Below are 57671 nucleotides of genomic sequence, written 5' to 3' on the forward strand. Positions count from 1 at the left end.
CGAACGCCGCCTCCACGAGGACCCCTTCACCCTCGGCGTCGCCTCGGGCGACCCCTGGCCGGACGGCTTCGTCCTGTGGACCCGGCTCGCCCCGCACCCGCTCGCCCCGGACGGCACCGGCGGCATGGACCCGCGCGCGGTCAAGGTCCTCTGGGAGGTCGCGGAGGACGAAAGGTTCCGCCGGGTCGTGCGCCGGGGGTGGACCCGGGCCATGGCCGAACTCGCGCACTCCGTCCATGTCGAGGTCACCGGGCTCAGACCCGGCCGCCAGTACTACTACCGCTTCCAGGCCGGCGGGGTCCTCTCCCCCGTCGGCCGCACCCGCACCGCGCCGGACCCGAACAGCGACCCGCGCTCGCTGAAGTTCGCCTTCGTCTCCTGCCAGGCCTGGTTCGAGGGGTTCTACACCGCGTACCGCCACCTCGCCCAGGAGGATGTCGACCTCGTCCTCCATCTCGGCGACTACATCTACGAGAACCCCATCGACGCCATGGGCGGCGTCCGCAAGACCCCGGTCGCCGCCGAGCTCCGCGCCGAGCCGATGGATCTGACGCAGTACCGCAACCGGCACGCGCTCCACCGCTTCGACAGCGACCTGATCGCCGCCCACCAGGCCCACCCCTTCGCCGTGGTCTGGGACGACCACGAGGTCGAGGACAACTGGGCGGGCGACCACTCCAAACACGCCGACGTGGACCCGGCGGTCTTCCGGCTCCGGGCCGCCGCCGCGTTCCAGGCGTACTACGAGCACCTGCCGCTCCGGCTGCCGAACAAGCCGCAGGGCTTCGACGCCCGGATGTACCGCAGCCTCCGGTACGGCCGGATGGCCACCTTCCATATCCTCGACACCCGGCTCTTCCGCGACGACCAGCCCTGCGGCGACGGCACCAAGACCGGCTGCGACGAGCGTCTCGACCCGGACCGCACCATCCTCGGCCCCGAGCAGGAGCGCTGGCTCTACAACAGCCTGGGCCGCTCCGACGCGCGGTGGAACCTGATCCCGCAGCAGATCGCGATGAACCAGGTGGACACCGACCCGGGCCCCGGCCAGTCCTTCGTGATGGACTTCTGGGACGGCTATGTGGCCGCCCGCGACCGGCTCTTCAAGGAGATCTCCGACCGGCATGTCGCCAACCCGGTCGTCCTCACCGGCGACATGCACCGGCACCTCGTCGCCGACCTGAAGCGCGACTTCGACGACCCGGACTCCCCCACCATCGGGGTCGAGTTCGTCGGCACCTCCGTCTCGACCAAGATGGACGGCATGGACCTGGACCCCTCAGGGGCCAATCTGCTCGCCGCCAACCGGCACATCAAGTTCACCAGCTACCAGCGCGGCTACGTCCGCTGCTCCCTCACCCCGCAGAGCTGCCGCGCCGACTTCCGGGTACTGCCGTACGTCACCACCCCCGGCGCCCCGGTCACCACCCGGACCTCCTTCATCACCGAGGCGGGCCGGCCCGGCGCCCACGAGCTCTGAGCGCCGGAACGGACCTACCGGACGGGCATACTGGGGCGCACGCCGTACGTACAGGGGCGCCCGCCGGTTCCGTACGCTCCCCCGGTGGGACCCGTACGGAACCGGCGGGCGCCCCGCACGGCCCGGGAGTTACGGAACGGCGGGGCGGGTGCCGGTGCCGGCCAGCTCCTCCGGGCGGAGCAGGGCGGCGAGCCGGTCGGCCGGGATCAGACCGTGTTCCAGGACGAGTTCGGCGACGCCCCGGCCGGTGGCCAGCGCCTCCTTGGCTATCTCGGTGGCCGCGGCGTACCCGATGTGCGGGTTGAGCGCGGTGACCAGGCCGATGGAGTTCTCCACGGAAGCCCGCAGCCGCTCCTCGTTGGCGGTGATACCGCGCACGCACCGCTCGGCGAGGGTGAGGCAGGCGGCCCGCAGATGGGTGATGGACTCCGAGAGCGAGTGCAGGATGACCGGCTCGAACGCGTTGAGCTGGAGCTGCCCCGCCTCGGCGGCCATGGTGATGGTGACGTCGTTGCCGATGACCTCGAAGGCCACCTGGTTGACGACCTCGGGGATCACCGGGTTGACCTTGCCGGGCATGATGCTGGAGCCCGCCTGCACCGGCGGCAGGTTGATCTCGGCGAAGCCGGCGCGCGGCCCCGAGGAGAGCAGCCGCAGGTCGTTGCAGCTCTTGGAGAGCTTCACCGCGATGCGCTTGAGCACCCCGGAGAGATGGACGAACGCGCCGCAGTCCTGGGTGGCCTCCACCAGGTTGGCCGCGGTGACCAGCGGCAGCCCGGTGATGTCCGCGAGATGGCGGCGGGCGGCCTCCGCGTACCCGGCCGGGGCGTTGAGGCCGGTGCCGATGGCGGTGGCGCCGAGGTTGATCTCGTGGATCAGCAGAACGGCCTCGGCGAGCCGGCTCTGGTCCTCCTCCAGCATCACCGCGTACGAGGAGAACTCCTGGCCCAGCGTCATGGGCACGGCGTCCTGGAGCTGGGTGCGCCCCATCTTCAGGATGCCGTGGAACTCGGCGGCCTTGGCGGCGAACGCCTCGCGCAGCACGGTCATCGCGTCGAGGAGTTCCCGCACCGCGATGATGGTGGCCACGTTGACGGCGGTCGGGTAGACATCGTTGGTGGACTGGCCGAGGTTGACGTCCTCGTTGGGGTGCAGGCGGGTGTAGTCGCCCTTGGCGTGGCCGAGCAGCTCCAGCGCCCGGTTGGCGATCACCTCGTTGGCGTTCATGTTGGTCGAGGTGCCGGCGCCGCCCTGGATGACGTCCACGACGAACTGGTCGTGGAGCCTGCCCTCCTCCCGGATCTCCCGGCAGGCGGCGGCGATCGCCGCGGCCTTCTCCGCGGCGAGCAGCCCGAGGTCCTCGTTGGCACGGGCCGCGGCCTCCTTCACGGCGGCGAGCGCGTCGATCAGATGCGGGTACGCGGAGATCTTCGTCCCGGTGATGGGGAAGTTCTCCACGGCGCGCAGCGTGTGCACGCCCCAGTAGGCGTCGGCCGGGATGTCCCGGTCGCCGAGGAGGTCGTGTTCGGTGCGGTGTCCTGCGGTCATGGCACAGGGCTTCCTTCGTGAGGGTCGTTCGTGAGGGTGGGTGGGGCGGTCGGGCGGAGCGGCCGGGCGGCCGGCACCGTGCGGCGCCGGCATCGCACGGTGCCGGCGGTCACGCGGCCGGGACGGCGGGCCCGGGGTCGGATACGGGAGCCAGCGCGCCCGCCGCACGGAGGCTCCCCACCTCCCGGCCGCCGCCGATGACGGGGGTACGGGCGAACGGGGCGAGCAGATCGGGGTCGACGCCCGCGAGCGCGAGGGCGGCGGCGGTCACCGGCATCCGGGCGCGGTCCGCGCCGTCCGCGATCTTCACCCCGACGGCCCGGCCGTCCGGGAGCGCGACGACCTGGACGCCCTCGAAGCCGTCCTTGGCGAGCGCCCCGGGGAGCGCCCGCATCAGCCCGGCGACATCCCGTCCCTCGCCGGAGACCAGCTCGGGGTGGGCGCGCATGGCGTCGGCGACCCGGCGCTCATGGGTGCCGGGGCCGGCGGTGGTGAGCCGGGCGACGGCGCGGGTGAGGCCGTGCAGGGAGACGGAGAAGAGCGGGGCGCCGCAGCCGTCCACGGTCACCTGGGCGATGCGCTGCCCGGTGAGCTCCGCCACGGTGGCGGCCAGCTCCCGCTGGAGCGGGTGGCCCGGGTCGAGATAGCCGGTCAGCGGCCACCGGCGGGCCTGGGCGGTCCTGACCATGGCGGCGTGCTTGCCCGAGCAGTTCTGGGCGAGCCGGCTCGGGCCGTGTCCCGCGCGCAGCCACTCCTCGCGCTCGGCGGCGCCGTACGGCAGATCGGGGGTGCTGGCCAGGTCGTCCTCGGTGAGTCCGGCGGAGTCGAGCATGCGCCGGGCGAGGTCGAGGTGGACCTGGGCGCCGGAGTGGCTGGCAGCGGTGAGGGCGAGCGCCTCGGTGTCGTCCTCCGCCAGGTCGAGGCCGGCCCGGAGGAGCCCGACGGCCTGGAGCGGCTTGAGCGCGGAGCGCGGGTAGAACGCCGCCTCGATGTCCCCGGCCAGGAACTCCACACCGCCGTCGGCGGCCAGCACCACGACCGAGCCGTGGTGGACGCCCTCGACGACGCCGCCCCGGACGACATGGGCGAGCGGGACATGGCCCGGGGTACGGACGGCGGGCGGCTCGCCCGGCGCGGCGCGGGGAGTGGGGTGGTTCATCGGGTGATCAGCTCTCGGTGGTGCGGTCGCCGGGGGCGCCGGTGGGTGCGGAGGCGGCGGCGTCGCGGAGGGTGCCGACCCGGTCGCGTACCAGGTACCAGCCGCCGACGAGCGCCGCGATGATCAGGGGCAGACAGAGCACGGTGGTCCGGCCAGCGCCGCCGTCCGCGTACATCAGGACCAGGACGGAGAAGAGGAAGGCGAGGGTGACCAGCTCGGTCCAGGGGGAGCCGGGCAGCCGGTAGCCGGGGCGGTCGAGGAGCCCGGCCCGGGTCTTCCGCCAGAAGAGGAGGTGGCAGATCATGATCATGGCCCAGGTGGAGAGGATGCCGATCGCCGCGAAGTTCAGGACGATCTCGAAGGCGTCCTTGGGCACCACGAAGTTGAGGCCGACCCCGAGCACACAGACGGCCGAGGTGAGCAGGATGCCGCCGTAGGGGACCTGGCTCCGGCTCATCGCGCCGGTGAACCTGGGCGCGGAGCCCGACATCGCCATGGAGCGCAGGATGCGGCCGGTGGAGTAGAGGCCGGAGTTGAGGCTCGACATGGCGGCGGTGAGGACCACGAGGTTCATCACGTCGGCGGCGGCCGGGACCCCGATGTTGGAGAGCACGGTGACGAAGGGGCTCTCCCCTGCGGAGTACTTGTTCCAGGGCAGCAGCATCGTCAGCAGGACGACGGAGCCGACGTAGAAGAGGGCGACGCGCCACATGATGGAGTTGATCGCCTTCGGCATGACCTTCGCCGGGTCCTCGGTCTCCCCGGCCGTGACACCGACCAGCTCGACCGAGGCGTACGCGAAGACGACGCCCTGGATGACCAGCAGCATCGGGAGCATGCCGGCCGGGAAGACCCCGCCGTTGCCGGTGATCAGCGAGGGGCCGGGGGTGTGGCCGTCGACCGGGTGCTGGGTGGCGAGCAGGAAGATCCCGATGAGCATGAAGACGACGAGCGCGCCGACCTTGATGATCGCGAACCAGAACTCCAGTTCGCCGAAGATCTTCACGGATATCAGGTTCACGGTCAGCACGACCGCGAGCGCGATGAGCGCCAGCACCCACTGGGGGATGTCGGAGAACATGCCCCAGTAGTGGGTGTACGTGGCCACCGCGGTGATGTCGGCGATCCCGGTGGTGGCCCAGTTGAGGAAGTACATCCAGCCGGCGACGAAGGCGCCCTTCTCGCCCATGAACTCGCGGGCGTACGAGACGAAGGCCCCGGAGGACGGCCGGTGCAGCACCAGCTCGCCGAGGGCCCGCACCACGAGGAAGGCGAAGAGGCCGCAGACCGCGTAGGCGACGGCGAGGGAGGGGCCCGCGCTGGCGAGCCGGCCGCCGGCGCCGAGGAAGAGCCCGGTGCCGATGGCTCCGCCGATGGCGATCATGTTGATGTGGCGGGACTTGAGGCTCTTGCTGTAGCCGGCGTCACCGGCGTCCACATGCGCGGCCTCCCGGGCCTGTGGTTTCTCCGGTCCGCGCTCTTCGGTCGTCTGGAGGGTCTGGTCGCTCACGTCTGGTCTACGCCTTCTTCGGGGGGTGCTGTCCGGGGGCCGGAGCGCACGATGGTGGTCAGGGTCGACTCGACCCGCGCCAGGTGGTGGGTCATGGCATCCATGGCGTCCTGCCGGGCCCGCTCGACGATGGCCTCGACGATCGCCCGGTGTTCGAGATTGGACTGCTCACGCCGTCCGCCGAGCTCGTTGAGGAACGCCGACTGGCGGGCCAGTGCGTCACGGATCTCCTCTATGACCCGGCGGAAGACCGGGTTCTGGGCCGCCTGGGCGACGGCGAGATGGAAGAGGGTGTCCATCGCCACCCACGCGGTGGTGTCGGTCTCGTGTTCCATCCGCTCCAGCAGATGGTTGAGGTGGTCGAGATCCTCGGCGGTACGGCGGGCCGCCGCGTATCCGGCGACCGGGATCTCCACATGGCGGCGTACCTCCAGGAGGTCGCTCGCCGCGTAGTCGCCGAAGGTGGGGTCCTCCACCGGGCCACTGGAGACGACGAAGGTGCCTTTTCCGGTACGTGAGACGGTCAGTCCCATCGTCTGGAGTGCCCGCAGGGCCTCGCGGAGCACGGGCCGGCTCACTTCGAGCCGTCGGCAGAGCTCGGCCTCGGAGGGGAGCTTCTCCCCCACCGCGTACTCGCCCCGCTCGATGGCGCCGCGCAAATGGGTCAGCACGGCTTCCATCGCACTGATCCTTCGGGGGGCGCCCCCGGCTGTCTGGCTGTCTGACAGGTTCACCCGGGCATCCTGATGTGCGTGAACGGCGGCTGTCAAGGGCCTGAACAGGGATCTTGCCGGGTCTTGGCGTACGTACGGGGCCGGGCCGAGGCCCGGCCCCGTACAGGGGAAGCCGGTGAGGTGTCGGCGGGGAGCCGGCAGGAAGCCGGTGCGGAAGGGTCAGAAGGGCCGGTCGCCCGCGATGGCGACGCGCTCGGCGACCCGGCGGTGCGGGGCGTAGTCGTTGACCGCGTAGTGCTGGGTGGCCCGGTTGTCCCAGAAGGCGACATCCCCCGCCTGCCAGTGGAACCGCACCTGGTACTCGGGGACATGGGCCTGCTGGAAGAGGAACCGCAGCAGCCGGTCGCTCTCGTCCCGGCCGAGCCCCACGATCCGGGTGGTGAACGAGGTGTTGACGAAGAGCATGCGCCGTCCGGTCGCGGGATGGCGGCGTACCACCGGGTGTTCGACGGGCGGGAACTCGTCCTGGAAGGCGGCGAGGTGCTCGGCGGAGGAGAAGCGGGCGAAGCCCGGCAGATAGTCGTGGACGGCGCGGGCCCCGTCGATCCGCTCCTTCACCTCCTGCGGAAGGTTGTCGTACGCGACGGCCATGTCGGCCCACATCGTGTCGCCGCCGCTCGGCGGCACCTCGCGCAGTTGCAGCACGGCGCCGAGCGCGGGCCGCTCGCGGAAGGTGACATCGGTGTGCCAGACGTTCTCGAAGGTGGGTACGGCGGTGCGGTCGAACCGGACGACATCGGGCGCGCCGGCGGTGGCGAGCAGCGGGTTGGTCTCCAGTTCGCCCCAGTTCAGGGCGAAGGCGCGCTGGGCCTCGGAGGTGAGGTGCTGGCCCCGGAAGAAGAGGACCTTCCACTCCAGCAGGGCGCGGTCGAGGTCGTCGCGGAGGGCGGGGCCGAGCGGGCGGGAGAGGTCGAGGCCGTGGATCTCGGCGCCGATGGTGCGGGCCAGCGGGACCAGCCGGAAGCGCTCGTACGGGCGCTCCTGCCACCCCTCGGGGAGGCGGCGCAGCTCGCGGTGGCCCTCGTAGAGCCCGTCGGCGGGGATCCGGTGCTCGCGCAGCGGGGGCGGCGGTACGGCGGCGGGGGTGGCGGCGGCTTCGGCGGTGACGGGCTGGGCGGTGGTGGTCACGGGTCTCCTCAGGTCGGCACGGATACGGAGGTGCGACGGGACGGCGCGAGGGCGGGCGGGGTCCGGCGGGGGGGGCGCCGACCGGGCCCGACGGGGCGGCGGCGCGTGGCGCGGGGCTACGGGCGCGGCCGGCCCGGGGCGCGGGTCAGCGGCAGGTACAGGAGGACGCCGGGGGAGATCCCACCCGGCCGCGGCGGCGCAACGGGCTCAGGCCGCGGGGCGGGCACACACCGTGGGGGTCGCCGAGGCGCGACTCCACCGCACGGAAGAGAGAGTGTGTACCCATGGCGGGCACGGTACCCCAGACCCGCCCGCCCGCGCGCCCCCCTGTCCACGGAGCGGTCACGTGAGGGGGCGCGGGGCGAGGGGCACGGGGCGAGGCTCGGACCGTATGCGGTCCGGGGCTCAGGCCGTACGGGACGGAACGGGGAAGTCCAGTTCGCGGGCGGCGTGTTCGGGGGTGGGCTGGGCCCAGCGCTCGGCGACCTGGTGGTTGGCGCAGAGGGAGCGGGACTCGGCGCGGTCGAGGTAGAGGGTGCCGTCGAGGTGGTCCGTCTCGTGCTGGACGATCCGGGCCGGCCAGCCGGTGAACTCCTCGTCGATCCGCTGCCCCTTCTCGTCCTCGCCGTGCAGCAGGACCGTCCGGTGCCGGGCCACCACCGCCTGGTACCCCGGGACGCTGAGGCACCCCTCGAAGAAGGCGACGCGCTCGCCGAGCGGGGTGTACGCCGGGTTGACCAGCACCCGGAACGGCTGCGGGACCCGGCCCTTGATGTCCCGGATCTCGTCGGGCACCTCGGCCGGGTCCTCGATGACGGCGAGCCGGAGCGGGATCCCTATCTGCGGGGCCGCGAGCCCGACACCGGGGGCGTCGAGCATGGTCGCGCGCATCAGCTCGATCAGCCGCGCCAGCCGCTCGTCCCCCAACTGCCCGTCGTACGGTGCCGAGGGGCGCCGCAGGACGGGGTCACCGGCCACCACGATGGGGGCGGGGCCTGCGGTTTCGAGGAGGGAGTCCACCAGGTCGATGAGGTTCATCGTCCGATGATCTCACCCGTGGGGGACGGCGACGGCGACTTCAGGTCACGCTCCGCGGGCTCCCTTCAGTGCTTTCACCGCCGTACCGGCGCAGGCCAGACCCAGCAGGAAGGTGAGCGCGCCGATCACCACGTTGGTCCAGACGACCCCCGCGGAGGGGGCGCTGCCGACGATCCATGGCGCGATGATCATCCAGATGCCCATGGCGCAGAGGGCCCAGCTCAGCCCGGCCATCCGGACCGGGGCGAGGGTGAGGCCGAGGGCCAGCACCACGATCGCGACCCCCATGATCAGGTTGTGGGCCGCGAGGGCCGGCTGGCTGCCGGTGAAGTGGATGATCCACGGCGACAGCGCGCAGAACAGGCCGACCAGGAACACCGGCCCGTCCAGCAGCGCCGCGCCACGCCCGCCGAGCACCCGCCCGTACCGGGCGCGCATCTCGGGAACATCGGGGTGACTGGACAGGTCGCCCCTCGCATGTGAGACGTCGGCCATACGACTCGCCTCCTTCGTTCGCGCAAGTCTGACCGCTGTCGACGGCATCGAGCCGCAACAGTCCTATTTTGCGCGCTTTCCAGCCGTTTGGGTAGCGGTTGTGGAGGATCCGCTCGGGCTCGACCTGGCCCGGTCGAACCCGAGCGGCCTCGACCGGACGCGCGGTCAGCCGCCGATGTGGACGTCCTCGGCGTACCGCCCCCGGGAGATGAGTTCCTGGAGCCAGTCGCGGGCCGCGGCCTCGTCCGCGCCGGGGGTGTGGCGTACGTACAGCGCGCGCAGCGCGGCGCGGACGCCGGGGGCCATCCGGGCGCCGTCCCCGCAGACCCGGACGTGGGCGCCCGCGCTCAGCAGCGCCCAGACCTCGTCGCCCTCCTCGGCGATCCGGTCCTGGACGAACCGGCCCGCTCCGGTACGGGGCCGGCTGAAGGCGGGGCGCAGGGCGACCGCCCCGGCCGCCTCGGCGGCCCGCAATTCGCCGGCGTGCAGATAGTCGGCGTCCTCGTCGTCGCAGCCGAAGTAGAGGAGCGCGGGCGCCGGCGCGGGGCCGTCGGCGGCGCGGGCCTGCCGCTCGGCGATCATGCCCCGGAAGGGGGCGAGCCCGGTGCCCGCCGCGATCAGCACGACCGGGGTGGCCGCGTCGTGCGGGACCCGGAAGGCGTCCTGGCAGGGCTGGACGCGGGCGAGCACGGTGTCCCCCGGGCGGAGTTCGGTGAGATGGCCCGAGCCGACGCCCCGGTGGGCGCCGCGCCCGGAGCGCGCGGGGGCGTCCAGGAGCGAGACCATCAGGTCGGCGTGGCGCGGGGTCGGCCCGGCGGCGGAGGAGATCGAGTAGTGCCGGGTGCGCAGCGGCGGCAGCAGCTCCAGCAGGACCGGCCACGACAGGACGTCGCGCAGGGCGGGGTGGTCCTCGATCAGGTCGAGCAGGGTGCGGTGGTCGGCGGCGCGCGCCTCCGGATCGGCGGCGAGGGCGGTGAGCGCGGCGCGCTCGGGCGGGCAGGGGTCGAGCGCGGCGAGGGTGGCCAGATGGGCTGCGGTGGGCCGGTCCTGGAGTTCGACGTGGTGGGTGAGGAGTTCGCGTACGGTCAGCGGCCGGTCGACGGCGACGGCGCCCCGGGCGGGGCGGTGGGCGGTGATGCCGAGGACGGTGCCGGGGTCGGCGCCGAGGACCCGGGCGGCGCGCTCGACGAGGCCGGGGCCGTTCGCGGGGAGGACGGCGAGGTGGTCGGCGGTGCGGTAGGTGACGCCGTCGGGGAGGGCGAGCCGCAGGAAGCGTTTGACCCGGGGGTGGTCCTCGTGGGTGAGCGGCGCGCTCTCGGTGACGGTCATCGGGACCATGCCGTGGCGGGCGGCGAGCGCGTCGAGCGGGCCTCCAGTGATCTCGGTGACGGTGTACGCGGGTCCGGTGGCGCCGTCGGTGGTGGCGGAGGCCCCGGTGGCGCCGGGGTCGCCGTGGAGTTCCAGCAGGGTGGTGCGGAGGTCGTCGGCGAAGGTGTCGAAGGCCGCGGTGAGTTCGCCGGAGGCATCGGCCTCGGCGCGGGGCAGCAGCCGGGTGGCGCCGAGCGCGGCGAGCCGGTCGTCGATGAGGGTGGGGACGCGCTGGTAGGTGGCGGCCCAGTTGCGGTCGCCGACGCCGAGGACGGCATACGTGACCCCGTCGGCGGCGCCCGGCTCCGCCTCCTCCAGCCAGCGGACGAACGCGGCGGCGTCGTTGGTGGGCCGGCCGTTGTAGGAGGCGGCGACGATCACGACGGGCCGGTCGGTGGGGAGGGCGGCGGTGTGCGCGTCGAGCGGGGCGACCTGGGTGGCGCAGCCGAGTCCTTCGGCGACGGCGGCGAGTTGTCCGGCGAAGTCCTGGCAGGTCCCGTAGTTGGTGCCGTGGAGCAGGAGCGCGCCGGTGCCGGCCGTGACCCGTACCGGCAGGGCGTCCTCCCGTGCGGGCGCCTGCCCGTCGCGCGTTCCGGCGGAGTGCGTCGCGGCGGCCGGGGCCGGGAGGGCGGCGCGGTCGGCGGCCCGGTCGGCGGGGGTGCGCCGCACCGGGGTGAGGGTGAAGCCGTCGGGCTTGATGGTCAGGGTCTGCTTGAGTGTGAGCTGGTAGTCGTCCTGGTCGATCAGCCGGTAGCGGTGGACCAGCAGTCCGAGCAGCATCGTCGCCTCGTGCAGGGCGAACTGCCTCCCGATGCAGGCCCGTTCGCCGGTGCCGAAGGGCTTGTACGCGTGCGGCGGGCGGGCCGCCTCGGCCTCCGGCGCGAACCGGGCGGGGTCGAAGAGCTCCGGGTTGTCGCCCCAGACCGCCGGGTCGCGGTGGAGCGCGGGGGTGACGACCATGACGCCGTCCCCGGCGCGGAGGGGCAGCCGTCCGTCGAGGAGGGTGTCCTCGCGGGCCTGGCGGCCGAAGCCGGGGGCAGTGGGCCAGAGGCGCAGCGCCTCGTTGAGGACCTGGCGGGTGTAGCGGAGCCGGCCGATGTCCTCGTAACTCGGGTCGGGGTCGGGGTCGTCGCCCCACACCTCGTCCACCTCGCGCCGCATCAGGCGGAGCACGGTCGGGTCCTTGGCGAGGTGGTAGAGGGCGAAGGAGAGCGCGCCGGAGGTGGTCTCGTGACCGGCGATCAGGAAGGTGATGATCTGATTGCGGATGTTCTCCGGGGAGAGCGTGGTGCCGTCGGAGGGGTGGGGCGCGGTGAGCATCAGCCCCAGCAGGTCCTTCGCCTCCGCCGGGTCGCCGGAGGCGGGCGTGGCGGCGGTGCGGGCGGCGATGACCTCGTCGACCACGGAGGCGAGATAGGCGGCGTCGGCGCGGAAGGCGGCGTCCCGTTCGCTGTGGTCGGCGTCGGGGTCGCGCATCAGCCGGGTCATCGACCATTCCAGACAGCGGGTCATGGCGGCCACGAAGGGGTGGGTGCCCTCCCGTTCGAAGGAGCCGAAGTCGAAGCCGAAGCCGGAGAGTCCGATGGTGTCCAGGGTCATCCGGGTCATGTCGTCGGAGACGTCGGCCGGGGTGGCCGCCTCGGCGAGCCGGTCCCAGGCGGCCGTCACCCGGCGGGCGACCTCCAGCATCACCGGGTGGTACGTCCGCATGGAGCCCAGCGAGAAGGCGGGCATCAGGATGTCGTGCGCCTTGGCCCAGTTGGGTTCGTCGTTGTACGCCGTGAAGAGTCCGTCGGCGGCGAACTCCCGGACGTTGACCAGCGCGGGCCCCACCAGTTTGCTGAACCGTTTCTCGTCGGCCAGCTCCGTGACGGTGTCGATGCCGCCCGCCAGGATGAGGTCACGGCCTCCCCTGCGCGCCACGACCAGCGGGCCGTGGTGGCGCATCAGCTCCATGTGCTGCTGGACGGGGAGGGTACGGCCGGAGCTCTGCGTCACATCGACGACGGGCACGGGGGCCTCGGTGGGCGGCGGGGACACGGTCTCGGTCATGCGGGTTCACCTTCCGCTGCGGTGGGGGCGTGGCCGGGCGGGACCCGGCGCCTTCGGCAACTGCTCCCACTCTCGCGCGGGGGTGGCTCGTCGGCCCGTACCGCCGCTACACGTTCCTGTAGTGTCGAAGGACGGTTCGGTCTTGCTTTCGGATCCGAGTCATGAGAAGGACCGCGAGGCCGTGAGAAGGGCCGGTGGGGTGAGGTACGAAGGGGCGCCCACGGAGTGGCCGGGCGACGCGGTCGCCTGGCGGAACCGCGCTCTGACGCTCTTCGACCGGCTGCCCGCGCCGCTCGCGCTCTGCGCCCCCGACGGGCGCGTCCTGATGGCCAATCCGGCGATGGCCGCCGAGTGGGGCGAGCTGCCGGGCCGGCTGCTCGGGCGGAGCGCGCTGGACCTGTTCCGCACGGAGGGCCCCGGTACGCTCCGCCCCATCGCGGAGGCGCTGCGGCAGGGCCGCAGGTCCCGCTACGCGGTCGAGGTGTCCTGGCCCGTGCCCGGCGGCGGGGAGCGGTACGGCGCGCTGACGGTCGACCTGCTCGGCCACGAATCGGACGCCGTTCTGCTGCTGCTCCTGCGGGTGGACGGGGAGCGCCCGGCGCCCCCGGAGGCCGCCGCGCGGGACGAGTCGGTACGGGCGGGAGCCGCCGCCCCGGGCGGGGTGGGCCCGGCCGAGACCCGGATCCTGGTGCTGGTGGCGAGCGGCCGTACGACGGCGCAGATCGCCCGGGAGGTCGGGCTCACCGCCGACGGGGTCGCCTATCACCTGGGGCGGCTCTCCCGCAGGTGGGGCGTGGGCAACCGGGCCGCGCTGGTCGCGCGGGCGTATGCGACGGGGGTGCTCGCCCCGGGGGTGTGGCCGCCGGCGGCGGCGCGGGGGGCGGCGGGCGGCGGGGCCGGTGGCGGGCCCGGCGGCTGCCCCGGTGGTGGCCCTGGTGGTGGCTCCGGCGGGGAGTGCTCCGGGGCGCGGGACTGAGGAGCCGGCGCCGGGCGGCGGCTCCGCCCGGCTCTTGACAGGGGTCGGCGGGCCGCCGTGCAATATATTGCATGCCGGTACCCGAGACCCCGCTGACCGCCCGCGTCCTGCTCAGGGACCGCGCCTTCACCGCCCTGCGCGACGCCATCGTGGACGGCACGCTCCGCCCCGGGGAGCAGTTGCGGGAGGGCGAGCTCGAACGGTGGATCGGGGCGAGCAGGACGCCGATCCGCGAGGCCCTGATGCGGCTGGAGCGGAGCGGTCTGGTGGTCACCAGGCCGGGCCGGTCGACCCGGGTGAGCGAGCTCGACGCCACCGCCGTCCGGGACGCCCAGCCGGTGGTGGCCGCCCTCCACGAACTGGCTGTCCGGCTCGCGACGCCCGTGCTCGGCCCGGCGGAGATCGCCGCGATGCGGAGCGCGAACGAGGCGTTCGCCGCGGCGCTGGAGCGGGGCGATGTGGCGGGCGCGCTCGCCGCCGACGACGCGCTCCACCAGGTCTGTGTGACGGCGGCGGCGAACACGGTGGTCACCGAGGTGCTCGACCAGTACGGGCCGCTGCTGCGCCGGGTCGAACGGGTCCGCTTCTCCTCCGCCGCCGGGCTCGGCTCCGTGGCGCTGCACGACCGGATGATCGACGCCTGCGCGACGGGCGACACGGCCACCGCGGCCGGGGTCGCGCACGCCACCTGGATGACCCTCGCCGAACCCGCCCCCGAGCCGGTGGTCTCCGGCGGCCACGGCCTGGTCCTGGCCCGCTGAGCCCTGGCCTCCCGGCCCGCCGGCCGCGCCCACCGGCGCCGTAACCGCTCCCCTGTCTCCCACCCCCGTACAACCGAGCGAGAGGAACCCCCATGCCGATCGAGGACTTCCCGCGCCATCCGCTGCTCTTCGGCCCGAGCCCGGTCCACCGGCTGGAGCGGCTCAGCGCCCATCTGGGCGGCCCGGCCGTCTGGGCCAAGCGCGAGGACTGCAACTCCGGGCTCGCGTACGGCGGGAACAAGACCCGCAAGCTGGAGTACCTCGTCCCCGACATCCTGGCGCAGGGCGCGGACACCCTGGTCTCCATCGGCGGGTACCAGTCGAACCACACCCGTCAGGTCGCCGCCGTCGCCGCCCATCTGGGGCTCAAGGCCCGCCTCGTCCAGGAGAAGTGGGTCGACTGGCCCGACTCCGTCAACGACAAGGTGGGCAACATCCTGCTCTCCCGGATCATGGGCGCCGATGTCCGGCTGGACTCCGCCGGCTTCGGTATCGGCATCAAGGACTCCTGGCAGCGGGCGCTGGAGGAGGTGCGCGCCGAGGGCGGGAAGCCGTACCCGATCCCGGCGGGCGCCTCGGAGCACCCGCTCGGCGGCCTCGGCTTCGCCAACTGGGCGTACGAGGTGGAGCGCCAGGAGGCCGAACTCGGGGTCTTCTTCGACACGGTCGTCGTCTGTACGGTCACCGGCTCGACGCACGCCGGGATGATCGCCGGGTTCGCCGGGCAGGACCGACCCCGCCGGGTGATCGGGATCGACGCGTCCGCCCGGATCGCGGAGACCCGTGAGCAGGTCGGCCGGATCGCCCGGCACACGGCCGGGTTGATCGGGCTCGGGCGCGACCTGCGCGACGAGGAGATCGAGGTACGTGAAGGGTGGGCCGGGCAGCTCTACGGTGTCCCTGTCGCGTCCACGCTGGAGGCCATCCGGCTCACCGGCCGGCTGGAGGGGATGATCATCGATCCGGTGTACGAGGGGAAGTCCATGGCCGGGCTGATGGATCTGGTCCGAACGGGCGAGATCGGCAGGGACTCGAACGTTCTCTACGCGCATCTCGGCGGCCAGCCCGCGCTGAACGCGTACAGCGGCGCGTTCTCCTGATCTTGTCCAAGCCGCCCCCTGACCAGGCACGACGCCCTGCCGGACCGCTGGCGCCCGGACGCCTTTCGGCTCCGGAGGGGTCCGGGATGAGCGGTTGAAGGAAATAGCACTCGATGTAGTGATCTATAACGGCAAATCGACCCATAAGGCCTCAGGGGCCGTTGAGCACGGCATGGAACCCAGAGAGTTGTGGGAGCGTCACTCCGTGCTGGCCGCGGCCTTCTGCGGCAGTGACGACCAGGTCCGGGAAGCGCAGGGGATTCTCGACGAGGCGCAGGCGGGCCGGACCCGGATGCTCGCCGCGTTCGCGGTGACCGTCGGCAGCGACGGCGCGGTGGCGAATCTGCTCGGGCTCAACGAGCGGGAGGTGCGGCTCGCCCGGCGCACCGTCGGCAAGGACGACGCGCGGGCGGTCGCCAAGCATCTCCTCGCGGTGGAGCCGGACGACCAGCAGCCGGGCCCGGTCGTCGAGTCCCCGGCCGGGCCGGCCGCGAGCGGGTTCGGTACGGGGCCCCAGCAGGGCGAGTTCCCGCCCGTCGAGCAGCCCGGGGCCCCGGTCCCGCAGCCGCATGTACCGGGGCCGCAGCAGGTCCCGGCGCCCACCGTGCCGGTCGCGGACCCCGCCTGGTCGGCGGCGCTGGACGCGGTGCTGGTGGGCAGTTGGCACACCGGGCTCGATCTGACCGCGCTGGCCTCGGAGTTCGGCCTGGAACTGGCCCATCTGGTGGCCCGTGCGCAGCGGCTCTCCGCCGAGGGGCGGCTCAACCAGCCCGCGCCCCACGAGGACCGCACCGGGCGCCACCGGCGGCTGGACGCGGCCCCGGGGAGCGAGCTGAACGGCCACTCCCCCGGCGTGCCCGGCTCCGCCGTGCCGTATCCGCGGACCAATGACGACATCGCCTGGCAGCAGGTTCCGCCGCACGCCTCCCCGTGGGACAGCACCTCGACCGCGCAGCACGACTGGAACGGCATCGTCAGCCACTGGCACCAGACGACGCCCCTGCCCCAGCCCTGGGAGACCACCAACCAGTACACCTGAGCGGACCCCCCTCCGGATTCCCCGGCCCCGGCCCCTGCCCCCCCCGACCCCGCACCGCCACCCCTCCGTCCCACCCAGTGGTCGCCGTAACCACATACCGAGACGGTGTTGCGCAATGGCGCGCAGAGGCGTTCCATCACGCGGTGCGATCAGAAGAAAACCCTCCCCCGGACTCGTCCGCCCCCGACGCGTCCACCCTGTCCACCCCGCCCGTCCCCGCCACCGAGGCCACCGACCGGGCGGCGCGGCGGGCGGTCACCGTCTTCCCGCTGCTCGTGGTCGCCGCGGCCGTGGTGGGTCTGGTGACCCCGGGCACCTTCGCGGGGTGGACGGTCTCGGTGCCGTATCTGCTGGGCGTCGTCATGTTCGCCATGGGGCTGACCATGACGCCCAAGGACTTCGAGGGGGTGGCGCGGCGGCCGTGGGCGGTCGGGCTCGGGCTGGTCGCGCACTATGTGATCATGCCGGGGCTCGGCTGGCTGATCGCCAACGCCCTCCATCTGCCGCCCCAGTTGGCGGCGGGCGTGATCCTGGTGGGGTGCGCGCCGAGCGGCACCTCGTCGAATGTGGTGACGTATCTGGCGCGGGGCGATGTGGCGCTGTCGGTCTCGGTCGCCACGGTCTCCACCGTCCTGGCCCCGCTGGTGACGCCGCCGCTGACGCTGCTGCTCGCGGGCGAGTTCCTGCCGGTCGACGCGGGAGCGATGGTGACCGACATCCTCAAGACGGTCCTGCTGCCGGTCCTCGCCGGTCTGGCGCTGCGGCTGCTGGCCGGGAAGCTGGTGGACCGGGTGCTGGGGGTGCTGCCGTGGCTGTCGGCGGTGACCATCGCGGCGATCGTCACGATCGTGGTGGCGGGCAGCGCGACGGCGATCAAGTCCGCCGCGCTGCTGGTGTTCGTCGCCGTCGTCCTCCACAACGGGCTGGGCCTGGCCCTCGGCTACGGCGCCGGCAAGCTGGCCCGCCTCGGCCGGCCGGCGAGCCGGGCGATGGCCTTCGAGGTCGGCATGCAGAACTCCGGCCTCGCCGCCGCCCTGGCCACCGCCCACTTCAGCCCGCTGGCCGCGCTGCCCGCCGCGGTCTTCTCGGTCTGGCACAACATCTCCGGCGCCCTGGTGGCCGCCTGGATGTCCCACCGGTCACGGCGCGCCGAGGCGCCCGCGCGGGCCGCCTGAGCCCCGTACCCCCGCGTTGTCAGTGCCCTCTGACACCATCGCCGTCATGACCGACCCGACCGACCCGAAGCCCCCGACGTCCCTGACCGCCCCGACCTCTCCGACCGGCCACGACGGTCTCGTACGACGTGTCGCGGCCCGGGCCGCCGCGGAGACCGGTGCCCTCCCTCCGCCCGTCGACGCGGCCCGGCTCGCGGAGGCCGAGGCGCGCCTGGGCTTCGCGCTCCACCCCCTCCTCGCCCGCCTGTACCGCGAGACAGCCGACGGCGGCTTCGGCCCCGACTACCGGCTGCTCCCCCTGTCCGGTCCGGCCGACAGCGTCGTCGGCGCCTACCTCACCTGGCGCGAGGAGTCCGCCGGAGCGGCCCACCCGGTCTGGCCCGAGGGCGTCGTCCCCATCCTGACCTGGGGGTGCGCCATGTACGCTGCCGTCGACTGCCGCCACGAGGACGGCCAGGTGCTGCTCTTCGAGCCGAACGCCCACGGCGGCGGCCCCTGGGACCGGTGCTGGTTCCTCGACTCCCCGGGCCTCGCGGCCTGGCTGGAGACCTGGCTCGTGGGAACGGGGTGGTTCGAGGAGGACGCCGCCGGCCGGGACGGCGTGACCGACCCCCGGCCATGGCCGGGGGCGGCGGGCCGGCTCGCCGCCCCCGCCGCCTGATGGCCCCGGCTCAGGCGCCCTGCTCCAGTTCCGCCTCGATCAGGCGGCGGAGGTGGCGGCGGGCCTCTTCGGTGGTGAGGGGCGGGGACTGGCGGAGGCGCTGGAGGGCCAGGCCGTCGGCGAGCGCGGCGAAGCGGGTGGTGAAGGCGGCCGGGTCGGGGCAGTGGAAGTCGCCCTCGTCGCGGCCCCGTTCGACCAGGGCGCGGATCTCGCCGTGCCAGTTCTCGTACCGTTCGGCCTGGCCCCGGGCGAAGGCCTCGTCGCGGTCGCCCGCGTGCCAGTAGTCGAACCACATCCGCCAGTGCCGGTCGGTGTCGTCGGTGAAGAGCGCGTCGGTCAGCAGGCGCAGGCCCTCGGCGGCGCCGCCGGCCCGGGCGGCGGAGGCGCTGAGGGCCGCGTAGTAGCGCTCGATGTGGAGGACCATCGCCTCGGAGAGCACCTCCTGGACGCTCTCGAAGTGGTACGTCACCGTGCCGACCGACACCCCGGCCGCCGCCGCCACGTCCCGTACCCCGACGGCCGCCGAGCCGCGCTCCGCGATGAGCGGCACCGCCGCCTCCGCGATCAGCCTGCGGCGTACCTCGGTGGGCTGGCGGGTGCGGCTGGCGGCGGCGACGGCCCGGCGGGGCGTCCTGGCCGTCATCCCGAGGTCCTGGGGGTGGTGTGGTGCCATGACCGCTCGGCCACTGTCTCTCCGTCCGCCTCTGCCAGCAGGGTGCTCTTCATGATGAACTCCGTCGGGGTGGCGCGGAGTTCGGTGCTCGTGGTGATCCGGGTGTCCCAGCCGGTCGGGCGGCTCAGACGGATGGTCCAGTGCGAGGTCGCCACGGCCGAAAGGGGGTCGTCCTCGCGGATGCGGTAGGTCTCGCGGGCGCTCTCCTCGTACCGCAGGCCGTCCGGATAGGTGCGCGAGCCACCGTAGTTCGGGTCGACCTCCAGGGTCCATTCGCCGGTGGCGACATCGTGCCGTACCAGCCGCTCGGGGCGGGGCGGGGCGGCCGGTCCTGGGGTGGCGGTGGTGACCGGGAGCGGCGGGGCCTGTTCCGGTTCCTCGAAGCGGATCGGGGGGCGCCCGGTGTCGTCGGCCGGGTCCCGTACCGGGAGGAGAACGGCGCTGGCGCCGGGGTACACGGTGAGCGCGCCGCGTTCGCCGTGCGGCCAGACCCAGGGCCAGTAGGTGTCCGAGAGGGCGACCCGGACGCGGTGTCCGGGCGGAAAGGCGTAGCCGGTGGCGTTGAGTTCGAACTCGATGTCCTCGGGTGTGCCGGGGTGCCAGGGGTCGGAGCGCTCCCTGCCGTGCCGGGAGAGCAGGTTGAGGACGCCCCGGGTGATCAGGGTGGCGGAGCCGTCGGGGGCGACATCGCAGATCCGGGCGATGACATGGGCGCGCGGGGTGGCGGAGTCGAGGCGGAGCCGGACCCGGGGCCTGCCGAGGATCTCGGTCCGCTCGGTCAGCGGCGGGGAGTCGAAGCAGACGGAGCGGCCGTCCTCGGCCCGCTGGTCGGGCGGGAGATCGGTGGGGTTGCCGAAGGGGAAGAAGCGGCCCGCGTCCACCCCGGTGTGGTGCGGCGAGCGGACGGTCACGGGGTCCGCGCCGGCCGCGCCGAGCGGGCGTTCGTCCCAGGTGACGGCGGGGGTGGGCCAGGAGTCGGCGGCGACCCAGCGGCCGGGCATCGTCGGGTACGAGGTGGCGGGCGGGACCGGGTCGTTGATCCAGGCGCGCAGCGCGGGCTCGGCCATGACCCCGGTGTCGGCGCCCTTGAGGTGCTGGTCCCACCAGCGCAGCGTCTCCTGGAGGAAGCCGATCGCCGGGCCCGGCGGCAGCCCCCGGTCGGGGTACTGGTGCGACCAGGGGCCGATCAGCCCCCGTACCGGCGCGTCGAGATGTTCGACCAGCCGGAGCACGGTGTCCCGGTACGGGTCCGCCCAGCCGCCGACGGCGAGCACGGCGGCGTCGATCGCGGCGTACTCCTCGCAGACGCTGCCGTGCCGCCAGTACTCGTCCCGCTCCTGGTGGGCGAGCCAGGTGGGGAGGTACGGGGTGAGCGCGTCGAGCCGTTCGCGCCACATCGGCAGCCAGCGGTCGGCGCCGACCTGGGCGGGGTCCGGGGGCCGGGCGGTGAAGGCGAGCATGGTGCCGGCCCAGGCGAGCATGTCGATGCCGAGGACCGCGCCGCCCATGTAGTGGACGTCGTTGTCGTACCGGTCGTCGGTGGAGCAGACGGTGACGATCGCCTTGAGCGGACCGGGGCGGAGCGCGGCGATCTGGAGGGCGTTGAAGCCGCCCCAGGAGATGCCGAACATGCCGACTTTCCCGGTGCACCACGCCTGCCCGGCGAGCCAGTCGACGACATCGACTCCGTCGGCGAGTTCGGTCGCGGTGTACTCGTCGAGCATCACGCCCTCGGAGTCCCCGCTGCCGCGCAGGTCGACCCGTACGGAGGCGTAGCCGTGCCCGGCGTACCAGGGGTGGCGCTGGGCGTCCCGGGGCGCGGTCCAGTCGCTCTTGCGGTACGGCAGGTACTCCAGGAGGGCGGGGACGGGGTCGGCGACCGCGTCGACGGGGCGCCAGATCCGGGCGTGCAGCCGGGTGCCGTCCCGGGTGGGGATCCAGACGTCCTCGGTGAGGATCTTCCGGTCGTAGGTCTCTCGGTACTTCACGGGGTCCTCTTCGGTCCTCTTCGCTGGGGGTGCGGGCGGCGGGCGCGGGCCGGAGCCGGGGGCCGGGGCCGGGCGGGCGCGGGGCCCGGGGTCAGTCGTCCGCCGGGCGCCAGCGGCGGACCCGGTGGCGGCTGGTGATCTCGGTCCAGACGCCGTCCCCGCCGGCGGCGTCCCGCCACTCCTCCGGGTCCGGGGCCGTGGTGCGCGCTTCGGGGTCCGGCTCCAGTACGGCGGCGAGCAGACGGCGGGTGTACGGGTGCGCGGGCGCGGCGAACACCGCGTCCGTGGGGCCCTCCTCGACCACCACCCCGTGCCGCAGCACCAGGACCCGGTCGGCAATGCCCCGGACCACCGCGAGATCGTGGCTGATGAAGAGGCAGGCGAGCCGGCGCTCCCGGCGCAGGTCGTCGAGGAGCCGAAGCACCTCGGCCTGGACGGAGACGTCGAGCGCGGTGGTGATCTCGTCCGCGATGAGCACATCGGGTTCGCCGGCGAGCGCCCGGGCGATGCCGATGCGCTGCCGCTGGCCGCCGGAGAGCTGGGCGGGGAGCCGTTCGGCGAACTCCGGCGGGAGGTGGACATCGGCGATGAGGCGGCGGGCCCGTGCCGCCGCCTCGGTGCGGGTGGCGGCCGTACCGAAGACGCGGAGCGGGCGGCGGACCGCGTCGCCCACCGTGCGGCGGGGGTTGAGGGAGGTGTCGGCGTTCTGGAAGACGAGCTGGATCCTGCGGCGCAGGGCGCGCGGGCGCTTGCGGGAGGGCGCGGTGAGGTCGCCGCCGCCGGTCGCGGCCGTACCGCTCGTACCGCCGGAACCGCTGGTCCCGCCCGTACCGGCGGAATCGGAGTCTCCGGATCCCTCCGCTCCCGTACGGCCTCCCGCGTCCCCCACCGCCGTCATCGTGCCGCCGGACGGGGTGTGCAGCCCGGCCAGCGACCAGGCCAGGGTGGACTTGCCGCTGCCGGACTCCCCGACGAGCGCCAGGATCTCGCCGCGCCGCACCGTGAAGGAGACGCCGTGGACGACGCGGGTGGTGCCGTGGTCGAGGGTGACGTCCCGGACGGCGACCGCCTCGGGCGCGTCGGCGGGCACCACCGCCCGGGGTCGGATCTCCCGGGCGCCGTCCTCGGTGACCAGCGCCAGTCCCTCGTCGGCGAGCCGGGGCACCCCGGCGAGGAGCCGGCGGGTGTACGGCGCGGTGGGGGCGGCGAAGAGCCGGGCGGTGGGAGCGCTCTCCTCGACCCGGCCCGCGCGCACCACGGTGACCTGGTCGGCGAGGTGGGCGACGACCCCGAGATCATGGCTGACCAGGACGGCGGCGAGGCCGAGTTCGTCGCGGAGGGCGCCGATCAGGTCGAGGACGCCGCGCTGGGTGACGACATCGAGGCCGGTGGTCGGCTCGTCGAGGACGAGGAGCCGGGGCCGGGCGGCGAGGGCCATGGCGATGGCGACGCGCTGCTGCTGGCCGCCGGAGAGTTCGTGCGGATAGCGGCGGGCGAGGTCGGCGGGGCGGGGCAGCCGTACCTGTTCGAGGAGGTCGGTCACCGAGTGCCGGGCGGCGTCCTCGTCCCGGAGCGCCTCGGCGATCTGCCGGCCGACCCGCATGGACGGGGTGAGCGCGTGCCCCGCGTTCTGGGCGACCATCGCGACCGTACCGCCGCGCAGCCGCCGCAACTCCCGCGCGGGGAGCGCGAAGACGTCCTTGCCGTCGATGTGGACGGTGCCCGCGGTGATCCGGGAGCCGTGCCGCAGATGGCCCAGGAGGGTGGCGGCGACGGTGGACTTGCCGCTGCCGGACTCGCCGACCAGGGCGAGGGTCCGGCCAGGACCTACGTCGAGGGAGACGTCCTGGACGACGGGGATGTCGCGGCTCCCCGAGCGGTAGGCGACATGGAGGCCGTCGACCGCGACGAGCGGGGTGTCCTTCGCAGTGCCGGTACGGGCGCCGGGCGTGGCGGCGGGGCCTTCGGCGGTGTGCGGGGTCATCGGTTGCCCTCCCGTATCCGGTCGACGCCCCAGGCCTTGGAGAGGCCGTCGGCGGCGAGGTTGAGTCCGACCACGAGGGTGGCCAGGGCGATGATCGGAGCGAGGCTCGCCATCGGTACGACGGTGATGGCGGTGCGGTTCTCGGCGACCATCAGCCCCCAGTCGGGGGTGGGCGGGTCGGCGCCGAAGCCGAGGAAGGAGAGCGAGCTGATGAGGAGCACCACCCAGGAGGCGCGCATGGCGAACTCGACACAGACCACGTCGGTGATGTTGGGCAGCACCTCGCGGCGGAGCACCGACCAGGTGGACTCGCCCCGGGCGCGCGCGGCGGTCACATAGTCGGCGGGGACGACGGCGAGGGCCGCGCCGCGCACCACCCGGACGACCTGCGGGATGTAGACGACGGCGACGGCCAGCACGATGACGGCGGGCCCGGAGCCGAGCGCGGTGACCACGACGAGGAGGGCGAGGATCGAGGGGACGGAGAGCACCGCGTCGAGCACCCGCATCAGCGCGTCGTCCACCCGTCCGCCGCGCAGGGCGGTGGCGCAGCCGAGGACGGTGCCGGCGGCGACGGTGAGGAGGGTCGCGGCGAGCGAGACCCCGAGCGCGTACCGGCCGCCGTACAGCACCCGGGTGAGGACGTCGCGCCCGTACTGGTCGGTGCCGGCCCAGTGGTCCGCGCCGGGGCCGAGGAGGGCGTGCGCGGGGTCGCCGACGGTGGGCGCGTACGGGGTGAGGAGCGGGGCCAGCAGGGCGACGGCGAGATGGACGGCGACGACGGCGAGGCCGAGGGAAGCGGCGCGCGAGGAGCGTACGGTGCGCCAGGCGCGCGCCGTGAGCCCCGGGCGTGCGGGGGGCGCGTCGGGGGCCGCCGGGGGTGCGGTGGCCGGGCCGGAGGGGGTCGGGTGTTCGCTCATCGGGTCCTCCCCGCGCGGATACGGAGCTTGGGGTTCAGGGCCATCGCGCCGAGGTCGGCGGCGAGGTTGCAGAGGACGTAGCCGACCGCGCTGATGAGGGCGACGGCCTGGATGACGGGCAGGTCCCGGTTCTGCACGGAGGAGAGCATCAGCTTGCCGATGCCCGGGTAGTTGAAGACGTTCTCGACGACGGCGACACCGCCGGTCAGCCAGGCCACGTTGAGGGCGATCACATGGAGGGTGGGGAGCAGCGCGCTCGGCAGCGCGTGCCGGGTGACGACCCGCCAGGTGGTCAGGCCCTTGAGGCGCGCGGTGGTGACGTACTCGCTCGCCAGGACGTCGATCACGGAGGTGCGGGCCATCCGGACGATGTACGCGGCCATGACGACGGCGAGCGCCGTGGCGGGCAGCCAGACGGCGGGCAGGAGCTGGCCGACGGTGGCGCCGGGCCCGTAGAGGACGACGGCGGGGAAGAGCGGGAGGGCGACCGAGAAGGCGAGGACGAGAAGGGTCGCCACGACGAACTCGGGGACGCTCATCCCGACCAGGCTGACGGTGGAGATGAGGTGGTCGGGCCAGCGGTCGCGGTAGTACCCGGCGACGATGCCCAGGACGAGGGAGCCGGTGACGGCGAAGAGGACGGTGACCCCGGCGATCAGCAGGGAGTTGGCGAGGTGCTGGGCGACCTCGCCGCCGACCGCCTTGCCGGAGACGAGCGAGGTGCCGAAGTCGCCCTGGACGGCGCCCTTGACCCACTGGTAGTAGCGCTCCCAGGCGGGCTGGTCGAGGTGGAGCTTGTCGCGGAGGGCGGCGACGGCGGAGGGGGTGGCGTCCTTGCCGAGGACCTGGGTGGCGACATCGCCGGGGAGCGCCTGGACGGCGAGGAAGACGAGGACGGAGGAGAGCAGGAGGGTGCCGAGGGCGGTGACGACCCGGCGGGCGAGGAAGGTGGACACGGCGGCGCTCACGCTCCCTTCAGGCCGATGCCGAGGTAGTCGAACTCGAAGCCGTGCTCGGCGTAGCCGCGTACCTTCCGGGAGATGCCGACGAGGCGGTCGGCGAACATCGGGGTCATCGCCCCGCCCTTCTCGATGACGAGGGTCTGGGCCTCGCCGTAGAGTTCGCGCCGGCGCCGGTCGTCGGTCTCGCTCCGGGCGCGGTCGAGGAGCGCGTCGAAGGTCTTGTCGGACCAGGCGGTCTCGTTGTAGCCGGAGCCGCCCCGGAAGACCTGGTTGAGGAGTTGGTCGACGGGGCGGCCGGTGTACCAGTAGGTGGCCATGAGCGGCTTCTTCATCCAGATCTGGGTGTAGTACGAGTCGGCGGCGGCCGTCCTGACCCGGACCCGGATCCCCGCCCGCCGGGCGGACTCCTGGTAGGCGAGCGCCATCGGGGTGAAGATCGGGTCGTACGACGAGGTGTAGAGGTCGACGGCGAGACCCTCCTGCCCGGCCCGCTTGAGGAGGTGCCGGGCCCGCTCGGGGTCGTGGACGGGGTGGTCCGCGCGGTGGTACGGGTCGCCGGGCGGTACGGGGTTGTCCCAGCCGAGGGTGCCGGCGCCCTGGAGGGCGACCTTGAGGATGTGCTCGGGGTCGTAGGCGAGCTTCATCGCCTGCCGGACCCGTACGTCGGTGAAGGGCCGCTCGGTGGTGAGCATCGGCAGGACGTACCACTGGGCGTCCTTGACCCGGGCGATGGTGGCGCGGTCGGAGGCGGCGACGACCCGGGCGGTGGCGAAGTCCAGGTTGGTCTGGGAGAGCAGGTCGACCTGTCCGGCGAGGAGCGCGTTGGAGCGGGCCTGCATATCGGCGACGGAGTAGAAGTCGACGGCGTCGAGGACGGGCCGGCCGGCCCAGTGGTCCTGGTACGCGGTGACGCGGCCGGGTCCCGCGGCGGTGAAGGAGACGAGTCGGAAGGGTCCGGTGCCGATGCCGGTGCGGCCGATGGAGCGGGCGCTGCCGTCGGGGACGACATAGCAGTTGTAGTGGGTGAGGAGGGTGGGGAACTCGGCGTTGGGGGTTTTCAGCGGGACGACGAGGGTGTGCGCGTCGGGGGTGCGCAGCGTCTTGGGGTCGATCAGCGGTTCGAGGACGGCGGCCTGCGGGGAGGCGGTCGCGGCGTCGAGGATATGGCGCAGGGTGTAGGCGGCGTCGGCGGAGGTGAAGGGGCGGCCGTCGTGGAAGGCGACGCCGCGCCGGAGCCGGAAGGTCCAGGTGCGGGCCCGGTCGTCGGGCTCCCAGGACTCGGCGAGGTCGGGGGCGAGCAGGCCGTCGGGGCCGATCCGGACGAGCCGGTTGTAGAGGGCGCCGAGGTATTCGTACGCGGAGAGCGCGCTCGCCGGGTCCAGGGTCTCGGCCTCCGAGGCGGGCGGTCGGGCGATCCGCAAGGTGCCGCCTCGGCCGGGCCGGCCGGCGGGGGCGGCGGCCGGGAGGGCGCCGTTCGCGGTACCGCCGGTGGGGCCGCCGGTCCCCGAGGAGCAGCCGCTGAGCAGCCAGGAGGCGCCGAGCGCGGCGCCGCCCGCGGTGGCGGCGGAGAGCAGGGCGCGCCGGGTGGGCCGCCCGGACCCGGTGGGCGCGGGCGGGGCGCCGGTGGGGTGCGTGCCGGGGTGCGTGCGGCGGTCTGAGTCGGCCATGTACCGGACGCCCTTCGCAGTGATTCGTTCGCGTGAACGATTGGGTGAAGTGCGTGAACGATAGCCAGGCTCTCCTCCCCCGCCAACCCCTTCGGACGGATTCAACCTCCGGGAAACCGACTCGTTACCTGGTCCGGGAGCGGCTTCCGGGGGTACGGGGCGCGGGCGGGGCCCCGTAGAGCGCGGTGAGCTCGGCGCCGAGACGGGCCAGGCAGGCGCGGGCCTCCGGGGGTGACAGGACCTCGATCCTGGCGCCCAGGACGGCGAGCCGGGCGGCCAGCGCCTCCGGTGAGGCGCCGTCCACCTCGAACTCCATCCAGCCGTGCGGCAGCGGGGCGCCGAGCCGCAGCCGGCCGGGGAAGAGGCCCCGCAGCACCGCCTCGGCGCCGCGCTCGGCCCGGGCCCGTACGGTCGCCGCGCGCCTGCGGTCCTCCACGGCGGGGGCGAGCGAACGCCAGGCGGTGGCGAGGTCGAACCCCTCCGGGCGGACCACCGGGTCCCCGGTCGGCTCGACGGAGGTGACCCGGCCGAGCCGGAAGATCCGCAGCCGCCCGTCCCCGGTGCCGGCCACGAGATACCGCGCCCCGGCCCGGGTCGCGAGGCCCAGCGGATCGACGGTACGGATCTCGTCCGGCGCACCGGGCCGCCCGTACCCGATCCGGATCCGCGTCCCGTCCACGACGGCCCGCTCCAGCACCCTGAGGTGCGGCGCCCCGCTCTCCCTCGGATCGGCCGGCCGGCCGTGGCGGTGCGGGGACCCGGGTGCGGTCGGAGGCCCGGGGGCGGTCGGGGGCCCGGAAGCGGGCGGAGGCTTGGGGGCGGTCGGTCGCCCGGCCGGGGGCAGGGGGGCGGCGGGTATGCCCGGGGCCTCGCCGGTGGGTACGTCCGAAGCCTGACCGACGGATACGTCCGGGGCCTCGCGGACGGATACGTCCGGGGCTCCGGGCGGGGCCGCCGTCGTGGGCCCGGGCGAGTGCGGGGCCGGGTGCGGGGCCGGGTGCACACCCCGTGACGTGTCCGTCGCGACGAGGAACAGTTCCCTGATCTCGGCCACGGTGATCCCGCCGGAGCCCGTCCGGGCGCCGCCCATCAGCGCCCAGCCGCCGCCCCGCCCGCGCTGCGGGTAGACGGGGATCCCGGCGGTCGCCAGCGCCTCCAGGTCACGGCGCGCCGTCCGCTCGGAGACGGCCAGCTCGGCCGCCACATCGGCCGCCGTCACCCGTCCCCGCGCCTGGAGGAGCAGGAGCGTCGCCACCAGACGATCGGCCCTCATATCCCCATTCTGCTCCCGGTCCCGCCACGCTCCGGGCGGAGCCGGGGGTGACGGAGCCCCCGCCGGTGCGGCGCGGGCCCGGGGCGTCGTGTTGACTGCTGTCTCCGTGCACCAGGTGATCAAGGAGCCAGCCATGCGTATCGCCGTCCTCGACGACTACCAGCGGGCCGCCCGTCGCTTCGCCGACTGGGACGCGCTCGACGGCGAGGTGGTCTTCTTCCACGAGCCGCTCGCCGGTACGGATGCGGTCGCCTCGGCGCTGGCCGGGTTCGACGCGGTGGTCGCCATGCGGGAGCGCACCCCGTTCACCGCCGAGGTGTTCGACCGGCTGCCCGGCCTGCGGCTGCTGGTGACCACCGGGATGGTCAACGCCTCGGTGGACCTGGCGGCGGCCCGGCACCACGGGGTGACGGTCTGCGGCACCGACTCGCCGCCGCACGCCACCGCCGAGCTGACCTGGGGGCTGATCCTCTCGCTGGCCCGGCACATCCCGGCGGAGTCTGCGGGGATGCGGGAGGGCGGCTGGCAGCATACGGTCGGCCGCGACCTGCACGGCCGTACGCTCGGGGTGGTCGGCCTGGGGCGGCTCGGCTCGCGGGTCGCGGCGATCGGCGCGGCGTTCGGCATGCGGGTGCTCGCGTGGAGCAGCAATCTGGACCCGGAGCGCGCGGTGGCGGCGGGGACGGAGCCGGTGGACCGGCGGACGCTCTTCGAACAGGCCGACGTGGTCACCGTCCACTACAAGCTGAGCGCGCGCAGCGCGGGGCTGATCGGCGCGGAGGAACTCTCCTGGATGAAGCCGACGGCCCTGCTGGTGAACACCTCGCGGGGGCCGCTGGTCGACACGGCGGCGCTGACGGAGGCGGTGCGCTCGGGGCGGATCGCGGGGGCCGGGCTCGACGTCTACGACCTGGAGCCGCTCCCCGCCGACGACCCGCTGCGCACCGTGCCGGGCACCGTCCTCACCCCGCATCTGGGGTATGTCACGGAGGCCACGTACGAGGTGTTCTACGGTCAGGCGGCGGAGGACATCACGGCCTTCGCGGCCGGCACCCCACTGCGCGTCCTCACCTGACCCGGCGTCGGGGACGGCCGACCGGGCGGCCCGGCACGTACCCGGGCAAGCCGCCCGTCGCGGGTACGGTCCCGGCCGGGCGGCGGGGCGGCGACCGGCCTGTTCCGGCCGGGGGATCTCCCGGCCGGAACAGACCGTTGCCTCAGGCCCCGTCAGGCCTTCTCGGACTCCGAGGACTCCGAGGACTCCGAGGACTCCGAGGACTCCGGAGCCTTCTCGGCCCCTTCCGCCGCCTTGCCCTCTTCGCCAGCCTTGCCCTCTTCGCCCGCCGCGGACTCCTCGGAGGCCTCGGCCCTCTCGGGCTTCCCAGGCGCCCCGGATTCCCCGGAGTTCTCCGAACCCTCGGACTCCCCGGCCTTCACGGACTCCCCGGACTTCTCCGAATCCTCGGGCTCCCCGGGCGCCCCCGGCTCCTCGCCGTCCTCGAAGTAGGCGTCCAGGACCGTGTCCAGCTCCGCTTCCCACTCCTTGAGGAGACCCCTGGCCGGTGCCTCCACCTCGGCGTCGAACCAGCGCAGCGGCCCGGTGTGGACCGTGACCGTGAACCGGCGCCCGAAGCGCTGCGTCTTCACCTCGACCGCGCCGATCTCGTCCCAGTCGAACTCGGCCTCCTGGTCGTCCAGCTGGAACCGGACGCCCTCGCGGTTCGCGATGATCGCGCCGCGCCGGTCGCTGACCTCGAAGACGGGGCCGTCCCCGGCGGGACCGTCCCCGGCGGAGCCGTCCGCGTCATCGTCCGCGGCGCCGCGCTCGTCGTCCTTCTCGTCGGCCGGCTCCCGTTCCTCCGGCTCGTCCCGGTCGTCCCGCTCGTCCTTCTCCTCGTGTGCCGGCTGCTCCTTCTCCTCCGGTTCCTCCGGCCGCTCCTCTCCCTTCGCCTCCTCGTTCTCGTCACCGGCCCGCCGGGGCGCCGACGGGGACGGGGCCACGAGACCGGGGATGTACGCCGGGTCGGTCCCCGCGGCGAACTCGGTCTGGATCTTCGGATCTATGCGCTGCTCCACGGCAGGAAGTATGGACGACGAAGCTGTATGAGCCCAGTGAGCCCGCCGCCGTTCCCGGTCAGCCTCCACCGGCCAGCCGCAGCACCCGTACCCCGTACGGCTCCAGGGTCACCTCGTCCACGGCGGAGCCGTCCAGTTCGGTCAGGCGCCGCCCGGCCTCGACGGCGGGGGTGACGCGGAGCTCCTCGCGGCCCTGGCTGACCAGCCAGACGTACCGCTCGCCGCCCGCGTGGTCCAGCAGGTCGACGGCGACCCGGGGGTCGGCCACGGTGACCGGGCGGCGTACCCCGGCGTGCGCGGCGAGGGCGTCGTACAGCCGTACCGTCTGCTCCGGGTTGACGCGCGGTGTGACGGAGGCCATGTGCTCCAGCGGATAGGTGCAGAGCACCATGGCCCCCGCGCCGGTCGCGCGCCGCAGCAGCGCGGGGCGCCCCCGGCCGTCGACGGCCACCACCTCGGCGCCGTCCGGCTCCACCGGGAGGAAGGCCCGGCTGCTGGCCGTGCCCGCGGTACGGAAGGAGAGGGTGTCGCCCGGGGCGAGGGTGCCGAGGGGGCGGGTGAGGGTGAGTTCGACGGTGTCGTCCTCGATCGGGTCGACCAGGCCGTACTCCAGGAGGTGGCGGACGCCGAAGAGCCGGTTCAGATGGGCGTACCAGGGGCCGCGCTGCTCGTCGTGGGCGCCGGGCGAGTAGGAGACGTAGACGGTGGCGCCGCCGTGGGCCAGCTCCTCCAGCCGGTACCAGCTCGGGGCGAGCAACTGCTTGGTGGAGGGCAGCAGATAGAGCCGGTGCCCCTCGGGGATGGCGTCGCTCTCCCGTACGACGGTGGCGGGGGCGTCGGCGAGCCGGGAGCTGATCCATGCCTGCCGCCCGGTCCGCTCCACATACGCGCGGTCCTCCTCCCGGGTGAAGGGGTAGAGGGTGTCGAGGTACGAGGAGACCACCAGCGCGGTGTCGGTGGCGGGGCGCGAGCAGTGGCCGAAGTCGATGCGTTCCAGCAGCCCGGCGAACGAACGCACCTCCGCGAGCTGGGGTTTGGGGGTGCCCGTGGCGTCGGTCAGCCCGAAGTGCATCTCGAACGCGTGGTGGGAGTAGGGCGGCTGCTCGCGGAGCTGGTCGTAGTCGGTGTTGTTCCAGGCGATCCATCCGGTGGCACCGGCGAGCAGGCTGTTGTGGAGGGCCTGGCGGTAGTAGCGGGCGGCGCCGGGCCCCGAGGCGAAGTCGGAGGTGAGGCCGAACTCCTCCAGGACGACGGGGAGTCCGAAGGTGCCGGTGAGTTCGCAGACCCAGGCGGCGGCGTAGTGCTGGCGGACGGGGTCGTCCTCCATCCGGTAGACGTGCGGGCCCAGCCAGTCGGTGAGGGCGGCGCAGTCGCGGAGCCGGAAGCCGTTGTCGTGGCCGGAGTTCTCCAGGCCCCAGGCGCCGTCGCCGAGGGAGACCGGCTGCCGGGCGCCCCCGGCCCGTACGGCGTCCACGACGAGCTGGGCCCAGGCGGCGACGTCCTCGCGGGCGGCGTCCGAACGCCCGTAGATCGGCATCTCGTTGGAGATCAGCCACCCCGCCACGGCCGGGTGGTCCGTGAAGCGGGCGGTCATCTCGCGGGCGAACCAGGCCTGTTGGGCGACGAGCCGGACATCGGTGTAGAGGTCCCGGCCGGCGCGCCAGGCGGGGTCCCAGTTCTCGCCGCTCATATGGCCGACGAGGAAGGTGGGGACGGTGGTCATGCCGAGGGCGTGGTGGCGGTCGAGGAAGTCCGCGTAGTGGGCGCAGAGTTGGTCGTCGACGCGGTCGGGCTCCGGCATGAAGTCCGGCCAGTAGAAGAACGACCGGGTCATGGTGAGCCCGTGGTCGCGGAGGACCCGTAGCTCCTCCGTCACCACGTCGCCCCGGTACGAGCGCCACATGAGCGGCCCGCCTTCGCGCGACCAGAAGTTGGCGCCGATCCAGGTGACGGGGGCTCCCCCGGCGGTGATCCGGGCAGCGGGACGCGGCATCGGGGCGGACTCCCTTGAACGGCCTGACGGAAGGAATGCGCGAGGGAACATGAGCGGGAACAGGGAACGCGAGCGGGAATTACGGGAGGGAGTTCGGGAGCGGACAGGGACCAACAGGTGGCGGAAAGCAGGCAGCGGAAAGCAGGCGGTCGCGGCACCGGTGCGGACGGGCGGTGCCTCGGCCTTTCCAGTGAATCGCTGTACCGGTTTAGCGTCAACACCGCGTACCGGACGGGAAATACGTTCGGTAAACCGGTTCAGGCGCCGGTGGCCGGGGGCGGTGCCACGCTGCCGCGCGGGGTGAGCCGGGGCGCCGGGTCCTCCTGGTCCGCCACCGTCCGGCCGTCCGCGGCCTCCCGCAGCATCCGGGCGGCCCGTGCGCCGTATCCGACGATGTCCCTGCTCAGCGCGGTCAGTGGCGGGTCGACCAGTTCGCAGAGCGCCGAGTCGTCCCAGGCCACGACGGAGAGTTCGGCGGGGACGCGGACGCCGAGGGAGTGCGCGGCGGTCAGCCCCGACACGGCCATCACGTCGTTGTCGTAGAGGATCGCCGTGGGCGGCCGGGCGGTGGCGAGGAGGGCGCGGGTGGCCGCGGCGCCGCCCTCCCCGCTGTAGTCGGCCTCGACGGTCCCGCCGGTGAGCCCGCCCGCGCGGAGGGCCGCGTCGAAGGCGGCCGTACGGATCGCGGTGTGGCGCAGCGGGGCGGGGCCGCCGACCCGGGCGATCCTGCGGTGCCCCAGTCCCGCGAGGTGGCGGACGACGGTGGTGACGGCCGCGGCGTCGTCGCTCCAGACGGCGGGCAGGGTACGGCGGCCGTCCGGCGCCCCGATCAGCACGGCGGGCAGGCCGAGTTGCTCCAGGACGGGGAGGCGCGCGTCGTCGACCCGCAGGTCGACGAGGAAGACCCCGTCGACCCGGTGCCGGGCCGACCAGGAGCGGTAGAGGGCGATCTCGGTGGTCCGGTCCTCGGCCATGGTGAGGAGGAGCGGGGTGGCGTCGGCGGTCAGTTCGGACTGGATGCCCGAGATGAGCTGCATGAAGAAGGGTTCGAGCCCCAGGGTGCGCGCGGGGCGGTCGATGACCAGGCCGAACGCCCCCGCCGTACCCCCGGAGAGCGCCCGTGCCGCGCTGTTGGGCTGCCACCCCAGCTCCTGGGCGATGGCCCTGATGCGCCGGCGGGTGGGTTCGGAGACGCCGGGGCGGCCGTTGAGGGCGAAGGAGACGGCGGCCTTGGTGACGCCGGCCCGCTCGGCTATATCGGCCATGGTGGGGCGTTTCACGGTGGTGCCCTTTCTTTTCGCGCGGGTGCCGCGCACATCGTTCACCAGCGACGTCGAGAAAGGCAATGCACCGGCATTGACACGCCTTCCCGGCGCGCCTAATTTCACGGGCGCCGGATGGTGCGCGGACCACCCCCGGCTCCCTGGATATGTCACTTCCACGTCGCGGCCGAGCGCCGCGCGACCGAGCCAAGGGGCCGATATGACCGTGACCACCGAGACCATTCCGCGCGCGGGCCGGGCGAGGCGCCGCGCCGCCGCCGGACTCGCCGCCGCTGTCGCCGCCGCGCTGCTGGCTGCGGGGTGCACCGGCGGCGGGGCCGCCTCCCGGGGCGAGGAGGCGAAACCGGCCGAGGACCCGTCGAAAGTCTCCGGGACGATCACCGTGCTGACCCAGCGCACCGACTGGGTGCAGGACGGCACGATGGCCCGGTACGCGGACGAGTTCCGGAAGACCTACCCCAAGGTGACCGTCAAGTTCGACGGGATCACCGACTACGAGGGGGAGGTCAAGATCCGGATGAACACCAAGAACTACGGTGACGTCCTGCTGATCCCCGGCGCGATCAAGAAGAACGACTATCCGCGTTTCTTCGCCTCCCTCGGCAGCCGGGCGGAGCGGGCGGAGAAGTACCGGTTCACCGACTACTCCACGGTCGACGGCAAGGTCTACGGGCAGAGTCCGATCGGGGTGGTGCCCGGCTTCCTCTACAACAAGAAGGTGTGGGCGGAGGCCGGGGCCACCGAGTGGCCCACCACGCCCGCCGCGTTCCTGGACGCGCTGCGGGCGATCAGAGCGAAGACGTCGGCGGTGCCGTACTACACCAACTTCAAGGACATGTGGCCGCTCACCTCGTGGACCTACGCCCTGGGTTCGGTGAGCTGCGACGCCCAGGCGCAGAACCGGCTGACCACCACCGACCCATGGGCCAAGGGGTCCGAACTGCGCACGGTGGACACGCTGTTGTACGACATCGTGCACGGGAAGCTGATCGAGAAGGACCCCTCGACGACCAACTGGGAGGCGTCCAAGCCGAGGCTGGCCAAGGGCGAGATCGCCACGATGTGGCTGGGCTCCTGGGCGATCCCGCAGTTCCGGGACGCGGCGGAGAAGGCCGGCACGGACCCCGGCGACATCGGCTTCATGCCCTTCCCCGCCCAGGTCGACGGCGCGTTCTGCGCGGTCGCCTCGCCGGACTACCAGTTGGCGGTGAACGTCCACTCGCCCCGGAAGGAGGCGGCGCGCGCCTGGGTCGACTGGTTCACCGAGAAGTCCGGGTACGCGGCGGACAACCTGGCGCTCTCCCCGCTGAAGGACGCCGCGCTCCCGGCCGTACTGAAGCCGTACACGGACCGGGGGGTGAACTTCATCGAACTGGACCAGAAGGACCGGGCGCTGGTGAACGAGATCGACAACGCGGCCGAGGTGGGCCTGGAGAAGCCGGAGTACCGGCAGAAGCTGGTCGATGTGGCGCGCGGCGCCGCCCAGGGCGATCTGGACGGCTATCTCGGCGGGCTCTCCGAGCGGTGGACCCGGGCGGAGAAGAGCGCGGGCGCGCGGTGAGCGGCAGGCGGGGGCTGACGCCCTGGCTCTTTCTGCTGGTCCCGGTGGCGCTGCTGGTGGTGTTCACGTACGCGCCGGTCGTCAACATGCTCGTCTACAGCCTGACGGACTGGGACGGGGTCTCCCCCGAACTCTCCTTCACCGGCCTCGGCAACTACGCGGAGATCTTCACCCGGCCGGCGCTCTTCCAGGTCTTCTTCGTCAGCGGCTACTACCTGGCGGCTTCGGTGGTGCAGATCGGCGCCGCGCTCTACTTCGCGACGGTGCTGAGCTTCCGTACCCGGTTCCGGAACTTTTTCAAGGGGGTGCTGTTCTTCCCGTATCTGATCAACGGGGTGGCGATCGGTTTCGTCTTCCTCTACTTCTTCCAGGAGGGCGGCACGCTCGACTCGGTGCTGCGGCTGCTCGGGGTCTCCGGCGACCACGCCTGGCTCTCCTCCTCGACCTCGGCCAATGTCTCGCTGGCCGGGGTGTCGGTGTGGCGGTACATGGGGCTGAACTTCGTGCTCTTCCTCGGCGCGATCCAGTCGATCCCGGGCGAGCTGTACGAGGCGTCCGCGCTGGACGGGGCGGACCGGTGGCAGCAGTTCCGGCACATCATCGCGCCGGGCATCCGGCCGGTCCTGAGCCTCAGTGTGATTCTGGCGGTCTCCGGGTCGCTGTCGGTCTTCGAGATCCCGTACATCATGACCGGCGGGGCCACCGGGACCGAGACCTTTGTGATCCAGACCGTGAAGCTGGCGTTCCAGTTCAACAAGACGGGGCTGGCGTCGGCGGCGGCCGTGGTGCTGCTGGTGATCGTGCTGCTGGTGACCTGGGTGCAGCGCCGTCTCGTCCCGGACGACAAGGTGGATCTCGTATGAGCGCCCGTGTCCCGTGGGCCGGTGTCCCGTCGGCGGGTTCCGGCTCGGCCCGTGCGCCGCGTGCCCGTGCGCCGCGTGCCCGTGCCGTGCTGGCCGGTTGGCTGAAGTATCTGTCGCTGGTGGTGGCGGCCGTGGTGGTGCTGCTGCCGCTCGGGGTGGTCTTTCTGACCTCGCTGAAGACCGAGCGGGAGCTGGCGGACGGCGGGGGCGCGCTGGCGCTGCCGCGCGACCTGTTCAATGTCGCGAACTACGGGACGGCGTTCACGGACGGGCGGATGCTCGGCGCGTTCGGGAACACCGCGTTCATCCTGTTCTTCGCGATCGGCGGGACGGTGGTCATCGGTTCCATGACCGCGTACGCCATCGACCGCTTCGACTTCCGCTTCCGCCGGCTGGTGCTGGTGGCGTTCCTGGTCGCCGCGCTGGTGCCCGGGGTGACGACACAGGTGGCGACCTTCCAGATCGTCAACAGCCTCGGGCTCTTCGACTCGCTGTGGGCGCCGGTCCTGCTCTACATGGGCACCGACATCGTCTCGATCTACATCTTCCTCCAGTTCATCCGGGGGATCCCGGTCTCGCTGGACGAGTCGGCGCGGCTGGACGGCGCGGGCCCCTTCACGGTCTTCCGGAAGATCATCTTCCCGCTGCTCCGGCCCGCGATCGCGACCGTGGTCATCATCAAGGGCATCACGGTCTACAACGACTTCTACATCCCGTTCCTCTATCTGCCGTCGGACGAGCGGGGCACGATCTCCACCTCGCTGTTCCGCTTCAAGGGGCCGTTCGGGGCGCACTGGGAGACCATCTCGGCGGGCGCGGTGCTGGTCATCGTGCCGACGCTGGTCGCGTTCCTCTTCCTCCAGCGCTTCATCTACAACGGCTTCACCCGGGGCGCGACCCGCTGACCGTACGGCCGTTCGCCGGGCGCCGGGCGCCGGGCGTGAGGTGTCAGGCGCCCGGCGCCCGGGGTCAGCCGAGGTCGTCGGGGCCGCCGGGGACGAACCAGGTGGGCGCGTCGCCGAGCGCCTGCTTGATCCGGAAGAGCGCGTACTCGGCCAGTTCGGGCAGCCCGTCCACCGGGAACCAGGCGACCTCCAGCGACTCGTCGTCGTTGACCCGGGCCTCGCCCCCGACGGCCCGGCAGCGGAAGCAGATGTCCATGAACTGGCAGTGGTCGCCGTTGGGGTACGTGACCGGCTTCAGCGCCTGGACGAGGACGACCCGTTCCACCTCGCAGCGGACGGCGGTCTCCTCGTACACCTCGCGCACCACCGTGACGGCGGGCTGCTCGCCCGGCTCCGCGATGCCGCTGATCAGCGACCAGCGGCCGGTGTCGGCGCGGCGCCCGAGCAGCACCCGGCCCTCGTCGTCGAGGACGACGGCGCTGACGCCCGGGAGGAGCAGGAGCTGGTGGCCGGCGGTGGCCCGGATCTCGCGGATGAAGTCAGGGGTTCCCATGCCCCGACCCTACCGGCCCCGGGCGAACGCCCCCGGGGCCGCGCGGAGTCGCCCGGAGTCGCCCGGACGCCCCCCCGGGGCCCTCAACCGCCGTTCGCGGCGCGCCTCGTGCGCACGGCGCCCGCCACCGCCCAGCCCAGTCCGGCGAGCGCGACGGCGGCCAGCAGCGCCTCGGGGAGGGCGCCGAGCCGGGTCGCGGGGGTGAGCGAGGAGCGCAGCGGGACCTTCGCGACCAGGGCGCCGGGGGTGAACATCCCGGTCTGCCGGACGATCGTGCCGTCCGGCTCGATGATGGCGCTGACCCCGCTGGTGACCGGGACGACGACGGTCCTGCTGTGTTCGACGGCCCGCACCCGGTCCATGGCGAGCTGCTGGTACGTCATCTCGCTGCGGCCGAAGGTGGCGTTGTTGCTGGGTACGGAGATCATCTGGGCGCCGTGGACGACGGAGTCCCGTACCGCCCAGTCGAACGCCGCCTCGTAGCAGGTGGCGAGGCCGACCTTGGTGCCGGCCAGATCGAAGACCCCGGTCTTCGTGCCCCGGGAGAAGTCCCTGCGGACCATCTCCGCGTACCCGGGGCTGATCCAGCGCACCAGGGAGCGGAGCGGCAGATACTCGCCGAACGGCTGGATCACGCGCTTGTCGTAGGTGGCGGTCGGGCCGCGCCGGGGGTCCCAGAGGATCTGCCGGTTGAACATCGGCCCGGTGTCGGGCGTGACGACGGCGCCGACCGAGATCGGCACCCCGATCGTTCTGGCGGCCTGGCTGATCAGGGCGTACGCGTCGGCGTTGCGGTACGGGTCGATGTCGGAGGAGTTCTCCGGCCAGAGCACGAAGTCGGGGCGGGGCTCCTTGCCCGCGGCGACATCGGCGGCGAGCTGGAGGGTCCGATTGACGTGGTTGTCGAGGACGGCGCGGCGCTGGGCGTTGAACTCGAGACCGGCGCGCGGCACATTGCCCTGGATCGCGGCGACGGTCGCGGTGCCGTTCTGCGGGGCGTCGCTGACCAGCGGGGACGCGGCGAGCCCGCCGAGGACCGGGACGAGGACGGTGGCCGCGGCCACGGCGACCGGGCCCCGGGGGACGGTGCGGCTCGCACGGTACGCGAGGAACTGGTGGACGGCCTCATGGAGCCCGAAGCCGCAGAGCGCGACGGCGAAGCCGAGCAGCGGGGTACCGCCGACCGCCGCGAGCGGCAGGAAGACGCCGTCCGCCTGGCCGAAGGCGATCTTGCCCCAGGGGAAGCCGCCGAAGGGGATCCGGGCGCGCACCGCCTCGCCGAGGATCCAGACCGCCGCCGCCCAGAGCGGCCGGAGCGGCAGCCTGCCGGCGGCGGCGATCCCGGTCGCCGTGAGGGCGACGAAGACGGCTTCCAGCGCGGCGAGCCCCAGCCAGGGCCCCGGTCCCACCTCGGTGCCCGTCCAGTGGAGCAGGGGCAGCAGGAAGCCGAGCCCGGCGAGGTAGCCGAGGCCCAGGGCGGCGCGGAAACGGCGCCCGTACAGGGTCCAGGCGAGCAGCGCGAACCCGGGCAGCGCCAGCCACCACAGGGTGCGCGGCGGGAAGCTCCCGTAGATCAGCAGCCCGGAGAGCACGGCCGCGGCGGGCCGCGCGAACCGCGCGGGCAGGGACCGGGACCGCGCCGGGCCGTCGGGGGCGGCGGGGTGCGGGGGTTCGGCGGTGGTGACAGTGGCGCTCACCCGGCGGAGTCTACGGTGGCGCCCGGTGGACCGGAGGCAGGACCTCCGCACCGCGCCCGTTCCCCGGCTCCGCGACCGGGACCCGTCGGACCTGTGGGAATACTTCTCCGCAATACCTCCACAAACGCCCGTCCCTGCCATTAACGTGTGCGCCAGTCCGTGGCGCACAGCCCGGATCCGGCCATGCGTACGGGCAGGGCCGGTCAGAGCTCGGGGGGTCCACGACATGGCCGCACCGGCGGAACACGTCGCGGTGGCACGGCGGGGCAGGGCACCGGACGCGGTCGGCGCGGCGCTGCTGGCCGGCTGCGCGGTATGGGCGCTGATCAGCTCGGCGGGGCGGGAGGCCAGGCCGGAGGGGGTGCTGCTGGCGGTCCTCACGGTCACCACGGGGTATGTGGTCGGCCGGATCAGCGGGTCGCTCGTGCCGGTCGCGACCGCCGGTGCGATGGCGCTGGTCTGGTTCGGCGGGGCGATCGCATCCGGCCAGGGGACGTTCGGCGCGGCCACGATGAGCGCCGCCGCGCCGCCCGGCGACTCGGGGGCGGTGGCGGCGCTGCTGGTGCTGGCGGGCGGGGCGGCCTGCGCGGCGGCGACCGGGGCGCGGCGGCTGCCGGTGCGGTCGGCGATGTGGCTGCTGGCGGCGGTGATCGCGGGCACCGCACTGGCACTCGACTCGGTGGTGGGGTTCCTCACGACGGCCGGGGTGGTGCTCTGCTCACTGGCCGCCGCCCGGATCCGGCGGCGGCTGCCGGGTCTCGCGGCGTACGCGCTGATCACGGTGGCGGTGGTCGGGACGGGGTGGGCGGTGGCGGAACGGGCGCTCCCCGAGGGGCTGACGGTCGCGCTGGAGGGCCAGCTCACCGAGCACCGGATGGAGCTGTGGCACGACGCCGCCACGCTGGTGAAGGCGGACCCGGTACGCGGGGCGGGGCCGGACCGGTTCGGCGACCTGAGCACGGCGGCGGCGCGCTCCCCGGACAACGACGGGAAACCGCACTCGGCGCCGCTCCAGGCGGCGGCCGAGCAGGGCGTGGTCGGGGTGGCACTGCTGGGGGCGCTGTTCGGGTGGTCGCTCTCCGTACTGGGCCGCTCCCCCTGCTCCACTCCGGTGACCCTGACGGTCGGCGCCACCCTGACCGCCCTGGCCGCGCTGGCGACGGTGGGCAACGCGCTGAGTTTCACCCAGGTCACCCTGGGCGCGGGCCTCCTGGCCGGCCTGGCCACCGCCCGCCCGGCCCCCGACCTCACCCCACAGGACCCCCCGGAATCCCCCAGAACCGCCCGCGACGGAGAACCGGCGGGGGTGTAGCGCGGGGGGGGCGGACCCGGACGCGGACGCGGCCCGCGCGACGCTCACGGCCCGCACCACACCCCCGGCGCCACAGGGTTCGTCCCGACCGGGGCGCCCCATGCTCCGGTCCGGCGCCCGGCCCGGCCTAGGCCTCCGGGGCCGCCGTGCTCGCCCCGCGTCGTACGGCGCCTCAGCCGCCCGTCGCGCCCGTCGCGCCGGTCGCGCCCGTCGGTCCCGGGGCGCCGGGGTCGGTCGCCGTCGGCGGGAGGAGCCCCAGGCGGTGGCGGATGACGCGGACCGCCGATTCCGCGTCATCCACCGTGACCGTGAACGTGCGGCCGTCGCCGAGTCTGAGGACCACGGCCTCGCCCCGCCGCACCACCACCGCCGTCCCTATCTCCGGGCGCCAGCGGTATCCCCAGCCGCCCCACTGGCGCGGGGTGACCCGGGGGGCGAAGTCCGCGGCCACGACCTGGTCGAAGGCGATACGGCGGCGGGGCAGCCCGATGTGGCCGCACCGCACCTCCAGGTATTCCTGGTCGACGCTGACCGCCACATGGACGAAGGCCAGCGTGCCGAAGAGGATCAGCAGACCCGCCGCCACACACCCGACGACGGACATCACCAGGGCCACCGGGCCGCTGTTCCAGTTGGACTCGACGGCCAGCTCGACCCCGAGCGCGACACAGGCCGCGCCGGCGGCGGCCAGCAGCCACTGCACACGGTTGGTGGCCCGGCCGCTCCATGTCTCGGGGAGGGGCGCGGCCGCCTCGTCCTCCTGCCCGGGAAGGTCCTTCATGTCTCGCAGCGTACTCAGATTCCGCCCACCGGGGAGGCCCTGTGGACAACCGGGACGGGGCTGCGCCGAACGGGTTACTCGGGGATGTTCGCCCGTACCAGCCCCGCGAGGGTCCGGCCCTCGGCGTACGCCAGCGCCGCCCGCGGCAGCTCCGCCTCGCGCCCGCTCAGCAGCACCGTGAGCCGCCCTCCCCCGGCGGCGGAGCCACCGGCGGCGGCCTCGCGCGCGACGGAAGCGGAAGCGGGGCGCCCCCCGAGCCGGCGCAGCGTCTGCGCGGCGACCGCGCCCGCCGACCCGAACAGCACCGGGTCCGGCAGCCCGGTCGCGCGGACCGCGGCGAGGATGCGCCCGGCGACCAGTTCGTAGTGGGTGCAGCCGAGGACGACGGCCCGTACCCCCCTCGGGGTGAGCGCGGCGGCGGCCGTGACCGTGCGCTCGATCGCCTCCTCGTCCGCGTGCTGGACGGCGTCCGCGAGCCCCGGGCAGGGCACCTCGGTGACCTCGGCCCCGGCGGCGAAGTCCCGGATCAGGGCGCGCTGGTAGGGGCTGCCGGTGGTGGCGGGGGTGGCCCAGATCGCGACGGGGCCGCCGCCGGCCGCCGCGGGCTTGACCGCGGGCACCGTGCCGATGACCGGGATACGGGGCTCCAGCTCGGCCCGGAGCGCGGGCAGCGCATGCACCGTGGCCGTGTTGCAGGCGACGATCAGCGCGTCGGGGCGGTGGACGGCGGCGGCGCGCGCCACGGCGAGCGCCCGCTCGGTGAGGTCCTCGGGGGTACGCGGCCCCCAGGGCATCCCGTCGGGGTCGGAGGAGAGGACGAGACCCGCGTCGGGGACCAGCCGCCGTACCGCGTCGGCCGCCGCGAGAAGCCCGATGCCGGAGTCCATGAGCGCGATCTTCACCCGGTCACCATAGTCGACGGTACTTGCGGTCCTCCCCAGGTGGTGCAGACTGCGGCGAATGAGCGCCGTTGTCTGGATCGCCGTGGGTTCGCTGGCCGCGTGGGGCTGGCTGTTGCTGGGTCAGGGCTTCTACTGGCGTACGGACCAGCGGCTCCCCCCGCACGAGGGCTACCGGACGAACACCGGGAACGCCAAGGACGACGAGGGGGACGACAGCCGCTTCTGGCCCTCCGTGGCGATCGTCGTACCGGCCCGGGACGAGGCGGCGGTCCTGCCCGAGTCACTGCCGTCGCTGCTGGCCCAGGTCTATCCCGGCAAGGCGGAGATCTTCCTGGTCGACGACGGCAGCGGGGACGGCACCGGCGAGCTGGCCAGGGAGCTGGCCGGGCGGTACGGCGGGCTGCCGCTGACGGTCTCCACGCCCGGCGAGCCGGAGCCCGGCTGGACCGGCAAGCTGTGGGCGGTACGGCACGGGATCGCGCTGGCCCGCGCCCGCGACCCCGAGTATCTGCTGCTGACGGACGCCGACATCGCCCATGAACCGGACAGCCTGCGCGAACTGGTGGCGTCGGCGCGCTCGCAGGACTTCGACCTGGTCTCGCAGATGGCCCGGCTGCGGGTGGTGAGCGGCTGGGAGAAGCTGATCGTCCCGGCGTTCGTCTACTTCTTCGCCCAGCTCTATCCGTTCCGCTGGATCAACCGGCCCGGCGGGCGCACCGCGGCGGCGGCCGGGGGGTGCGCCCTGCTCCGTACCGAGACGGCGGTACGGGCCCGGGTGCCGGAGTCGATCCACCAGGCCGTGATCGACGATGTCTCGCTGGCCCGCGCGGTACGCCGGGACGGCGGCCGGATCTGGCTGGGGCTCGCGGAGCGGGTGGACAGTGTGCGCCCCTACCCCCGGCTCGCCGACCTCTGGCGGATGGTGGCGCGCAGCGCGTACGCCCAGCTCACGCATAATCCCCTGCTGCTCCTGGGGACGGTGGCGGGGCTGGCCGTGATCTATCTGGCGCCGCCGGCGGCGGTGGCCGCCGGGGTGTTCGCCGGGAACGGGGCCGCGGGGTGGACCGGGTTCGCGGCGTGGGCGGTGATGACCGGCACGTACATCCCGATACTCCGCTACTACCGGCTCTCCCTCTGGCTGGCCCCGCTGCTCCCGTTCACGGCGCTGCTCTATCTGCTGATGACGGTCGACTCGGCGGTACGGCACTACCGGGGGCGCGGGGCGGCCTGGAAGGGGCGGACCTACCGCCGCCCCCGGACCGCCCCGGACCAGTGAGGCCCCGCCGGAAGGCGGACGGGGCGCTCCCGCCGGCGGCGTAGGTCACTTCCTGCCGGGCGTCCAGTTCATGCCCCACCCGTAGGCGTAATCGATGGTGCGCTGCGGGCTGACGCCGCGTTCCGGTACGAGGAACCGGGCCTCGCGCTGGACGACGAGGTCGGATCCGGTGTTGGTGATCAGGGCGAGGGAGCAGACCGTGGAGGCCACGGTGCACTCGCCGAGCGAGAAGTCGATCGGGGCGCCGTGCTGGGGCTGGAGGGTGACCGTGGCGTCGAGGTCGGCGAAGCTGCGGGCGCCCTCGTAGATGGTGACGAAGATGACGACGCGGCGCAGCCGGTTCTTGTGGTCGAGGTTGATGGTGAGGTTCTCGCCGCTGTCGACGGCGCCGGTGCGGTCGTCGCCGTCGAGGTGGATGTAGGGCGGCTGGTGGAGCGAGCCCCAGGCGTTCCCGAGCGCCTGGACCACGCCCTTGCGGCCGTCGGTGAGTTCGTACAGGGCGCACAGGTCGAGGTCGAGATCGCCGTGCATCGCGACGGCCCGGCCGAGCTTGGCGCCCCACCCCTGGAACTGTTTGCGCACCTGCCAGTTGAGGTTCACCCGCATCACACCGGAGGTGCCGCCCTGTTTCGCCAGCGAGACGGAGGGCGCCTCCTTCGTCAGCGTCACCTTGCTCAGCCGTACCGGCGCCGCGGGGGCGGCGGGCGGCGCGGGCGGGGCGGCCGGCGGGGGTGTCACCGGCGGGGTGTACGGGGCCGCCGCGGGCGGCGGCGGTACGGAGAGCGAGGGCGCGGTCGGCGCGGAGGCCGCCGTGGGGCGCGCGGCCGGCACGACAGGCGGGGCGGGCGCGGCGGGAGCCGGGGGCGGTGCCGGCGCGGCGGGGGCCGGGTCGTCGACGGTGATCCCGAAGTCGGTGGCGAGACCCGCGAGTCCACTGCCGTACCCCTGCCCGACGGCCCGGAACTTCCACTGGCCCTGGCGCCGGTAGAGCTCGCCGACGACGAACGCCGTCTCGACGGTGGCGTCCGTGGAGTCGTACCGGGCGATCTCCGTGCCGTTCGCCGCGTCCACCACCCGTACCCGCAGCCCGGGCACCTGGCCGAAGGTGCCGCCGTCGGCCGAGGCGGCCAGGACGACGCGTTCCACGGCGGGTTCGATCCGCGCGAGGTCGACGGCGAGGGTGTCGGTCGTCTCCGCGCCGCCGGGCGTCTTGCCCTCGTGCCGTACGGTGCCGGAGGAGTGCCGGGGCTGGTTGTAGAAGACGAAGTCCGCGTCCGAGCGGACCCTGCCGGAGACGAGCAGGAGCGCCGACGCGTCGACGTCCGGCACCCCGGGCCCGGCGCGCCACCCCACCTCGACGCGGACGGCCGCCGCCGTCACCGGAAGATTGGCTCCTTTAAGCATGGACATGCTCGCCCCCATCACACCTGGCTGAGTCCGGTCGTTCGGTACGGTCCAACCTAAACGAGACACCGCCGCGCCGGTCCCCCGGACACCGCGGGACCCGCCGGTGACACCCGCGCGGGGCGGCCGCCGGGCGGTCACCGGAGGGGCGCCCGGCCCGGTGTCCGGGGGCGTCAGGACCGGTGTCCCGCCGGGTGTCCCGCCGGGGATCCGCCATCGTCCGCTCACCGCGCTATCTCCCCTTTGTTCCCTGGATGTTGCCACCGGATGACAGCGCCGCACCCCCGGCGGAGGGGACGGCGTCCCGGCGCGGTACCCGACCGGTGACGGACGGAGAAGAAGCACCTCAAGCAGGGCTCGCCAACCGCTAGGTCATGGGCTTAACTTAGGTTCCATGACCTCCCCCCGCGCCAGCTACGGCGGCGGTTACTACACCGCCCCGTCGTTCCCGGACACCCCCATCTACGACTCCCTGGTCGCGGAGCGGGGCACGCCTCAGATCGCCCCGATCCGAGTGCCCGCCGCTTACGACAGCGGCAACAGCTATCTTCCGGCCCTGCCCTCGGCACTCCCGGCGCTCCCGGCGGGCCCCTCCCAGCCGACGCCCTCCTACGGCGGCGGGTACCAGCAGCCGATGCAGCAGGCCCCGCAGCCGATGCCGCTCCAGCAGTCCCCGGCGCCGTACATCCCGCAGCAGGCTCCGCAGCGCGCCCCGCAGATGCCGCAGATGTCCCAGGTGCCGCAGCCGCCGCAACAGCAGCAGTACGGGCAGCCGCAGCCCCAGCGCCCGATGCCCGGCGCCGGACAGCGCCCGATGCCCGGTACGGGGTACGAGGCGATGCGCCCGGCAGCGGCCCGGCCCGCGCCCGCCCCGCCTCAGCAGTACGAGGACCCGTACAACCGTCCCTACCAGAGCCGGGGTTACTGAGACAGGCCCTTTCACGCCGAGGGCGGGCCGGTCGCGCGTACGCGCACCTCGGGGAGGAGGTACGGCCCGCCGCTCTCCCGCCCTCTCGTATCCCCGCGCACCCGTGTCCCGTGACGGCCGCCACACCGGGAACACCGCGCACCGCACCGTCCGTTGACCGGACGGACGCAGGTGCGTGCATGGGGCACTGAAGTGAGCTGGCTCTCTCTTCCCGCCGCGCGCGCGTGAAACCCGCCGTCCCGGCCAAGACGGAAGAGGGAGAGGGGGTGCGGACCTGTGCGCACCATGGCGGGGCTCTGGCGCTGGCGGCGCAACCCCTTGCGGCGCGGGACCGATCTGGCCGAGGCGTGGCTGGCGCTGGCGGCTCTGGTGCTGATCGCGGTGGCGGCACCGGCGATCGGCTGGTTCTGCGGCCGCCAGGTCGACACGGCGCTGCGCGAGACGGTACGGATCCAGCAGGCGGAGCGCCACCGGGTCCAGGCCGTGGTGGTCTCGCGCGCCACGGAGCGGCCGTTCCTGGCGTACGACGCGGAGTCGACCACCGAGCACGCCACCGGCGGCCGGGTCGTCGCGACCTGGCACGCGCCCGACGGCACGGCGCGTACGGGCACGGTGACCGCCCCGCTGCGGACCCCGCACGCGGGCGACACCTTCCCGGTCTGGGCCGACGGCCAGGGCCGGCACGTCCAGGCCCCCATGGACACCGAGGCGGCGCACGCGCACGCGGTGCTGGCCGGGATCGGGATCGCGGCGCTCGCCGTCGGGACGGTGGAGGGAGGCCGGCGGCTGGCCGTATGGCGGCTCGTACGGCGGCGGTACCAGCGGCTCGACCAGGCCTGGGCCGAGGCCGGTCCCGACTGGGGCCGTACCGGGACGGGGAGTTGAGCCGCCGGTCGGTCTTCCACGGCTCCTCCGTCCGGGCCGTGGCGGCGCGGGAAGGTCAACTGCCGCTGGTGGTACGGCCGTAAAGTTGTGCCCGGTATTCCCGGCGGCGACAGGGGCACGGACGGAAAGCGCCCTCCCCGGTGTGCCGCTCGCGTCAACCCGGCGGTCCCGCGCGCGCTACGGTGGTGCCGCCCGGTACGCCGCACGCACTGACCGGGGGCCGGGGCCGGCACCCGGGACGGCATGACACGGGCACGCACGAGGTGGGGACAGAACAACACCATGGCACAGGGCACGGTCCAGGTGACCAACACCGGTACATCGCGTTGGCGGCGGCGCACGGGCGAGTACGCCTCCCTCGCCGCCGCCCTGGAGGCCGCGGGTGACGGCGACATCCTCACCGTCGCCCCCGGGACGTACCGGGAGAATCTGGTCGTCACGCGGGCGGTCACGCTGCGCGGGGCGGAGGGTTCCCTCGGCTCCGTACGGATCGCACCGGTGGACGGTGTGCCGCTGGTGGTGCGCGCCTCGGCGACCGTCCAGGACCTCCATGTGGAGGGCCAGGACGCGACCGCGCCCGCGCTGCTGGTGGAGGACGGCACCCCGGAGCTGGCGGATCTGCGGATCGTGACCCGCTCGGCGGCCGGTATCGAGGTGCGCGGCGCCGCGCGGCCCACGGTGCGGCGGTGCACCGTCGACAATCCGGCCGGGGTGGGGATAGCCGTGCTCGACGGGGCCGGCGGGGTGTTCGAGGAGTGCGAGATCGTCGCCGCGGGCCAGGCCGGCATCTCGGTGCACGGCGGCGCCCACCCCCGTCTGGAGCGGTGCCGGGTGCACCACTCCTCCGGGTCGGGCCTCTCGGTCACCGGGGAGGGCAGCGGCCTTGAGGCACTGGGCTGCGAGGTGTACGAGATCAAGGGCACCGGGGTGCGCATCGCGTCCCGCGCCACGGTCCACCTCACCGACTCCTCGGTCCACCGCACCTCGGCGGACGGGATAACGCTCGACACCGACGCCGTGCTCACGCTCTCCGACTGCGACATCCACGACATCCCGGAGAACGCGGTCGACCTGCGCTCCCGTTCGGTGCTGACGCTGACCCGCTCCACGGTGCGGCGCTTCGGCCGCAACGGTCTCTCGGTGTGGGACCCGGGCACCCGCGTGGACGCCAACCAGTGCGAGATCCACGACAGTACGGGCGACTATCCGGCGGTCTGGGTGAGCGACGGCGCGACCGTCGTGCTCGACGCCTGCCGGCTGCACGACGTGCCCGACGCGCTCTTCGTCCTCGACCGGGGCTCGCGCGCCGATGTCGTGGACACCGATATCTCCCAGGTGCGGAACACGGCGGTGTCGGTGAGCGACGGGGCCACCGCCCAGCTCGACGACTGCCGGATCAGGGAGGCGTCCACCGGCGCCTGGTTCCGCGACCACGGCAGCGGCGGCACCCTCAACTCCTGCACCATGGACGATGTCCAGACCGGTGTGATCGTCACCAAGGGCGCCGACCCGACCATCGAGCGGTGCACGGTGACCTCGCCGGGCGAGGCGGGGTTCTATGTCTCCGCCGAGGGGCGCGGCACCTTCCACAACTGCCGGGTGACGGGCAGCCGCGGCTACGGCTTCCATGTCATGGACGGCTGCCGTACGACGCTCACCCGCTGCCGTACGGAGCGGTGCGCGCGCGGCGGGTACGACTTCGCGGAGGACGGGCCGACCGTCGAGGACTGCACCAGTGACGAGAGCGGCGTGCTCGCCCCGCCGTCGCCCGCCGGTTCCGGGGAGCCGGCGGCGAAGCTGACGGCCACCCAGTCCCCCGGGCTGCTCGGCGCCGTACCGGCGCAGCCCACCGCGGCTCCCGCCCTGCCGGCCGGTGTCACCGCCACCACGGAGCCCGCGCGCGGCTCGGAGGAGGTGCTCGGCGAGCTGGACGCGCTGGTCGGGCTGGAGAGCGTCAAGCGCGAGGTACGGGCGCTCACCGACATGATCGAGGTGGGCCGGCGGCGCAAGGAGGCGGGTCTGAAGGCGGCCTCGGTCCGCCGCCATCTCGTCTTCACCGGCTCCCCCGGCACCGGCAAGACGACGGTGGCCCGGCTCTACGGCGAGATCCTGCACTCGCTGGGGGTGCTGGAGCGCGGCCATCTGGTCGAGGTCTCCCGGGTGGACCTGGTCGGCGAGCACATCGGCTCGACGGCGATCCGGACCCAGGAGGCGTTCGACCGGGCGCGCGGCGGGGTGCTCTTCATCGACGAGGCATACGCGCTCTCCCCGGAGGACTCGGGGCGTGACTTCGGCAAGGAGGCCATCGACACGCTGGTGAAGCTGATGGAGGACCACCGGGACGCGGTCGTGGTGATCGTCGCCGGGTACACCGCGGAGATGGAGCGGTTCCTCACCGTCAACCCCGGTGTGGCGTCCCGGTTCTCCCGGACCATCACCTTCACCGACTACGACCCGGAGGAGCTGCTGCGGATCGTGCGGCAGCAGTCCGAGGAGCAGGAGTACCGGCTCGCCGAGGGGACCCCGGAGGCGCTGCTCACGTACTTCACCGAGCTGCCGAAGGGGCCCGCCTTCGGCAACGGCCGGACCGCGCGCCAGACCTTCGAGGCGATGGTGGAGCGGCACGCGGGCCGGGTCGCCCAGCTCCCGGAGGCGTCCACGGACGACCTGACGCTGCTCTACCCGGAGGACCTCCCCGAACTGCCCTGACCGGCACTGGTCGCCCTGCCCGCACCGGCCGTGCCGCCGAGGCCCGCGCCACCGGGGTCCGCCGTGCCGGGGCCGGTGGTGCCGGGGGCGGCGGCGAGCGGCGGGATCAGCACCGCCCCGGCGTCGGTGCGCTGGGGCGGCAGCAGCGGCGGCAGCCGGTCGAGGAGCGCGGCGCGTTCCTCGGCGAAGACGGGGTCGTCCTGGTAGTCGGAGTGGCCGTAGACCGGCTCGGGCAGCGGGTCCTGGACCGTACGGCCGTAGAGGAGCGGGTCCTTCAGCGGGCCCCGGTCCACCTCCGTGCCGTCGCCGCCCCGGCCGACCCGGACCGGCCCCCCGATCGGGTCGGTGGCCCGCCACAGATTCCGCCAGCAGTGCAGTTCCGTGCTGAGGTCCTTGAGTTGCCCGGTGCCGAAGTACGCGGGGAACCAGCGCCCGTACAGCCGCTCCAGCGGGGAGCCGTACGTGAGCAGCGCGACCCGGTGGCGGGTGGCGGGCGAGAGCTGCCAGACGGCGGCGGCGGCGAGCACACTGCCCTGCGAGTGGCCCGAGAGCACCAGCCGGCCGCCGGTGAGCGCGGTCCAGGAGGCGATGCGCCAGGTGAGGTCGGGGACGGCGCGCTCGGCGTAGCAGGGCGGCGCGAACGGGTGGGCGGCGCGCGGCCAGAACGTTCCGACGTCCCAGAGGATGCCGACGGTGCGGCGGGCCGAGGGGTAGAGGTAGGCGCGCCGGCCGAGGACGACGAGCAGGACGAAGCCGAGCCCTATGAACCAGGAGCCGAGCGCCTGCGCGGTCTCGGCGACGGCCTCCGGGAACGGCCCGCTGCCCCGCAGCGCGCTGCCCGGCACCTGGCCGCTGACCCAGGACCCGGCGACGGCGGCGGCGCCGAGCAGCAGCGTCGCGCCGGCGATCAGGCCGAGCAGCCGGGGCGCGGAGTCGGTGAGCGCGGCGCGGGCGCGGGTCCCGGCGATCTGCCGGATACGCGGGGAGTCGTCGACGCTCTTGCCGTACTCCTTGGCGACGGCGGGTTCCAGGGCGCGGGTGGCGCGCGCGGTGCGCAGAGAGAGGACGGCGACCGGGACGACGAGCAGCACCAGCAGCACCGGGATGACCGACGCCTGCCAGCTCAGCAGGGCAGGCGGGCCGAGGATGGGACCGCCGCCCATGCCGGGGGTGGCGTCGCCGTCCAGCCAGTCGGCGACGCGCTGGGCGACCCCGCCGGTCATCACCCCGGCCAGGGCGCAGGAGAGCATCGCGACGGCGGGCCCGGCGAGTCCGCGCAGGGCGGTACGGGGCTGGGCGGTGCGCCGGTAGAGGGTGTGGGCGGCGACGGCGAGGAGGGTGACCAGGGCGAGCTGGGCGAGCGAGAGCAGCAGGAAGGCGACGTTGCCGGGGAGCGGGCCGGTGGAGGTCCAGCCGGGCCGGGACCAGCTCGCGTAGACCACGGAGAGCAGGAGCAGGGCGACGGAGCCGCCGGGCAGCGCGCCGCTGACCGCCCGGTCGAGGGTGGAGTCCCGGTGGCGTTCGCTGCGGCCTCTGCTGCACACCACGTACAGCACGGCGAGGGCGCCGGCCGCGAGGGCGGCCTGGAGCAGCGGGCCGAGCACGGTGAGCGGTCCCTCGCCGACGGTACGGTCGTGGTCGGCGGCGGCCGCGGCGAGGGCGGCGGCGACGGTGAGTAAACCGGCGGCGACATGGGCGGCGCGCAGCCGGGCGACGAGGCGGCGCCCGTACCAGAACCCGGGCCGGGCCAGCGCGGAGCGCGGCCGGGCCCGCTCGCCCGTGCCCGGGGCGGAATCACCGGACGGGGCACCGGAGCCGGCGGCGGGGGCGGGGCCGGCGTCGTTCGTGGCGTCGGGGGCGTTCGTGGCGTCGGGGGCGGGGACCGCGCTGACGGGCGGGCGGGCCGCCTCGTACGTGCTCCAGGTGCGGGCGGAGAGCAGCCAGAGCAGCGCGACCACCGCGACGGGGAGCAGCGCGGCGAGGGAGAGCCGCCGGCCCGGCTGCGACCACCAGCCGTGCTCCGCCGGGGAGACGAAGCCGAGCCAGGCGTACTGGGCGGCGCACTCCGCGGAGCCGGCGCACTGCCATGCCGTCAGATCGAGGGCGACCTCGCAGGCGGCGGCGGTGAGGAGCACGGTGAGGGTGAGCGCCACCAGCCGTACCAGCAGCCCGTAGAACCGCTGCGTCCGGCCGAGCCCGGTGGTGGAAGGGCGCATCCAGTGGGCGAGGTTGACCACCATGAAGGGCAGGAGCAGCAGCCACAGGGCGCGGGAGCCGTTGCCGGAGGTGAGATTGGACCAGGAGTACGCCTCGGGGATCGGCCGGTCCCGGTAGCGCTCCGGGTGGTGTTCGGCGTCGGCGTCGGCGGCCCGCCGGTAGACCGCGGCGATCTTGTCGCCGCTGACCCGGACCGCGCACGGGTCGCCGAGCATGTCCTGCGGGGTGGTCCCGCCGACGCCGTGGACCAGGAGTTCGAGCGCGGCTCCGTGGCGGTGCGGATCCGCTGTTGGTGAGGACACGTCATACTCACTCTCGCGTGTGGGGGACGGGTCTGCCGGGGTCGGGGGCGCGGAAGCGAACGGTGTGCACTCCAGGGTCCCGGATAGTAGGGGTTCGGCGCCGGACCGTCACCGAATCTTTTCTCCTCCCGCGTCCGCCGGGCACCGGGGCGGCTGTCGTACCCCCGTGGCAGGATGGATCTCCGAGCGGGACGGAACGGGGGCGCGCGATGCCGGTGGAGGCCGCGGACCCGGGCGGAGACGGGAGGCCGGCGCGACGGTGGGCGACAACCAGAACCTTCTGGCGGAGCAGCGGCGGGCGCTGATTCTGGACGAGGTCAGGCGACGGGGTGGTGTCCGGGTCAACGAGTTGACGCGAAGGCTGAACGTCTCCGACATGACGGTGCGCCGGGATCTCGACGCGCTCTCCCGTCAGGGTGTCGTGGCGAAGGTGCACGGCGGCGCGGTGCCGGTCGCCGAGGCGAGTACGCACGAGCCGGGGTTCGAGGCGAAGTCGGCGCTGGAGCTGACGGCCAAGCAGGACATCGCGCGGGCGGCGGCCGCGCTGGTGGTGCCCGGCAGCGCGATCGCCCTCTCGGGCGGGACGACGACCTACGCGCTCGCCCATCTCCTGCTGGACGTACCGGATCTGACGGTGGTGACCAACTCGCTCCGGGTCGCCGACGTGTTCCACACGGCGGGCCGGCCGGAGCCGGACGGTCCGGCCCGTCCCGGCGCGGCGATGGTGGTCCTCACGGGCGGCGTACGGACCCCGTCGGACTCCCTGGTCGGCCCGGTCGCGGACCAGGCGATCCGCTCGCTCCACTTCGATCTGCTCTTCATCGGTGTCCACGGCATATCGGCGGAGGCGGGTCTCTCCACGCCCAACCTCGGCGAGGCGGAGACCAACCGCCGCCTGGTGGAGTCGGCCCGCCGGGTCGTGGTCGTCGCCGACCACACCAAGTGGGGCACGGTGGCCCTGAGTTCCTTCGCCGCCCTGGACCAGGTCGATGTCCTGGTGACGGACGCGGGCCTGCCCGCGGAGGCCCGCGCCGAGATCGCCGGGCTCCTCCCGGAGCTGGTGGTGGCGGGCGCGGAGAGCGCCGAGGGGGGCCGGGGCGGCGCGGAGCTCCGGGACGCCGACGAGAGCTGACGGCATGCCGGGGCCGGTGCGCTCCCCGAGGGGCGTACGGCGGCGCCCTAAGCTCGTCGGATGAGCGCCTTCCGTATCGACCGGACCACCCCGCTCGGCGCCGGGGAGGCGTGGCGGCGCCTCACCGACTGGCCCGCGCACGCGGCCCAGGTCCCGCTGACCCGGATCACGGTGCTGACGCCGGGGCCGTCCCGGGTGGGCACGGTCTTCGTCGCGCGGACCGGGCTGGGGCGGGTGGCGTTCGACGACCCGATGGAGGTCGTCCGCTGGCAGCCGCCCGCGCCGGGCCGCCCGGGTCTCTGCCGGCTGGAGAAGCGTGGGCGGGTGGTCACGGGGTGGGCGGAGATCCGGGTGCGCGAGGCGGCCGAGGGGGAGCCGCCGGGCGGTGCCACGCGGGTCCGCTGGGAGGAGGAGCTGCGGTTCCGCCCGCTCCCCGGTCTTCTCGCGCCGCTCACGGCCCACGCCGGAGAGCGGGTGTTCGGACGGGCGGTGGAGCGGCTGCTGAGCGGCTGACGGTACGGCGCGGGGTCACTCCGGCCAGACGCCGGTGGCCAGGAAGTGGTCGAGGGTGCGGGTGTACGGGGTGATGTCCAGGCCCTGTCCGGCGAGCCAGGCGTCCGAGTAGTACTTGTCGAGGTAGCGGTCGCCGGGGTCGCAGAAGAGGGTGACGACGCTGCCGGTCCTGCCGTGTTCGACCATCTCCGCCACGATACGGAGGGCGCTCCACAGGCCGGTGCCGGTGGAGCCGCCCGCCTTGCGGCCGACGGCCCGCTCCAGGGTCCGGACGGCGGCGATGCTCGCGGCGTCCGGGACCTTCATCATCCGGTCGATGGCGCCGGGCACGAAGCTCGGCTCCATCCGGGGCCGGCCGATCCCCTCGATCCGCGAACCCCGGTCGCTGCGGGCCTCGTTGTCATGGCGGGTCCAGCCGTCGAAGAAGCAGGAGTTCTCCGGGTCGGGCACGCAGACCAGGGTGTCGTACTGCATGTAGCGGACGTAGCGCGCGATGGTCGCGGAGGTCCCGCCGGTGCCCGCGGTGGCGACGATCCACGCGGGCTCGGGAGAGCGCTCAAGGCGGAGTTGCTGATAGATCGATTCGGCGATGTTGTTGTTGCCGCGCCAGTCGGTGGCGCGCTCCGCGTAGGTGAACTGGTCCATGTAGTGGCCGCCGGTGCGCTCGGCGAGCTCCGCCGACTCCTGGTAGATCGCGCCCGCGTCGTCCACGAAGTGGCAGCGGCCGCCGTGGAATTCGATGAGCCGGCACTTCTCCGCGCTCGTGGTGCGCGGCATGACGGCGATGAACGGCACACCGATCAGCTTGGCGAAGTACGCCTCGGAGACGGCCGTCGAGCCGCTGGACGCCTCGATGACCGGCTTGCCGGGCCGGATCCAGCCGTTGCAGAGGCCGTAGAGGAAGAGCGAGCGGGCGAGCCGGTGCTTGAGGCTGCCGGTGGGGTGGGTGGACTCGTCCTTGAGGTAGAGGTCGATGCCCCACTCCTCGGGCAGCGGGAAGCGGAGGAGATGGGTGTCGGCGGAGCGGTTGGCGTCCGCCTGGACCCGGCGCACGGCCTCCTTGAGCCAGGTGCGGTACGCGGGGTCGCTGCGGTCCACGTCCACGGTCGGCAGCACGCCGTCGGGCCGTCCGGCCGCCTCTCGTCCGGTCATCCGTCCACTCCTCGCCGTCCCCGTACCGGTTCGTACCGGTTCCCGATACGTACCGTACCCCCACCACCTGCGGAAACGCTTACTCTGGGCGCCTATAGGAATGATGTACGAAGTGTGCGCCCCACGCGCTCTGGTGCCGGGCGGCGAACTTGTGCAAACTGCCTTCAGGGGGAGTGTCGAGGGGTAGCCGGGGACGGGTACGGAGGGGGCTGAAACGCCATGGCGGAGCCGGAGTTCGACGCGCGCGGCGTACGGATCGAGCGGTGGCCCCGCTCGCTCACCAGGGCCGGCCAGGTGCTGGTCCAGGACGGCAGGCTGGCGCTGTTGACCAGTTACGGCCGGGTGATCGACAGCGCGCCGCTGCGGGCGGTCCGGGCGGCGCGCCCGTGGTTCGCGGGGAGCGGCAGCATGGTCGCGACCGTCAACGGGACGCGCTACCGGCTGACCATGGGGCAGCGCGGACGGAGGCCGGACGCGACGGCGCTGACCGGGCGGCTGATGGACGCGGTGACCCGGGCGAGCCACCCGAAGCCGTAACGCCCGCCGGCCGTTCCGTCACGTCCGTCACGACGGCCCGTGCCGCCGGTGCGGCCCGTGCCGCCCGGGCCGCCCGGGCTCCCTGCGCTGCACGTGCTGCCCGTGCCGCTCGTGCCGTAACACCTGTTGTCCCGTGTCGCCCACCCCTGCCGCGAGTTGCGAAGCCGGGCCCCCTGGTTCACTCTGGTCACACGTCACACAGAGTCCCCGGTGGTAACGCTGCGACCCAGCCCCCGCCGGGCCGGGAACGGCGGGCGGCGAGCCCGCCGCCGATTCCGCCCCTCCGTCTTCTCTCCGGATCGCATTGGGGGAGTCGCAGCCGTGATCAGCAGGCACTGCACGGTGGAGCTCCAGGCCCTGCCGTCGCGGATCGGTCAGATCCGCAGAATAATCTCCGCGCAACTGCGCTCCTGGCACCTCGATCTTCTCATCGACCCAGCGGCTCTCGGGGTGACCGAGCTGCTGACCAACGTCCACCGGCACGCACAGCCGGACAAGCGCTGCACCGTCGACATCGAGCTGCTGCTCGAACGGCTCATGGTCTCCGTCAGCGATCACGACCCCCGGCTCCCCACGGTGCGCCACGCCACCCTCTCCGACACCGGTGGCCGTGGACTCGCGCTGATCGCGGCCTTCAGCGAGAGCTGGGGCATCCATCCCCGGGGCGAGACCGGCAAGAGCATCTGGTTCTCCCTGCCCGCCCCGCCGGTCGCGCTGACGCTGCCGCCGCACCCGGTGTACGGCGCGGTCACCGACGGGCCGTTCCCCGCGGCGGCCTTCCCGGCCCTGGCCCTCTCGGCCCTCGCGGAGGTACGGGACTCGGGACCGGCCAGGTCGGCCCTGACCGGCTGAGCCCCGGAGCCGTACGGCCCAGAGGACACCGTCACCCGAACGGCCCAGGCCCCGGGGCCTCGTCACTTCCCGGTCCTCGTCACTTCCCGGTCCTGGCCCGGCCGAACTGCTCGTCCAGGACGGAGAGCCGGCGCCAGTACTCGTCCTCGTCGATCTCCCCCGACGCGAAGCGACGGCCGAGCACGGCGATGGGCGACCGCTCGTCCCGCGCGGGCTCCGCCGGCCGCCAGGGGCCGCGCGGGCCACCGCCCCGCCCGCCGCGCCATCCGGTCCGCCGCAGGACGGTGACCACACCGACCACGACGGCCGCCCAGACCAGCGGGAACAGCAGGATCCACGGACCGGGTCCGCCCTCAAAGGCCAAGGTGTTCATCTCGGTTCAACTCCTCCGTCGGTGCTCGGCTCGCTCTTTCTCTCACTCACGAGCCTCGCCCGGGGAGGGGGTCCCCGTCGTCGTACGGCCGGCGGCTCTCCGCGTACCTCCGGGGGAGCAGGGGCGGCGCCCCGGGTCAGCGGGCGAGCGCGGCCAGCGGGTCGTCCAGCACCGGCTGCCAGGCCAACTCGGCGGCTCCGACCAGACTGTTGTGGTCGAGCGTGCACGGCAGGATGGGCACCCCGCCGCCGCGTCCCCACAGGCTGCGGTCGGCGACGACGGCGCGCAGCCGGTCCGGGTCGGCGCCGAGCAGTTCGCGGTGGAGCCCGCCGAGGATGATCCGGTCCGGGTTGAGGATGTTGACCAGGCCGGCGAGCCCCAGGCCCAGCCGGTCGATCAGCGCGGCGGCCGCGCCCCGTACCACGGGATCGGCGTACTCCGTACGGAGCAGCTCGCGCGCCTGCCCGAGCAGCGAACTCTCCGGGCCCGGGGTGCGGCCCGCGGCGGTGAGGAAGGCGAGCGGGTCGGTCTCGACGTCCAGACACCCCTTGCCGCCGCAGTAGCAGGAGCGCCCCTCGGGGGTGACCGCGAGATGGCCGACCTCCAGGGCCAGGCCCGAACTCCCGGTGTGCAGACGGCCGTCGAGGACGAGCGCACCGCCGACGCCCCGGTGGCCCGTGGCGACGCAGAGCAGATGCTGGGCGCCGCGCCCCGCGCCGTGCCGGTGCTCGGCGAGCGCGGCCAGGTTGACGTCGTTGCCGGTGCGGGCGGGGCCGTCGACGCCCGCCGCGCGGACCCGCTCGGCGAAGATCTCCCGCACCGGGGAGCCCACGGGCCAGGCGACATGGAGCGGGTTGAGCGCGGTGCCCTCCGGCTCCGCGACCGCCGACGGCACGGCGAGGCCCGCGCCCACGCACCGCCGACCCGAATCCCGCAGCAGCCCCGCGCCCGTCTCGACCACGTCCCCGAGCACCTGCGCCGGGTCGGCCGTGGCCGTGCCGCGCCCGGCGGCGGTGGCGACGATCCGGCCGCCGAGCCCGACCAGCGCGGCCCGGAAGCCGTCCGCGTGGACCTGGGCGGCGAGGACGACGGGGCCCTCCTCGTCGACGGAGAGCCGGTGCGAGGGGCGCCCCTGGGAACCCGCGGCGGCGGGCCTGGAGTCCACCCGGATCAGCCCCAGCGCCTCCAGTTCGGCGGCGACGGCCCCGGCCGTGGCCCGGGTCACCCCCAGCTCGGAGGTGAGGACGGCCCGGGTGGGCGCGCGCCCCGTGTGCACCAGTTCCAGTGCCGGGCCGAGCGCGCCGCGGCCTCTCTCCAGCCGTGTCCTGGCCGTGCTCCCCTTGCCGTTCATGGGGGCGAGTCTCCCATGATCCGGTGCGCCGGGTGGACCCGCGCGTACGCCCCGGCGCCCGCGTGACGCCGCCCCGCCCGAGCCTCGTCCGGGCCTCGTCCGGGCCGTGCGCGGGCCTCGTCCGAGCCTTGTACGAGCGGCCCCGCGCCCCTATCCTCACTTTGTGCCGCCTCTAAACAAAATGCGGACGGCTCTCTCCGGCAAGGGCGCCGGAGCCCCCCGCACCCGCGCTCCCCGCGCCCGCACCCCCCGCCCCCACCCCGAACTGAGCCGGCTGCGCGCCGTCCTGACGGTCTTCTTCGCCCTCGACGGCTTCCTCTTCGCCGGCTGGGTGGTCCGGATCCCGGCGATCAAGGAGCAGACCGGGGCCTCCGCGAGCGCCCTCGGCCTCGCCCTGCTCTGCGTCTCGGCGGGCGGCGTGGG

General features: G+C 73.9%; 48 protein-coding genes (2 of these 48 running past the window's edge). 21 read left to right on the plus strand and 27 right to left on the minus strand.

Going from position 1 to position 57671, the window contains the following annotated elements; all coding sequences use genetic code 11:
- On the plus strand, positions 1-1480 hold the 3' portion of the coding sequence (locus AB0O07_RS08965) for an alkaline phosphatase D family protein (RefSeq protein WP_365629277.1). The gene continues 119 nt to the left of window position 1, outside the view; the window shows 1480 of its 1599 coding nt (coding positions 120-1599); its start codon lies beyond the left edge, outside the window; it ends in the stop codon at positions 1478-1480.
- 129 nt (positions 1481-1609) lie between these two features.
- On the opposite strand, the gene aspA is transcribed toward AB0O07_RS08965, so the two are convergent.
- From aspA to AB0O07_RS09005, 8 genes are all read right to left on the minus strand, one after another.
- The gene (gene aspA, locus AB0O07_RS08970) at positions 1610-3028 is read right to left on the minus strand and encodes an aspartate ammonia-lyase (RefSeq protein WP_365629280.1); all 1419 of its coding nucleotides are present in this window, start codon (positions 3026-3028) and stop codon (positions 1610-1612) included.
- A 109-nt stretch (positions 3029-3137) separates the two neighbouring features.
- Positions 3138-4187, minus strand: a complete 1050-nt coding sequence (locus AB0O07_RS08975) for an asparaginase (protein ID WP_365629283.1) — start codon at positions 4185-4187, stop codon at positions 3138-3140.
- Positions 4188-4194: 7 nt separating this feature from the next.
- Positions 4195-5625 carry an amino acid permease gene (locus AB0O07_RS08980; protein ID WP_365630294.1) on the minus strand — a complete coding sequence of 477 codons (1431 nt, stop codon included), beginning with the start codon at positions 5623-5625 and terminating at the stop codon, positions 4195-4197.
- 68 nt (positions 5626-5693) lie between these two features.
- The gene (locus AB0O07_RS08985; RefSeq protein ID WP_365629286.1) at positions 5694-6431 is read right to left on the minus strand and encodes a FadR/GntR family transcriptional regulator; all 738 of its coding nucleotides are present in this window, start codon (positions 6429-6431) and stop codon (positions 5694-5696) included.
- A gap of 159 nt (positions 6432-6590) precedes the next feature.
- A complete protein-coding gene (locus AB0O07_RS08990; RefSeq protein WP_365630297.1) occupies positions 6591-7490 on the minus strand; it encodes a TauD/TfdA family dioxygenase in 900 nt (299 codons plus the stop codon).
- A 474-nt stretch (positions 7491-7964) separates the two neighbouring features.
- Positions 7965-8597 carry a peptide deformylase gene (locus AB0O07_RS08995; protein ID WP_365629289.1) on the minus strand — a complete coding sequence of 211 codons (633 nt, stop codon included), beginning with the start codon at positions 8595-8597 and terminating at the stop codon, positions 7965-7967.
- A gap of 45 nt (positions 8598-8642) precedes the next feature.
- Positions 8643-9092, minus strand: coding sequence for an SPW repeat protein (locus AB0O07_RS09000; protein WP_365629292.1), 450 nt, complete (start codon positions 9090-9092; stop codon positions 8643-8645).
- Positions 9093-9257: 165 nt separating this feature from the next.
- Positions 9258-12512 (minus strand): cytochrome P450, encoded by a 3255-nt coding sequence (locus AB0O07_RS09005; RefSeq protein ID WP_365629295.1) that lies wholly within the window; start codon positions 12510-12512, stop codon positions 9258-9260.
- Between the two features lie 199 nt (positions 12513-12711).
- Here AB0O07_RS09005 and AB0O07_RS09010 point away from each other — a divergent pair, with 199 nt between their 5' ends.
- The 6 genes from AB0O07_RS09010 (at position 12712) to AB0O07_RS09035 (ending at position 18224) form a co-directional block, all read left to right on the plus strand.
- The gene (locus AB0O07_RS09010; RefSeq protein WP_365629298.1) at positions 12712-13488 is read left to right on the plus strand and encodes a PAS domain-containing protein; all 777 of its coding nucleotides are present in this window, start codon (positions 12712-12714) and stop codon (positions 13486-13488) included.
- Between the two features lie 71 nt (positions 13489-13559).
- Positions 13560-14249 (plus strand): GntR family transcriptional regulator, encoded by a 690-nt coding sequence (locus tag AB0O07_RS09015; RefSeq protein WP_365629301.1) that lies wholly within the window; start codon positions 13560-13562, stop codon positions 14247-14249.
- Between the two features lie 92 nt (positions 14250-14341).
- Positions 14342-15349: a 1-aminocyclopropane-1-carboxylate deaminase gene (locus tag AB0O07_RS09020; protein WP_365629304.1), complete on the plus strand. Its 1008-nt coding sequence runs from the start codon at positions 14342-14344 to the stop codon at positions 15347-15349.
- A gap of 172 nt (positions 15350-15521) precedes the next feature.
- On the plus strand, positions 15522-16388 hold the full coding sequence (locus AB0O07_RS09025) for a hypothetical protein (protein ID WP_365629306.1): 867 nt from the start codon (positions 15522-15524) through the stop codon (positions 16386-16388).
- A gap of 197 nt (positions 16389-16585) precedes the next feature.
- Complete coding sequence (locus AB0O07_RS09030; RefSeq protein WP_365630300.1) at positions 16586-17563, plus strand: bile acid:sodium symporter family protein; 978 nt, start codon at positions 16586-16588, stop codon at positions 17561-17563.
- Positions 17564-17609: 46 nt separating this feature from the next.
- The gene (locus tag AB0O07_RS09035; protein WP_365629309.1) at positions 17610-18224 is read left to right on the plus strand and encodes an SMI1/KNR4 family protein; all 615 of its coding nucleotides are present in this window, start codon (positions 17610-17612) and stop codon (positions 18222-18224) included.
- A gap of 10 nt (positions 18225-18234) precedes the next feature.
- Here AB0O07_RS09035 and AB0O07_RS09040 read toward each other — a convergent pair whose 3' ends face one another.
- The 7 genes from AB0O07_RS09040 to AB0O07_RS09070 form a co-directional block, all read right to left on the minus strand.
- Positions 18235-18867, minus strand: a complete 633-nt coding sequence (locus AB0O07_RS09040) for a TetR/AcrR family transcriptional regulator (protein ID WP_365629312.1) — start codon at positions 18865-18867, stop codon at positions 18235-18237.
- The gene (locus AB0O07_RS09045) at positions 18864-20885 is read right to left on the minus strand and encodes a CocE/NonD family hydrolase (RefSeq protein ID WP_365629315.1); all 2022 of its coding nucleotides are present in this window, start codon (positions 20883-20885) and stop codon (positions 18864-18866) included. Before AB0O07_RS09045 ends, AB0O07_RS09040 begins: the two co-directional genes overlap by 4 nt.
- A 91-nt stretch (positions 20886-20976) precedes the next feature.
- Positions 20977-22869: an ABC transporter ATP-binding protein gene (locus AB0O07_RS09050; RefSeq protein WP_365629318.1), complete on the minus strand. Its 1893-nt coding sequence runs from the start codon at positions 22867-22869 to the stop codon at positions 20977-20979.
- Complete coding sequence (locus AB0O07_RS09055; RefSeq protein ID WP_365629321.1) at positions 22866-23789, minus strand: ABC transporter permease; 924 nt, start codon at positions 23787-23789, stop codon at positions 22866-22868. Before AB0O07_RS09055 ends, AB0O07_RS09050 begins: the two co-directional genes overlap by 4 nt.
- Positions 23786-24745, minus strand: a complete 960-nt coding sequence (locus tag AB0O07_RS09060; RefSeq protein WP_365630303.1) for an ABC transporter permease — start codon at positions 24743-24745, stop codon at positions 23786-23788. The genes AB0O07_RS09055 and AB0O07_RS09060 overlap by 4 nt, the downstream gene beginning before the upstream one ends.
- Positions 24746-24753: 8 nt before the next feature.
- Complete coding sequence (locus AB0O07_RS09065; protein WP_365629324.1) at positions 24754-26418, minus strand: ABC transporter substrate-binding protein; 1665 nt, start codon at positions 26416-26418, stop codon at positions 24754-24756.
- Positions 26419-26542: 124 nt separating this feature from the next.
- On the minus strand, positions 26543-27691 hold the full coding sequence (locus tag AB0O07_RS09070; protein ID WP_365629327.1) for a WYL domain-containing protein: 1149 nt from the start codon (positions 27689-27691) through the stop codon (positions 26543-26545).
- A gap of 133 nt (positions 27692-27824) precedes the next feature.
- Here AB0O07_RS09070 and AB0O07_RS09075 point away from each other — a divergent pair, with 133 nt between their 5' ends.
- Positions 27825-28766, plus strand: a complete 942-nt coding sequence (locus AB0O07_RS09075; RefSeq protein ID WP_365629330.1) for a D-2-hydroxyacid dehydrogenase family protein — start codon at positions 27825-27827, stop codon at positions 28764-28766.
- A gap of 152 nt (positions 28767-28918) precedes the next feature.
- Here the strand turns inward: AB0O07_RS09075 and AB0O07_RS09080 are convergent, their stop codons facing one another.
- The 3 genes from AB0O07_RS09080 to AB0O07_RS09090 form a co-directional block, all read right to left on the minus strand.
- On the minus strand, positions 28919-29767 hold the full coding sequence (locus AB0O07_RS09080; protein ID WP_365629333.1) for a hypothetical protein: 849 nt from the start codon (positions 29765-29767) through the stop codon (positions 28919-28921).
- A 58-nt stretch (positions 29768-29825) separates the two neighbouring features.
- Positions 29826-31760, minus strand: coding sequence for a cellulase family glycosylhydrolase (locus AB0O07_RS09085; RefSeq protein ID WP_365629336.1), 1935 nt, complete (start codon positions 31758-31760; stop codon positions 29826-29828).
- A 257-nt stretch (positions 31761-32017) separates the two neighbouring features.
- Positions 32018-33040 carry a LacI family DNA-binding transcriptional regulator gene (locus tag AB0O07_RS09090; protein WP_365629339.1) on the minus strand — a complete coding sequence of 341 codons (1023 nt, stop codon included), beginning with the start codon at positions 33038-33040 and terminating at the stop codon, positions 32018-32020.
- A gap of 202 nt (positions 33041-33242) precedes the next feature.
- Between AB0O07_RS09090 and AB0O07_RS09095 the strand changes: the two genes are divergently transcribed.
- Genes AB0O07_RS09095 through AB0O07_RS09105 form a run of 3 tightly spaced genes read left to right on the plus strand, consistent with a single transcriptional unit; the run spans position 33243 to position 36372 of the window.
- Entirely contained in the window at positions 33243-34604 is a 1362-nt protein-coding gene (locus tag AB0O07_RS09095; protein WP_365629342.1) for an extracellular solute-binding protein, read from the plus strand.
- Positions 34568-35467, plus strand: a complete 900-nt coding sequence (locus tag AB0O07_RS09100) for a sugar ABC transporter permease (protein ID WP_365629345.1) — start codon at positions 34568-34570, stop codon at positions 35465-35467. Before AB0O07_RS09095 ends, AB0O07_RS09100 begins: the two co-directional genes overlap by 37 nt.
- A complete protein-coding gene (locus AB0O07_RS09105) occupies positions 35464-36372 on the plus strand; it encodes a carbohydrate ABC transporter permease (protein WP_365629348.1) in 909 nt (302 codons plus the stop codon). The genes AB0O07_RS09100 and AB0O07_RS09105 overlap by 4 nt, the downstream gene beginning before the upstream one ends.
- A gap of 64 nt (positions 36373-36436) precedes the next feature.
- Here AB0O07_RS09105 and AB0O07_RS09110 read toward each other — a convergent pair whose 3' ends face one another.
- Positions 36437-36925, minus strand: a complete 489-nt coding sequence (locus AB0O07_RS09110; RefSeq protein WP_365629351.1) for an NUDIX domain-containing protein — start codon at positions 36923-36925, stop codon at positions 36437-36439.
- Positions 36926-37008: 83 nt separating this feature from the next.
- A complete protein-coding gene (gene lnt / locus AB0O07_RS09115; protein ID WP_365629354.1) occupies positions 37009-38622 on the minus strand; it encodes an apolipoprotein N-acyltransferase in 1614 nt (537 codons plus the stop codon).
- A gap of 226 nt (positions 38623-38848) precedes the next feature.
- Here lnt and AB0O07_RS09120 point away from each other — a divergent pair, with 226 nt between their 5' ends.
- On the plus strand, positions 38849-39934 hold the full coding sequence (locus AB0O07_RS09120) for an O-antigen ligase family protein (protein ID WP_365629357.1): 1086 nt from the start codon (positions 38849-38851) through the stop codon (positions 39932-39934).
- A 172-nt stretch (positions 39935-40106) separates the two neighbouring features.
- Here the strand turns inward: AB0O07_RS09120 and AB0O07_RS09125 are convergent, their stop codons facing one another.
- Positions 40107-40715, minus strand: a complete 609-nt coding sequence (locus AB0O07_RS09125; RefSeq protein ID WP_365629360.1) for a hypothetical protein — start codon at positions 40713-40715, stop codon at positions 40107-40109.
- A gap of 74 nt (positions 40716-40789) precedes the next feature.
- Positions 40790-41617, minus strand: a complete 828-nt coding sequence (locus tag AB0O07_RS09130) for an aspartate/glutamate racemase family protein (protein WP_365629363.1) — start codon at positions 41615-41617, stop codon at positions 40790-40792.
- A 58-nt stretch (positions 41618-41675) separates the two neighbouring features.
- On the opposite strand from AB0O07_RS09130, the gene AB0O07_RS09135 reads away from it, so the two are divergent.
- Positions 41676-42893: a glycosyltransferase gene (locus tag AB0O07_RS09135; protein WP_365629366.1), complete on the plus strand. Its 1218-nt coding sequence runs from the start codon at positions 41676-41678 to the stop codon at positions 42891-42893.
- A gap of 45 nt (positions 42894-42938) precedes the next feature.
- On the opposite strand, the gene AB0O07_RS09140 is transcribed toward AB0O07_RS09135, so the two are convergent.
- The gene (locus tag AB0O07_RS09140; RefSeq protein ID WP_365629369.1) at positions 42939-44303 is read right to left on the minus strand and encodes a TerD family protein; all 1365 of its coding nucleotides are present in this window, start codon (positions 44301-44303) and stop codon (positions 42939-42941) included.
- Positions 44304-44691: 388 nt separating this feature from the next.
- Here AB0O07_RS09140 and AB0O07_RS09145 point away from each other — a divergent pair, with 388 nt between their 5' ends.
- From AB0O07_RS09145 to AB0O07_RS09155, 3 genes are all read left to right on the plus strand, one after another.
- Positions 44692-45225, plus strand: coding sequence for a DUF6643 family protein (locus tag AB0O07_RS09145; protein ID WP_365629372.1), 534 nt, complete (start codon positions 44692-44694; stop codon positions 45223-45225).
- 285 nt (positions 45226-45510) lie between these two features.
- A complete protein-coding gene (locus AB0O07_RS09150; protein WP_365630306.1) occupies positions 45511-46110 on the plus strand; it encodes a hypothetical protein in 600 nt (199 codons plus the stop codon).
- Positions 46111-46392: 282 nt separating this feature from the next.
- On the plus strand, positions 46393-48819 hold the full coding sequence (locus AB0O07_RS09155; RefSeq protein WP_365629375.1) for a right-handed parallel beta-helix repeat-containing protein: 2427 nt from the start codon (positions 46393-46395) through the stop codon (positions 48817-48819).
- Here the strand turns inward: AB0O07_RS09155 and AB0O07_RS09160 are convergent.
- Positions 48789-51251: a hypothetical protein gene (locus AB0O07_RS09160; RefSeq protein ID WP_365630309.1), complete on the minus strand. Its 2463-nt coding sequence runs from the start codon at positions 51249-51251 to the stop codon at positions 48789-48791. The genes AB0O07_RS09155 and AB0O07_RS09160 overlap by 31 nt on opposite strands.
- Before the next feature lie 346 nt (positions 51252-51597).
- Here AB0O07_RS09160 and AB0O07_RS09165 point away from each other — a divergent pair, with 346 nt between their 5' ends.
- On the plus strand, positions 51598-52470 hold the full coding sequence (locus tag AB0O07_RS09165) for a DeoR/GlpR family DNA-binding transcription regulator (RefSeq protein WP_365629378.1): 873 nt from the start codon (positions 51598-51600) through the stop codon (positions 52468-52470).
- A gap of 60 nt (positions 52471-52530) precedes the next feature.
- A complete protein-coding gene (locus tag AB0O07_RS09170; RefSeq protein WP_365629381.1) occupies positions 52531-52983 on the plus strand; it encodes an SRPBCC family protein in 453 nt (150 codons plus the stop codon).
- A 15-nt stretch (positions 52984-52998) separates the two neighbouring features.
- On the opposite strand, the gene AB0O07_RS09175 is transcribed toward AB0O07_RS09170, so the two are convergent.
- Positions 52999-54135, minus strand: a complete 1137-nt coding sequence (locus AB0O07_RS09175; protein WP_365629384.1) for a PLP-dependent cysteine synthase family protein — start codon at positions 54133-54135, stop codon at positions 52999-53001.
- 219 nt (positions 54136-54354) lie between these two features.
- Here AB0O07_RS09175 and AB0O07_RS09180 point away from each other — a divergent pair, with 219 nt between their 5' ends.
- The gene (locus AB0O07_RS09180; protein WP_365629387.1) at positions 54355-54672 is read left to right on the plus strand and encodes a hypothetical protein; all 318 of its coding nucleotides are present in this window, start codon (positions 54355-54357) and stop codon (positions 54670-54672) included.
- A 342-nt stretch (positions 54673-55014) separates the two neighbouring features.
- Positions 55015-55524, plus strand: a complete 510-nt coding sequence (locus tag AB0O07_RS09185) for an ATP-binding protein (protein ID WP_365630312.1) — start codon at positions 55015-55017, stop codon at positions 55522-55524.
- A gap of 79 nt (positions 55525-55603) precedes the next feature.
- Here the strand turns inward: AB0O07_RS09185 and AB0O07_RS09190 are convergent, their stop codons facing one another.
- Both AB0O07_RS09190 and AB0O07_RS09195 read right to left on the minus strand, forming a co-directional pair.
- Positions 55604-55897 carry an SHOCT domain-containing protein gene (locus AB0O07_RS09190; protein ID WP_365629390.1) on the minus strand — a complete coding sequence of 98 codons (294 nt, stop codon included), beginning with the start codon at positions 55895-55897 and terminating at the stop codon, positions 55604-55606.
- Positions 55898-56033: 136 nt separating this feature from the next.
- Positions 56034-57248 (minus strand): ROK family protein, encoded by a 1215-nt coding sequence (locus AB0O07_RS09195; protein WP_365629393.1) that lies wholly within the window; start codon positions 57246-57248, stop codon positions 56034-56036.
- Between the two features lie 181 nt (positions 57249-57429).
- Between AB0O07_RS09195 and AB0O07_RS09200 the strand changes: the two genes are divergently transcribed.
- Positions 57430-57671, plus strand: the 5' portion of a protein-coding gene (locus AB0O07_RS09200; RefSeq protein WP_365629396.1) for an MFS transporter. Its footprint extends 1030 nt past the window's final position; only the first 242 of its 1272 coding nucleotides appear in the window; its start codon is at positions 57430-57432; its stop codon lies beyond the right edge, outside the window.

The sequence above is a fragment of the Streptomyces sp. NPDC093085 genome (assembly GCF_040683935.1).
Taxonomy (GTDB): Bacteria; Actinomycetota; Actinomycetes; order Streptomycetales; family Streptomycetaceae; genus Streptomyces.

Bases quoted from the DNA above. Each gene is read 5' to 3' on its own strand.
- aspA (WP_365629280.1), bottom strand. From the start codon at position 3,028: ATGACCGCAGGACACCGCACCGAACACGACCTCCTCGGCGACCGGGAC.
- AB0O07_RS08975 (WP_365629283.1), bottom strand. From the start codon at position 4,187: ATGAACCACCCCACTCCCCGCGCCGCGCCGGGCGAGCCGCCCGCCGTC.
- AB0O07_RS08995 (WP_365629289.1), bottom strand. From the start codon at position 8,597: ATGAACCTCATCGACCTGGTGGACTCCCTCCTCGAAACCGCAGGCCCC.
- AB0O07_RS09000 (WP_365629292.1), bottom strand. From the start codon at position 9,092: ATGGCCGACGTCTCACATGCGAGGGGCGACCTGTCCAGTCACCCCGAT.
- AB0O07_RS09005 (WP_365629295.1), bottom strand. From the start codon at position 12,512: ATGACCGAGACCGTGTCCCCGCCGCCCACCGAGGCCCCCGTGCCCGTC.
- AB0O07_RS09015 (WP_365629301.1), top strand. From the start codon at position 13,560: ATGCCGGTACCCGAGACCCCGCTGACCGCCCGCGTCCTGCTCAGGGAC.
- AB0O07_RS09020 (WP_365629304.1), top strand. From the start codon at position 14,342: ATGCCGATCGAGGACTTCCCGCGCCATCCGCTGCTCTTCGGCCCGAGC.
- AB0O07_RS09025 (WP_365629306.1), top strand. From the start codon at position 15,522: ATGGAACCCAGAGAGTTGTGGGAGCGTCACTCCGTGCTGGCCGCGGCC.
- AB0O07_RS09035 (WP_365629309.1), top strand. From the start codon at position 17,610: ATGACCGACCCGACCGACCCGAAGCCCCCGACGTCCCTGACCGCCCCG.
- AB0O07_RS09040 (WP_365629312.1), bottom strand. From the start codon at position 18,867: ATGACGGCCAGGACGCCCCGCCGGGCCGTCGCCGCCGCCAGCCGCACC.
- AB0O07_RS09050 (WP_365629318.1), bottom strand. From the start codon at position 22,869: ATGACCCCGCACACCGCCGAAGGCCCCGCCGCCACGCCCGGCGCCCGT.
- AB0O07_RS09055 (WP_365629321.1), bottom strand. From the start codon at position 23,789: ATGAGCGAACACCCGACCCCCTCCGGCCCGGCCACCGCACCCCCGGCG.
- AB0O07_RS09065 (WP_365629324.1), bottom strand. From the start codon at position 26,418: ATGGCCGACTCAGACCGCCGCACGCACCCCGGCACGCACCCCACCGGC.
- AB0O07_RS09070 (WP_365629327.1), bottom strand. From the start codon at position 27,691: ATGAGGGCCGATCGTCTGGTGGCGACGCTCCTGCTCCTCCAGGCGCGG.
- AB0O07_RS09075 (WP_365629330.1), top strand. From the start codon at position 27,825: ATGCGTATCGCCGTCCTCGACGACTACCAGCGGGCCGCCCGTCGCTTC.
- AB0O07_RS09085 (WP_365629336.1), bottom strand. From the start codon at position 31,760: ATGCCGCGTCCCGCTGCCCGGATCACCGCCGGGGGAGCCCCCGTCACC.
- AB0O07_RS09095 (WP_365629342.1), top strand. From the start codon at position 33,243: ATGACCGTGACCACCGAGACCATTCCGCGCGCGGGCCGGGCGAGGCGC.
- AB0O07_RS09105 (WP_365629348.1), top strand. From the start codon at position 35,464: ATGAGCGCCCGTGTCCCGTGGGCCGGTGTCCCGTCGGCGGGTTCCGGC.
- AB0O07_RS09110 (WP_365629351.1), bottom strand. From the start codon at position 36,925: ATGGGAACCCCTGACTTCATCCGCGAGATCCGGGCCACCGCCGGCCAC.
- AB0O07_RS09120 (WP_365629357.1), top strand. From the start codon at position 38,849: ATGGCCGCACCGGCGGAACACGTCGCGGTGGCACGGCGGGGCAGGGCA.
- AB0O07_RS09125 (WP_365629360.1), bottom strand. From the start codon at position 40,715: ATGAAGGACCTTCCCGGGCAGGAGGACGAGGCGGCCGCGCCCCTCCCC.
- AB0O07_RS09135 (WP_365629366.1), top strand. From the start codon at position 41,676: ATGAGCGCCGTTGTCTGGATCGCCGTGGGTTCGCTGGCCGCGTGGGGC.
- AB0O07_RS09140 (WP_365629369.1), bottom strand. From the start codon at position 44,303: ATGTCCATGCTTAAAGGAGCCAATCTTCCGGTGACGGCGGCGGCCGTC.
- AB0O07_RS09145 (WP_365629372.1), top strand. From the start codon at position 44,692: ATGACCTCCCCCCGCGCCAGCTACGGCGGCGGTTACTACACCGCCCCG.
- AB0O07_RS09150 (WP_365630306.1), top strand. From the start codon at position 45,511: ATGGCGGGGCTCTGGCGCTGGCGGCGCAACCCCTTGCGGCGCGGGACC.
- AB0O07_RS09155 (WP_365629375.1), top strand. From the start codon at position 46,393: ATGGCACAGGGCACGGTCCAGGTGACCAACACCGGTACATCGCGTTGG.
- AB0O07_RS09160 (WP_365630309.1), bottom strand. From the start codon at position 51,251: ATGCTCGGCGACCCGTGCGCGGTCCGGGTCAGCGGCGACAAGATCGCC.
- AB0O07_RS09170 (WP_365629381.1), top strand. From the start codon at position 52,531: ATGAGCGCCTTCCGTATCGACCGGACCACCCCGCTCGGCGCCGGGGAG.
- AB0O07_RS09175 (WP_365629384.1), bottom strand. From the start codon at position 54,135: ATGACCGGACGAGAGGCGGCCGGACGGCCCGACGGCGTGCTGCCGACC.
- AB0O07_RS09180 (WP_365629387.1), top strand. From the start codon at position 54,355: ATGGCGGAGCCGGAGTTCGACGCGCGCGGCGTACGGATCGAGCGGTGG.
- AB0O07_RS09190 (WP_365629390.1), bottom strand. From the start codon at position 55,897: ATGAACACCTTGGCCTTTGAGGGCGGACCCGGTCCGTGGATCCTGCTG.
- AB0O07_RS09195 (WP_365629393.1), bottom strand. From the start codon at position 57,248: ATGAACGGCAAGGGGAGCACGGCCAGGACACGGCTGGAGAGAGGCCGC.